The organism is Candidatus Nitrohelix vancouverensis, assembly GCA_015698305.1.
In the GTDB taxonomy this organism is placed as follows: Bacteria; Nitrospinota; Nitrospinia; order Nitrospinales; family VA-1; genus Nitrohelix; species Nitrohelix vancouverensis.
Window position 1 is genome coordinate 2,656,485 of the sequence record CP048620.1, and the last position, 57,671, is coordinate 2,714,155.

A 57,671-nucleotide genomic window follows, 5' to 3' on the forward strand; every position below is an offset into this window, starting at 1 on the left:
CTCGCGCATTCCAGCAACCAAAGGACCCCGTTCATCGTCCTCGTAAACCTGGTCCCATTTATCAAACGTGGAAAGCACCTTGTCTTTGCAGTGAATCAGGTCGTAAAAAAAACTTTGAATATCGATTTTAGGCATGAAAATTTTCCCTTAATTAACAAATTTACGAACATCCCGCCAATATAACACGCTAATTTTTTTACATCGCCGCCATTAAAGTAATATATTATATTATTTATTTATCAACCGAACTCAAACGTTAATTTAAAATAATAATTTCAATATGTCCGAAGATGAACGCTTTAAAGACAACGACAACGGAACATTGACCGACACCAAATACAATCTCATGTGGTTTAAGGAGGACACCTATTTGCTGAAACAGAAATGGTGCACCTGGAAGGGAGCCTGTAAATTTGTCGAAAAAATGAACGAAGACAATTTTGCGGGTTTTTCCGACTGGCGACTCCCCTCAACCCAAGAATGCAGGAATCTGTACGATCATGAAAGCAAAAACATGGACTTCAATGATGATATCGTCCATATCGACTTGAGATTTCCCGAAGGCTGCGGCTTCAATTACTGGTGCGCTGAAGATAAGGGCATCAACGCCATGGTCTACAATTTTTATAGTGATCGCGCCTATCACGTTCGAAAAAATACCTCGAGCGAAAGTTTCATGTCCTGTCGGCCTGTGAGAACAGCCGGTCCGAAAGTAAAACGTAGCGGTCGCGTCTCCAATACCGGAAGAAGTCGCAGAGAATAATCAGAGCCTCTTCCAACTTGCACTCATTTTATTATGGCCTTTCATCGCGCAAGCCAGGCTTTCATTGACCTGAAAGCCTACCGTTCCAATTTTCAAACCGTGAGGTCCCTGCTCCCTCAAACAGTGGACATCCTGGCCGTCGTTAAAGCCGACGCCTATGGGCATGGGGCCGTACCCTGCGCGCGCGCCGCGATTGAGGCCGGGGCGCATTGTCTCGGCGTCGCGATCGTTAATGAAGGGATTGAGTTGAGAGAGCATGGCCTGTCCAGCCCTATTCTGGTAATGGGCAGTTTCTTACCCGATGATGCAGAGGACATGGTCCGCCATGACCTTGAGATCACCCTGCACACGCTTGCGCAAGCCGACGCCGTCGAAAATGCCGCGCGCAAACAAAACAAACTCGCGCGCGTCCATATCAAGATCGACTCGGGAATGGGGCGTCTAGGCATCGAATGCGGTCTGGCCCAATCCCTTTTCCAACGAGTGATCGATTCCAAATGCCTCAAACTCTCCGGTTTGTTCACGCATCTGGCGACCGCGGAATGGGAGGATAAGGATTATGCGCGCTATCAACTCGGACAATTTGAGACTCTCATCCAGTCCTTTCGCGAACAATACCCGCAATTACCGCCAGTTCATTGCGCCAATTCAGCCGCAACCGTCAATCACTCCAGAAGCTGGTTCGATATGGTGCGCCCCGGTCTGATCTTTTACGGCGCCTTCTCCGCGCCAAACCTGTTGCCCATGGTGCGCGAACTGACTCGCAAGGATGACCCCATTCGCCCGGTCATGACCTGGAAATGTAAAATCCTGCAAATCAAATCCACGCCCAAAGACGCCTGCCTGAGCTACGGCATCACCTACAAAACCCCTCGGGACAGTCGCATCGCCGTGATCGGCGTGGGTTACGCAGACGGCCTGCACCGTTTGCTTTCAAATAAAATGGAAGTTCTCATTCATGGACGCAGAGTGCGTCAGGTAGGGCGCGTCTGTATGGACATGACGCTGATCGACGTGACTGACCTGCCCGAAGTCGGTGTGGGAGACGAGGCCGTTATTTTCGGACGTCAGGGGGACGCCGCCATTTCAGTGGAAGAAACCGCAGGGCATTGCCAAAGCGTCGCCTACGAATTACTATGCGCGGTGGGTCAGCGCGTTCCTCGCGTTTACAACGCCTGATTCATTTCATCATCGCAACGCTTGCATTCAACGCTTTCACCGACAAACTCATTTCGCCCCGCCGCCGTCAAGACCCAGGGCCGTTCCACCATCGGCGGCTTGTGTCGCATATGACGAGCGTGACCGCAGGCCAGATCCGCCACCCAGTGATTTTCTTCATCCTGATGAAACCCTACGATTCGTTGGAACATGTCCTTTGTTATGCAATCGTTTTCAGATCGGCAATTTTAGCAAGCTGATGCGACCGGCAATAATCTTCAATGCCAGCCAACGTTTTCATGGTGACCGCAGGATCAAGAAAATTCGCCGTGCCAATCTGCACCGCTTTCGCTCCCGCCATCAGATATTCCAATGCATCCTCAGCGCATGCAATGCCGCCCACGCCGATCACGGGAATGTTGACCGCCTTTGCGGTTTGATAAACCAGGTACAAGGACAAGGGCTTGATCGCCTGCCCTGAAAGTCCGCCGGTTTTGTTCGCCAGATACGGTTCCTGTTTCTCCAGATCAATCGACATGCCAACGTAGGTATTCGCAACCGACAAGGCATCGGCGCCCGCTGATTCCGCCGCGCGCGCAATCTCTCCGATGTCCTGAACATTGGGAGCCAGTTTGACAATGAGCGGTTTGGAAGTGCGCGCGCGCGTCGCCGACACCACCGATGCGACTCTCTCCGGCGATGAGCAAAACAACTGACCGCCGTGCTCCACATTGGGACAGGAGATATTCATCTCCAAAGCGTCAAGGCGTTCCGCCTCAGACAGAGCCGCCGCCATCTCGGCATACTCGCCTTCAGTCTGACCAAAAAAGTTAACGATGATACGCGCTCTGAATCGATGCAGTAGCGGGAGTTTTTCAGCGAGAAATTTTTCCAGACCGATATTTTCCAGACCGATCGCATTCAACATTCCCGATTCCGTCTCTATCATTCGCGGAACCGGATTGCCCGCCTTCGGGCGCAGGGAAAGACCTTTCGTAGAAAAGCCGCCCAGGCGATCCAAATCCACAAATGGAAGGTATTCCAGCCCATAACCAAAGGTCCCCGAGGCCGCCAGCACGGGATTTTCCAATTTTAAAGGACCCAGATCCACCGAAAGATCCGGCATGAATTTATCCAACATCGCCTCCCAAACCCGTCTATACCATTGATTTTATAAAAGTTATTGACACCAGGATGCCATCAGTCGTATAATTTTGACAGAATTATTCCATGTAAGATATTGAAAACTTATAATTTATAGAAAATCGCCATGACCGACACTCCCATCGACGTTCTCAACAAATATAGCAAACAAATGGAAGATTTAGTCGAAAATGCTGAAATTGAAGCGGAATTGGAGGCGGAAAAACATATCCGCACCAAGAATACAAAGACGCTGGGAATATCATCTATTGCAATCGCTTTCATGGCCATTACTTATTTTATTGTACAGAATAATTCGCAACCCCTCGACCCCGGCTTGCTTGAAAGCAACGAACATATAGAAAAAATAGAAGCGGTTCAAAAGGACAACGCCATCATCGCCCAAAAAGCGGAAAACATTGAACCAGCTCAGGCCGACGCGCCTGCCCTTGTGGATACCATTGATGAAAAAAAACCTACGCCTCAGGGACGCGTGACCAAAACTTCAGCCGCTCCGGTTAAATTCCAGGCCGCTCCAACACCGAAATCACAAAAAGAAAAAGCCGCTAAAATCGCCGCTCAGGCAAAATCCGTTGAGAAAAAAAAGAGTATTGTTTCAGGCAAAACCTATTCTCTGCAACTGGGCGCGTTTAGCGTCAAACGCAACGCGGACAATTTCTCAACGAAACTTGAGAAAAAAGGATTCGACGCAACGGTGGTCGCCAAGACCATCAAGAAAACCCAGTACGCTGTTGTCGCGGGGGTGTTCCCCAATATAGAGACCGCTGAAGTCAGAAATAAAGAGCTGTCTGAAAAGGGTTACAAACCCAGCCTGAAAGAGATGGAGTCCGGGCACTATGCCGTCATCGCCGGTAATCGATCCAGCAAAAAATCCGCAGACAAACTGCAAAATGAACTGAGCCTGAAAGGCTTTCTCTCCAGCGCATCTCCCGTAGAGAGAGAAGTCCGCACCTACACCGTACAAATCAAGGACTACCCCTCTATCAAGAATGCCAAACAAGATCAGGTTAAGCTTGCGAGCCTCGGCATTCGCAATAGTTTCATCCATTAAAACCAATCGTCAGAAACAGGAATTTCATCGCTCAAACTGCGCTCAATTTTTTATTATCGTAAGTTTGATTTCACTTCTCCGACCTAACAAAAATTGATACTCTAGGGATTATATATGGATGGTCCCGCTCACACCTAACATGTTGCAAGGAGAAGATGATGAAAAAGGTTCTACCCGTTTTACCCGCAATACTGTTCTCGGCTTTCGCAGTCATCGCTAGCAATGGCTGGGCCGACGATGGACACGGCAAGATGTCGATGGAAGAAGGAAGCGGCAGTTCGGCTGTCCATGAGAATGCCCCAAAGCAAGAAGGTTCCGGTCATGATTATGCAAAGGATAAAGACCATAAAAAGGGACACTACAATTATAAAGGGCATGGCAGTAAAGAGGGCTACGACAAAGACCACCATGGCAAATATAAAGGTCATGGCGAGGGTTATGATAAAGACCATCACGGTAAGAAATACAAACGAGAAGGTAGCTGAGCCTGCCCCCTACGTTCCAGATATATGAAAGGGCGCCGCAAGGCGCCCTTTTTTTAATTCAGCATCAGCCATCTGCTCGATTGCATCTTCATTGCATTGTGATCTAAACTGTCCCAATCTGAACGATCATCTTAAACCCAACTATCCCCGCGCTATCACCCATGCTCATCGATCTTCTCAAAATACTCCTTGGTCTCGGAGCCCTATATTATGGAGGAGAGTTTTTAGTCACCGCCTGCATTCGAATCGCAAAAAGTCTCAACCTGAGCCCTTTCGCCATTGGCGCCACCGTCATCGGATTTGGAACCTCCGCGCCGGAACTGACCGTCTCCATTCTGGCTTCCCTGCAAGGCGCGCCGGAACTGGCAATGGGCAACGTGATCGGCAGTAATGTCGCCAATGTCGGTCTTGTGCTTGGACTCACAGCGATCATCATTCCCTTGACGATCCGACCCTCCCTGTTCAAAACGGAAGCGCCTCCGCTTATCGCCGCCACACTGCTCATTCTCTGGCTGGCATGGGACTATCAAATAAGCCGACTTGAAGGCGTCGTCATGGTTTTATTGTTGGCTCTGTTTCTCTGGTTCGCCCTCAGAAAAAATAACGACGACGAAATTTCTTTCGAAGAAGAAACCTCCTTGTTCGCCGGTCGCAATCTGGCCTGGCAGTGGCTACTCGCCTTGTTCGGTCTGGGGTGTTTGCTTGCGGGAGCGCAAATGCTCGTCGATGGAGCGGTGAATATAGCGCGATCTCTAGGCGTGAGCGAATGGATGATAGGCATTTCCATCGTTGCCGCAGGCACCAGTATGCCGGAAATCGCCTCGTCCATCATTGCCGCCAAAAAGGGTCATGGCGAAATGGCAATCGGCAATATATTTGGCAGTAATATATTCAACATTCTGATGGTGCTTGGATTGACGGCTACGATTCATCCCTTGAAAATCAGCGAACCGATCCAGCCCGATTTGCTGTACTGCGCCGGAACGACATTCTTGTTACTCGCCCTGCTCTACCGGGGGATGGATCTAAAAAAGCTGGATGGCGCGATTCTGCTGGGTGCCTATACCTTCTATCTGGGCGCAAAGTCTGGCGGGATTCTCTAAAAGCCAAGAGGTTTTCGTGCGTCCTGCGTGTGGCTCAGGATTCCTGATTATCGACCGCTTGCGAGATGCTTCGGGAAATCACGACGTTTCGGATTCGACCTGCAGTGGTTTGGGTTTCACATTTTTGAACTTCCACAGCTGTTGCTTGTAATAGGCATTGTCCGGAACCAGTTCGATCGCTTTGTTGATATTGGCAATCGCCTTATCCTGTTCGCCCATGACATAATACAACTCCGACAAGGTGTCGATGAATTCATGTCGATTCGGGTAAACCTCAAGCGTTTTCATTGACAAAGCCAATCCGTCCTCTACGGAGATTCTCTTTTTGGCGTAAAGCCAGGCGAGTCGATTCATCATTTCATAATTCTCAGGATTGTCGTCCAGGCCCTTGCGACAATGGCGAATCGCCGTCGAGTAATAACCTTTCTTGCCATACACCGTACAAATGGAAAGCACGATCTCAGGATCGCCCGGTGTCAGCTTCTCCGCTTTGAACAAAACTTCCAAAGCCTTTTCAAGATCTTTCTTTTCGGACAGGGTATTGCCGAGATGCAAAAGGTACTCTGATCGATCCGGATATTTATCCGTCAATTCGGAGAAAATTTTCAGTGTTTCATCCAACTCGCCAAGCCCCAGCATCGCCCGGCCCAGCACGGATCGAGCCTCTGCCATATCCGGATTCTTTTTAACGACTTCCGTCATCATATCCTTGGCCTTTTTATAATCTCCCAGAGAAACGAGCAATTTTCCCTTGTCCATCATGATCTGAGTATCGCCAGGGCTGAGCTTCAACGCCGTTTTGTATTCCTCCAGGGCTTTTTTATCATCGCGTTTCCCCGCAAAAATAGCTCCCAGTCGGGCATGCACTTTCGGGTTTTCAGGTTCTAATGTTGCCGCGGCCTGATAAGAACTCAAGGACTCATCCAGCGCGCCCTGTTCAAAGTACCAGTCCGCCAAACGAATTTGAGCTTCGAATATTTTAGGAAACAAATCCGCCGCTTTTTTGAATTCAGAAGCCGCCTCTTTCTTCTTCCCGCTCTTGAGCAATGCCTCGCCGAGCGCCAAATGCATCTGGGGATCGTTTTGTTTGATTTCCAAGGCGCCCCGAATCTGCTCGATGGCTTCGTCGTATTGCTCCCGCTCCAGTAGCAGTTCGCTGATTAAATTGCGCGCCTGATAATCGTCGCCTTTCAATTCAATCGCCTGTTTTAAAAATACAATCGCCTCGTCAACAGCCCCGCTCTCCTTGTAAAACATCCCCATCCTGGACAAGGCGACAGGATTGTTCGGGTCCACCTCAACCGCTTTTTTAAAAGCCAGCTCCGCTTCTTCGACCTGCCCGGACTCCAAATAAGTCATGGCCAGATCCAGACGAAAATCCACATTGGAAGGCTTCAATTCAACAGCCTGTTTGAACTGCGCCAGCGCCTCGCGATAATTTTTTTTGTTAAAATAAACTTTCCCCAAACCGGCATGCGCCGCAGGATTCGCGCGCGACACTTCCATCGCCCTCTTGAACTGAATCTCTGCATCTTCAAACTGACTGCTCTGAAGCAATTGAGTTCCTTTATTCACATAATCTGCGGGATTCCCTGGAATGAGCTCCTGATACTTGTAGTAACCGCCGCCCACAACAAGCGCCATAACCGCCGCTATACCAACCGCCTTGCCCTTGCCAGACTTCGCCTTTGGCTTATCTTCGTTTTTAGCTGGTTTGGGAGATTCTACCTGCGGCTTGCCCGCTTTCTGAGTTTTCTCAGGAACCGCCGCGGGAGGCGCGTCGATCATTTTGCAACGACCTTCAAAATTGGAGCCTTCATCAATCACCAGATGATAGGTCGAAATATCGCCAACCAGACTACTCCCCGCCGCCAGCGCCAGTTTATTATCGGCGTGCACATTACCCCGCAAAGATCCCAGATTCGTAAAATTATGGGCTTTGATATTGCCTTCAAGGCTTCCGTTCTTGCCGACGACAAAATGGCTGGAAGAAAAAATTTCCCCTTGAAAGTTTCCATCAAAATGAACAGCGCCCTTAACCCACAGGGTTCCCTCTAACTTGACGCCTTTTTCAAAGTATGAGTCCATGATTCCTCAGGATGATTGCGGGCATAATAATGACAAGCATAGTATCAAATTTTTTAATAAGTTACAAATAATCAAGTGTTCCGATAGAGCTATAAAAACATTGATTTTTCAATTTCTATCTTACCAATTGAGGCAAATTGGGTTAGGATGTTTGTTTTTTTATAATTTCAGATAAATTAATATCTATATGAGCGGAGACACAATGGATAGACCGAGTGAACGCGGATTCGATGAGATCAGAAAAGTCAAAGTGGTGAAAAACTACACCATGCACCCACACGGTTCGGTCCTGATTCAAATGGGCAATACAAAAGTGATTTGCGCCGCCACTGTGGAAGAAAAAATTCCGCCGTTTCTTCGAGGCAAAGATTCCGGATGGGTCACCGCTGAATATTCCATGCTACCCTCCGCCACCAACACGCGATCTCCGAGAGAAGCTTCGCGCGGCAAACTGACCGGGCGCACCCAGGAAATCCAGCGCCTCATTGGCCGCTCCCTGCGAACCGTCGTCGATTTGAAGGCGCTGGGCGAACGCACCATCTGGCTCGACTGCGACGTCATCCAGGCCGACGGCGGCACGCGATGCGCGTCCATCACCGGCGCCTACATCGCCCTCGTACTCGCCTTGAAAAAACTCAAGAAAGACAAACTGATCGATACGATCCCCGTTCGAGATTATGTCGCCGCCATCAGCGTCGGCATACTGGACGGGAAAACCAACATCCTCGACCTCGACTATGCCGAAGATTCCACCGCCAGCGTTGATTTGAATGTCGTCAAAACGGGAAGCGGCGGCTACGTCGAAATTCAAGGCACTGCCGAGCGCGACCCTTTCAGCGAAACGCAATTGAACGCCATGCTGAAATTAGCAGGTAAAGGCATCGCTCAATTGGTGGAAATTCAGAAAAAAGCAATCGGCCCCCTATAGGGGCTTGAACGCCCCAACGCAATTCACCGGGAGCGAGTCACGCCCGTCTTTGCACAGATTTCTTCAACGGGACAACGACTGCAAAAGGGCGAAGCGGGTCGGCAGATGTTCTGCCCAAAGGTCACCAGCAGATCGTTGAGTCCTTTCCAGTAGCGTCGCGGCAGACGTTTTCGCAATCCCTCTTCCGTATCATCCGGCGTTTCCGTTGCGACATAACCCCAGCGGTTCACGATCCGGTGCACATGGATATCCACGCAAATGCCCATGCCGCCAAAGCCCAACGTGTAGGTCAGGTTCGCGGTTTTACGCCCCACCCCCTTCAGCTTGAGCAGTCCCTCCAGCGAATTCGGAACCTTGCCCGAGTGAACTTCTTCCAATTCCCGGCACAATTCCAGTATGGTCTTCGCTTTGTTCCTGAAAAATGCTACCGGATAAATGGCCGTTTCAATCGCCGAAACATCATGTTTGAGGAGTTTTCGAGGGCTGTCCCCCAACTGAAAAAGCCTCTCCGATGCCGGGCCCGTCGTCTCGTCCCGGGTCCGCAAACTCAGCAAACAGCTCAACAGGACGCGAAAAGGGTCGCCGCCCTGCCCGATCGAAACCACGACAGGCGTCTGCAAACCCGTCATCGCCTTCTTCAGGCGACGCATCGCAAGCGTCAATGAGGCGTCATCCATTTTCAATGCTCCAGGAGCTAATTTTTAATGGGAAACTTATAGCATTAAAACCTTGTATCTGTTAAGATATTGGTTTTTAAATTTCAGGCGTTAGCCACATCACTCGTTAACGAATCCCATGCAACATACAATTTCCGTTTTGGTCGTCAACCGATTTGGAGTCCTCTCCAGAATATCGGGATTATTCAGTGGCCGCGGTTTCAACATTGAAAGCCTCAATGTTGCCGAAACCAGCGAACCCGGTATTTCCAGAATGACTATCGTCACACGCGGCGACGACAGCAAAATCGAACAAATCACCAAGCAACTGAACAAGTTGGTAGACATTATCAAAGTCATCGATCTCACAGAAGAGAAATTTGTGGATCGGGAACTCGTCTTGATAAAAATGCACGCCGAGGCCAAAGCGCGCGAAGAAATCCTGCGCATTGTAGATATCTTCCGGGCAAAAATTGTCGACGTGAGCGCCAACACATACACGGTTGAGATCACGGGTCACGAAGCAAAAATACAAGGCTTCATAGAACTACTGGAGCCCTTTGGAATTAAGGAAATCGTACGCTCCGGGCGAATTGCCATCAGCCGGGGCAACAAATCCATCAATTAACAAACCGCAAGTAGGAGAAAAGTCTTGTCCAAAATTTATTACAATAAAGACGCTGATATCAAAATCCTGAAGAAAAAAACCATCGCCATCGTAGGCTATGGCAGTCAGGGACACGCGCACGCGCGCAATCTGCATGACAGCGGTCTCAAAGTCATCGTCGGTCTGAGGAAAGAAAGCGCCTTCTGGAAACGCGCCGAAAAAGACGGACTGGAAGTTCATACCGTGTCGGATGCAACCAAACAGGCCGACATCATCATGATCCTGATCCCGGACGACAAACAACGGGCGATGTACGAAGAGGACATCAAACCCAATTTGAAGAAAGGCGCGGCGATTGCTTTCGGACATGGTTTCAATATCCATTTCGGTCAGGTTGAGCCGCCGGAGAACGTAGACGTTTTCATGGTCGCTCCTAAAGGCCCCGGACATCTGGTGCGCAGAACCTTTGAACAAGGCGGCGGCGTTCCCTGTTTGATGGCGATTTATCAAAACCCGACGAAGAAAGCCAAAGAGATCGCCCTTGCCTACGCAAAAGGCATCGGCGGAACCCGCGCAGGCGTTCTTGAAACAACCTTTAAGGAAGAAACCGAAACCGACCTGTTCGGAGAGCAAGTCGTTTTGTGCGGCGGCGCCACCGAATTGATCCGAGCCGGATTCGACACATTGGTGGAAGCGGGCTACAGCCCCGACCTGGCTTACTTCGAGTGTCTGCACGAACTGAAACTGATTGTCGACCTGATCTATGAAGGCGGCATTGGTAATATGCGCTATTCCATCAGCACCACTGCCGCCTACGGAGACGTCACCCGCGGCCCGCGCATCATCACCGAAGAAACCCGAAAAGAAATGAAGAAAATTCTGGGCGAGATTCAAAGCGGTCAGTTCGCCAAGGAATTCATTCTGGAGAACCAGGCCAACCGACCGGTCTTCAACGCTCGTTTGAAACACGACTCCGAACATCTCATCGAAGACGTTGGCGACAAACTACGCAAGATGATGCCCTTCGTCGGCAAAAAAATTCAATAGGCGTCACATGCGAATACCCATTGCAAAAGAAGGTTATATATTCATCATCCCTCTGGCATTGATCAGCGCGCTGTGTCTTGCCGCTTCTTTTTATGTCATCGGCGCCCTGTTCACCGGCCTGTTCCTCTTTGTCCTGTATTTCTTTCGCGACCCGGAGAGAAGCATTCCTTCCGAACCCAATGTCATCGTCTCTCCCGCCGATGGCAAGGTGGTCGAAATCATTTCTGAAACAGACCCCCTTCTGGGACGTCCGTTCACGCGCATCAGTATTTTCCTGAATGTCTTCAACGTGCACGTCAACCGGATACCGGTTGCAGGAAAGATAAAGACCGTCAAATACAACGAGGGAAAATTTCTCAACGCCGCAAGCCACAAAGCGTCGCTCGACAACGAACAAAATTCTTTAGTGATCGACACTGGAAACGGCGATATACTGGTTAAACAGATCGCCGGATTGATCGCTCGCAGAATTGTCTGCTGGGCCGGGGTCGGCGACGAATACCAGCTGGGCCAGCGCTTCGGCCTGATCCGGTTTGGATCGCGCGTTGATTTGCTCATACCCGAAGACACCAACATCACCGTTTCCTGCGGCGATATCGTGAAAGGCGGAACCAGTATTCTGGGATATTTGAAATGAAGCCGAGACGAGGCGTCTACATCCTCCCGAGTTTATTCACCACTGGCAATGTGTTCTGCGGCTTTTACGCATTCATTGAAGTATTGAATGAACGCTATTATATCGCCGCCTGGGCCATTGTCATCGCTATCATATTCGACGGACTCGACGGTCGAGTCGCTCGCCTGACCAAAACAACCAGCGCCTTTGGAATGCAGTACGATTCCCTGTCCGACATCATTTCCTTCGGAATGGCTCCTGCGTTTCTCGCCTATTCCTGGGTATTGAAGCCCTTTGGACGAATTGGCTGGATGGCGGCCTTTCTCTTCCTATTGTGCGGGGCCTTGCGCCTGGCGCGGTTCAACGTCACCAAATCCGACGAGGAAGGCGATAATTTCATAGGCCTGCCCATTCCCGCCGCCGCCGCTTTTATCGCATCCATTGTCATCGCATTTGAAGACCTGTTTGCAAGCCAGATGAATCCCGCCATCATGGTCGGGGTTGTGTATATTCTTGCCTTCCTCATGGTCAGCAATATCAGGTATCCGGCTCTGAAAAAACTGGAGTTCAAGAAACGCGTCTCCTTCGCGCGTTTCCTGTTTGTCATCCTGGCTCTGTACGTCTTTGCATCCATCCCCAGAGTCGCTCTGTTCATGGTCAGTTTTACCTATATGATGCTGGGACCGCTCGGAATCATTTATCGCAAATGGGGAAAGAAAAAAGAATCCCTTGAAACCTCCCCGGTTCCTCCTTCAGAATACTAAAAGTCTAGCCCTACCCACATTACAAGGAACACTATGTCCTGGTTCGATAAAATAATTTCAAAAACCAGCGTCGGCATCAAAAGCACCAAACCCGACGAAATCTGGATCGAATGCAGTAAATGCAAAGAACAAATTTATACCGCTGAATTTGAGGAAAACCTCAAAGTCTGCCCCAAATGCGACCATCATTATCGCCTGACTTCGCGCGAGCGTATCCACCTGCTCACCGAACAGGGTAGCTTTAAGGAACACGACGCCGACCTGATCTCCGCCGACCCCTTGAAGTTCAAGGATAAAAAGAAATACAAAGACCGCATCAAAGCCACGCTGAAGAAAGGCATCAGCAACGACGCCATCGTCTCCGGAACCGGGCGCCTGAACGATCATGAAGTGGAATTGTGCGTGTTTGAATTCAATTTTATGGGCGGCAGTATGGGTTCCGTCGTCGGCGAGAAAATCACGCGCGGTATCGAACGCGCCTTGAAAAATGAATCGGCGATGATCATCGTCAACTGCTCCGGCGGCGCGCGCATGCAGGAAGGCATCTTGTCTCTCATGCAAATGGCGAAAACGGCGTCCGCGTTAAAACGTCTCGCCGATCAGCACATCCCCTATATCTCCATACTGACCGACCCGACAACCGGCGGCGTGTCTGCAAGTTTCGCCATGCTCGGCGATATCATCATTGCAGAACCCGGCGCGCTGGTAGGCTTCGCCGGACCGCGAGTGATCGAACAAACCATTCAGCAAAAACTGCCAAAGGGATTCCAGACTGCTGAGTTCCTGCTGGATCATGGATTGATCGACCAGGTCGTGCATCGAAGGACCATGAAAAACACCCTCAATAATTTGCTCAGCCATTTGAAGAACACGCCGATCCCCAGCCAACTGCAGCCGGCGTCTCAATCCTGACAGAGCGCGTCAGGAAGCATTCCTGAACTTCACCGCTTCAAATATAAGACAATAAAAAAAGGGGCCTCCAATTGAAGGCCCCTTTCCGTACTGCGACTGCCAACTTATCGCATTGACAAGCGATCATCATCCGGCGTTTCGGACGATGCGTTCGTCACGCCGCGAGGCGTTGCACTGCCCAGCGGAAGGATCGAACGGTCGCCTGCGGGCAGAACCTTGAAATAACCCCACTGGCCCGCCTGCTGATACGGCGTTCGGGCGTTCAACCAGAGGTAGGTGCCAGGATTCTGGTACGTACCGCCAGCGCTGAAGAACGCCTGAATGTATTCGCCACTGCCGAACTCTTCCACGTCGATCATGTCAGAGCCCTCTTGATTCAGGTGACGACGCCATTGGTGGCCATCGAGATTGAACATCTGGTTCTGCTCGTTATGAGCGCCGAAGACGTTGATCATCACTCGGTCGCCTGCATGCGCTTTCAATACAGGCGTTGCCGGGTCTTGATCGGCCGCGACACAAGGCGTGAAGATATTGCCCAGTTCACAACCCTCGTCTTCGCGATACAGCCAGGGCTCCAGGCGATAGTTCACGCCCGTCAATCCTGCTACGTTCTGCAGGTATGGCATGAACGAGGTGCCGAGGATGTTGTCCTCATCCTGGAAGTACAATGCAAAGTCACGATAGTTGTGCAACTTCGCATTTTGAGGAAACGTCTTGTCAATGATAACGTCCGCTTTCCACGAGTTACCGAGGCTGATGTCTTTGCCCGTCTCTGGATCGCGATAAACCGAACCGCGAGGTCCAATGATCAAAGCGCCGAACATACCGTCGCGAACGTTGGTCGTCAGATTACCGAAGTCCCAGATCAACGCGCCGTTGATGTTGTAATCAGGATGCGCGTAGAAGGTGTAGACTTTGGATTTACCCGGAGCCACCGTCTGGTCGCCCGGATTGTTGCCCACGTTGATGCCCTGTGAATCCAGAGGATCGAAGGCGATGTTGTTCATGTGAATCGAAGCGTTGCCTTCCGCAAGGCGGTTGGTCAGCTTGATCTTCACACACTCGCCGATGTTAGCGCGAAGCGTCAGCGGATGAGGCATATGCTCCTCATCATCAGCCGCTTTACTGACCTCGCCTTCCAGTGCGAAGATTTTCGCATCGGCGTTGGCGAGGAGCAATTTGCGCTCGAAATCAACTTCGATCTCGTCCTCGGCGTTCGGGTTGAACTTCAGCTCGCGATTGATCGCAACCACGCTGAAATTCTTAACCGGAGCTTTCTTGGGACACAACTCGGTTCGAGACTTCTTGGGATGCTCGTTGCCCGGCAATACTTTCAGATCCGCCTGGATCTCATCGTAAACCCGGAACAGGCCCCAAGACCCTTCAGAGAGATGCGAGGTGCGACCGTCGTAATATATGTAGTCGCCCGCCATCTCCTGATAACCGCCTGCGGTGGTCGCCAGGTCGTAACGCTCTGCGATACCGATGTGCAGAGCATTGGTCACACGCGAATCGGCATCATAACGTTCAGGACGGAATCCATGACCGGATATGACCAACGTGTGGGTCTCGTTCATCATGCCATGCAAGGCGCGGAACACAACGCTGTCGCCCACATACGCCCGAATCATCGGGGTATCGGGATCGCGATGCGCTCTGCTCGAGAACAGAACGGATGCATCCGGATTCGCCCTCAATCGCGCCGACAAAGACGCCGCACGGAAGTTGAACCCGCCGCCTGTCGTGTGCGTGCCGCCATTCAGATGCGGAAACGCAACTTCAAGCATGTCCGACGGCATCTGGAAAGATACCGACTGACCCGCCGCAATGGCATTCTCACGAGACAGTCCCGGAGGATTGCCTTCGGTCACCAACTGCGCCGTGTGCGGAACCGTGTCATGCAACTGAGCCACGATCTCGCGGAAACTGCCGTTTCGATTGTAAGCGAAAGGCTCGGCGCCGTGAATATCAGCGACCGGACCGCTACGAATCGGCTTTCCTGTTTTCGGATCGTGATACGTGGAACCCCAGGGCTCTACGATCGTCGAACCGATACCGCCATGCGGCCAGGTCGTTGCGCCGAAGGCATGGTCATGCCAGAACACGAGACCCAGGTCCACATCGACCCACCAGCGATAACGAACATACTCGGTGCTCACGATCTGTTGCGCGGCGTGGGCGTGCGTCATGCCCTCCGTGAACTTGATCGTGTATTTTCCATCTTCAGCAAGACCTTTACGCGGGTCTGGCGTGATGGATTCAATCCAACGAGCGTCCTTGCCGTTTGCCGTTTCGATGCCGACAATGATGTCTGCTCCGGCATGGAACGGAGTGGCTTCTTTAGCCATCTGGATTTCGATGGTGTCGTCGCCCGGTTTGGTTGCTTTCAGAAGACGAGCGTTCATCGGTACCGGCATGCCGACATGATGTCCGTTTTTCATCTTCTTGTCGAACTGACGATAAGACCTCATGGACTGGTCGTAAGAGAAACCAGAAATTACGCCATCAGAGGCCTGATTGTCGAACTGGAAGAAATGCGGATGGATGTTGACCTTCGACATCTGGAAATTCGTGAAGTCGTCGTCGTTCCATTCGCTCGTTAAAAGTAAATCCACACAGTCATACACGTTGGCGCGAATGACCAGCGGAATCGCTTTCTTCGGATCGGCTTTCACTTCCGCCATCTCTTCGTCAATCACGTAGATCAGACCGTATTTGTCGACGATGGGCGGAGTGTCGCCGTAAGCCCCTGAAAGTTCGATAGGGGTATTGATGAAATGCAGATTGTACTGCTTGCGTCCTGCGCCAGCAGGGCAAAGGCTCCAACGTCCCTGCTCGCCCGGTTTAGCAGGCGCGCTACTTTCAACGTTGTTGCCGGAACGTCCGCTACCCGACTCCGATGCCGTGATGATATCGTTATCGGTTTGCATATGGAAAGGCTCCAGCCAGGGAGCGCCGCCATGATGTCGCGCGAACGGAACCCGCTTGCCAAAATGCGGCGTCATGTGAGGCCAGGCCAGCTTGCCAGTCAAGGGGCTGAACTGAATGGGATGGCGTTTACCCGGGTGAGGCGACTTGTACTTGGGAGTGTCGTAAGTCGATTCACGTTCGGACATTGCCGTGTTGCCCTTCCATGCATAATCCCAGACCGAACCGTCGTAAGCCAGAATCTGACCCTTTTCATCGTCGGTGTGGCCCGGCTTGCCTTGCGGCGGAAGCATGTACTTGACCCAGTCTTTGATGTTGACGACGCGAGTCTCCTGAGTCCAGTCGCTCGGCTTGTTATCAACGATCTGGTACCTGGTGCCAAACCAGTCCATCGTCTTGCCCACCAGCGTATCCGAAGTCACGCCCTGTGGGATGCGTCCGGCGCGATCTGGAAGCTCGACCAGAGGTTTCATAACGTCGGTGCTACCGAACGGATAATTGCCGTTTTGAAGCGTGTTGTACACGCGCCAGTAACCCCACATACCCGCAACATAATGATGCGCTACGTGACAATGGAACAAAAAGTCTCCCGCCAGCCGCTGACACAGACCGGAACCGCACTCGGTTTCCAGATCGAGCGCTTCGGATGGGCCGATGACTTCAACGTCAACGCGGTCCGTCGTGGTTCGTACCACAGGGTATTTGACCGGTCCGTCGTAAGCCGCCGTGGTCAGACTCTCGATGTGCGGCTCTCTTTTCGGAGAACGCGTCCATCGAATCGTGCCGCCATGCGGATGATGCGAATGAAACACTTCGCCGCCGCCGTGGATCAGGCGGAATTTTGCAGGATCGCCCAGGTACGATCGGGGGATCGTCGTCGGAGCGTCAGCGAAGGTGTAGGAGCTGTAGGAAAGCGATTCGTCTTCATAATGAAAACGCTTTTCCTGTTGCGCCAGATTGTTGATGCCGAAAGGTTCGCTACGATAGTTCATCGCGCGCGCCGAAGGGCGGTAGGCGTCGGTGAGGGGGTCGCGTTGCGGAATCATCTCGCCATGTCGGTTCAAAGGTCGGAACGATTCGTCGCCAACTTCGTGATAGAAAAGGACAAACTCGCGAAAGTCTCTCTCATTTTCATTGGCAATCATCACCTCCCAGCCATTTTTGATCGGCTTGCCGTCGAAGGGGCTCAGGTAGGTGGAACCCACCGGCTCTACCATGAATGCGCCAATCAATCCCAGCGACGACGGATCGCGACCCGCATGACTCTGAATCATATGCGCGCCTTCCTGCTCGTCAATCGGGATGTACCATTCGAACTCCTGCGTTTCGCCGGGAGGAATGATTGCGCCAGCAGTCGCGGCGGTAGCCGGTTGACCCGTGGCGCTGATGATCATCGCCGAACCGTTGACCTGGAACCCGATGTCCTCGTCTTCCACTTCATTCGTTACCTTGAAGCGCGCACAATCGCCCTGGTTGGCGCGGATCGCCATTGGCTGGATCGCGTCGCCCTGCAAACCGCTGGAAACCATTCCGGGATCCATTTCAGACTCATCCTCACGAGCCTTGCGGTTCGCCTCTTCTTCCGCACGGACTTTATCAATATCTTCGGTCAGCACGTACATATAACCGGGATAATAATCGCCCCACTGGTTCAACATGATCTCTACATTGATAGCGGAAATGTCATACTCCTTCACAGGAGCGCCGCTCGGGCAATGAGCGCCCTTATACACTTTGGACGCCGCTTCAGAAGGTCCGAGCAAAAAGCTCTGGCCCAATTGATGCGCCGCCCAGGAATCATGAAACCCGCCGCCCGAAGACGCCGGAGACGCATGCTCCTTGATTTTGTCCTGGAGCTGGCCCATTAACTTCATCCAGGTTTTGTTGAGTTGCTCCTGGTTGCCATCCAGGCCGCTCATCACTTCTTCGTAATCGACTTGATTTTCAAGTTTTTTCAACCAGGTTGGCTGGCCGGAGCCATCCTGGTGACCTCCTTTTCCTTGCGGCATATGACCGTGTTCCGCCACAATTCCTGCGAGAGCAGAAGCAGGCAGAATTACTGAAAGAATGAGGACAAAGGTCCACATCCCCCAGCCAGGCCTCTTGAATCGCACATGCTCAGGTTTCATAGGTTTCCTCCTTTTAGACATAATAAAACCCCTACCATTCGTGAGTAGAACAAAGGCGGACTGATCCCTTGCAACTGACGCAAAGGAATGCGCCTTCGATGCTAAGATACGAAGCGAGGAGAATTATTCCCCGCAAAAGGAGTGATTCTTAAAATTACCGGGAATTACTTATAAAGGAAGGTATTACTGACTGCGATCTGCAAGCAGATCATTTTTAAGGGTCGCAGACTCATCAGATTTGATCAATGCATTGCGCAAATAAACCTTGGCGCGCGCAATGCGGGACATCACAGTGCCGATAGGTATTTGAAGCGCCTCAGATATTTCTTTATAGGATTTATCCTGAAAATAGAACAGGTCTAAAGGCGCTCTCAAGCGTTCGTCCAAAGACTTCAGACTTATATCAATCATTGATTTTAACTGGGCTCTGATGAGGTCTCTTTCCAGACTTGAAGAGTCGTGCAGAACCTCGCATACAGAATCAAACTCAATTTCTTTACGATTTTTTTTGCGGTTGATTTCCTTAAGGAACAAATTTCTTAAAATTGAAAAAAGCCAGGGCTTGCATTTTTCAATCTGCTTGAGCTGGTGAAAATTTTTGAGAGCGATGTAAAAAGTCTCCTGCACCAGATCTTCAGAATCGTGATAATTACCGCAAAGCCGAATCGCCGATTTAAAAATCAGGTCAAAATGAGGGCGCAAATGCCTGTTGAAAGTGGCAATTTCCTCATCCCTACCCTCAAGGGAATTTTCAAATTTAAGCAAAAAATCCAACGCAACCTCTCAAAATGACTTACTTGTCTGAAAAATATTCGTTTTACATAGTAAAATGAATAATATATAAATTACACTATTATTAAAAGATATATGTATATGATTTTTTTATCAAACGAACCTTTAAATTTAACTTTTCATATATGGAAATCACAAATACAGAATTGCTGGCCATATCGCTGAGGATCGAACGCTTGGGGCAAGCCTTTTACGACAAGCTGGGAGAAATGGTGGATGACCCAGCCATTAAGGATTTTCTCAATGTCATGTCCAAAGAAGAAGTCCTGCACGAAAAACAATTCAAGAATCTATTGGATAATAAAGGGCAGGAAAATTATGGCTGGGAAAACAGCGCTGAAATGCGGGGATATATAGAAGAAGAACTTGAAACTGATATTTTCCCTAAAATGGAAGAGATTCAGGAAAGACTATCTGAATTCAGCGACATCAAGCAGGCGTTTGAATTCGCAGTAGAAACGGAACAGGTTTCGCACGAATTCTATAAAATGCTGAGAGAAAATTGCACCAATTACGAAGCTAAAACTTTGCTCATCCTGCTTGAGAAAGCAGAGATGGAACATTTGTCCCGTATCAAGGCAATGGAAAAACGATTCCTTGGAAATACGCCCGCCTGACCGCTCCTCCCTTCAATTCACCTAGCCTCACGCGTAATTCAGATAAAAAAAAACAACGCCGGAGCTTAATACTAGCCCCGGCGCTGTCTTTTAGAACTATATAAGACTTCTTACTTCTTGGCAACCAGCTCAAAGTTTGCGCTAGCTTCGCCATCTGCTACCGTTACTTCTTGAGTCACTTCGCCAACATACGGATGCCATGCGGTTACTTTATATTTGCCAGCGGGAATGCCGTCAATTTTGAAAGTACCATCTGCCGCCGTTTTGGCATAGTAGGGATTCCAAACGATTCGAGCATCCGCTTCCATGTAGTTGTGCTGATCGCACTGCAGGAAGAAATGATCGTCTTTTTTCTGTTTGAAACGTTTGAAAGATTTCGTGATGTCCGCGCTCGAACCCTTCGAAGGAAGCGGTTTGTTGAACAGGGTCTTGCGGTTTGCGCCAGCTACCGAATAACCGTGCGGGTTATGCAAGGTGTCCGCATCTTCATTCGTGATTACATAAAGGCCTTCTTTCATGCCTTTAGGGGTCTTGCGGATAACGGACATTTTCGGGAAAATATCGCATTTCTCAAAGGTAGTATTTTCCAAATCCGCCCATTTTTTACCACTGTCAATGTCTTCGATGAAAACAATAGCATCCTGTAATTTACCGCCATCTACGAGAACTTTCGTTCGCTTTCGGATCATGCCATCATTATCAGGGTGATTCGCACAAAAATCCTTGTTTTTGCCTTTGGACAAGTCTTCCATGATCGGCGCAGGGGGGTTGCCCTTCAATGTTACGGCCCCTACAATCACGCCGCTTCCAGCAGCGCCTTCTTCATAGTCGTCTTTTTTTGCTGAAGCGTTCGAAGCCATGGCCAAAGAAACCATAACTACCAATGCACCTAAAATTGCCTTTTTCATTGCTGAGTTACCCTCCATTTTCATTTAATATTAACCCTCCCACTTTAAAACAAACAATGCGCTTGTTAAATCCTAACGAAATAAATGGGTACTATAACGCAAATCAGGGGTTCCCTCAATAGAAGGAACCCCCTTTTTGCAAAATAGTACTACTTATCGCATTGACAAGCGATCATCATCCGGCGTTTCGGACGATGCGTTCGTCACGCCGCGAGGCGTTGCACTGCCCAGCGGAAGGATCGAACGGTCGCCTGCGGGCAGAACCTTGAAATAACCCCACTGGCCCGCCTGCTGATACGGCGTTCGGGCGTTCAACCAGAGGTAGGTGCCAGGATTCTGGTACGTACCGCCAGCGCTGAAGAACGCCTGAATGTATTCGCCACTGCCGAACTCTTCCACGTCGATCATGTCAGAGCCCTCTTGATTCAGGTGACGACGCCATTGGTGGCCATCGAGATTGAACATCTGGTTCTGCTCGTTATGAGCGCCGAAGACGTTGATCATCACTCGGTCGCCTGCATGCGCTTTCAATACAGGCGTTGCCGGGTCTTGATCGGCCGCGACACAAGGCGTGAAGATATTGCCCAGTTCACAACCCTCGTCTTCGCGATACAGCCAAGGCTCCAGGCGATAGTTCACGCCCGTCAATCCTGCTACGTTCTGCAGGTAAGGCATGAACGAGGTGCCGAGGATGTTATCCTCATCCTGGAAGTACAATGCAAAGTCACGGTAGTTCTGGAGTTTTGCATTCTCAGGATGCGTCCTGTCAATGATTACGTCCGCTTTCCACGAGTTACCGAGGCTGATGTCTTTGCCCGTCTCTGGATCGCGATAAACCGAACCGCGAGGTCCAATGATCAGAGCGCCGAACATACCGTCGCGGACGTTGGTCGTCAAATTACCGAAGTCCCAGATCAAGCCACCGTTGATGTTAAAATCAGGGTGCGCATAGAACGTGTAGACTTTGGATTTACCCGGAGCTACCGTCTGGTCGCCCGGATTGTTACCCACGTTGATGCCCTGTGAATCCAGAGGATCGAACGCGATGTTGTTCATGTGAATCGAAGCGTTGCCTTCCGCAAGGCGGTTGGTCAGCTTGATCTTCACACACTCGCCGATGTTAGCGCGAAGCGTCAGCGGATGAGGCATATGCTCCTCATCATCAGCCGCTTTACTGACCTCGCCTTCCAGTGCGAAGATTTTCGCATCGGCGTTGGCGAGGAGCAATTTGCGCTCGAAATCAACTTCGATCTCGTCCTCGGCGTTCGGGTTGAACTTCAGCTCGCGATTGATCGCAACCACGCTGAAATTCTTAACCGGAGCTTTGTCCGGGCACAACTTGGTGCTGGACTTCTTGGGATGCTCGTTGCCCGGCAATACTTTAAGATCCGCCTGGATCTCATCGTACACTCGGAACAAGCCCCAGGTACCTTCAGAAAGATGCGAGGTACGACCGTCGTAATACATGTAGTCGCCCGCCATCTCCTGATATCCGCCTGCGGTGGTCGCCAGGTCGTAACGCTCTGCGATACCAATGTGAATCGTATTGGTCACGCGAGAGTCTCCATCGTAGCGCTCTGGGCGATAACCATGTCCAGAGACAACGAAGGTATGCGTTTCATTCATCATTCCGTGCAGAAGTCGGAACACAACGCTGTCACCCACATACGCCCGAATGATTGGGGTATCGGGGTCACGATGCGCTCTGCTCGAGAACAGAACGGATGCATCCGGATTCGCTCTCAATCGCGCTGACAAGGATGCCGCGCGGAAGTTGAATCCGCCGCCTGTCGTGTGCGTGCCGCCGTTCAAGAACGGGAACGCTACTTCAAGCATGTCGGACGGCATCTGGAAAGATACCGACTGACCCGCCGCAATGGCGTTCTCACGAGACAGTCCCGGAGGATTGCCTTCGGTCACCAACTGAGCCGTGTGCGGAACCGTGTCATGCAACTGAGCCACGATTTCGCGGAAACTGCCGTTTCGATTGTAAGCGAAAGGCTCGGTGCCATGAATATCGGCTACCGGGCCGCTACGAATCGGCTTGCCGGTTTTCGGATCATGATACGTGGAACCCCACGGCTCTACGATCGTCGAACCAATACCGCCATGCGGCCAGGTCGTTGCGCCAAACGCGTGGTCATGCCAGAACACGAGTCCAACGTCAGCGTCTACCCACCAGCGGTAACGAACATACTCGGTGCTCACGATCTGTTGCGCGGCGTGGGCGTGCGTCATGCCCTCCGTGAACTTGATCGTGTATTTTCCATCTTCAGCAAGACCTTTACGCGGGTCTGGCGTGATGGATTCAATCCAACGAGCGTCCTTGCCGTTTGCCGTTTCGATGCCGACAATGATGTCTGCTCCGGCATGGAACGGAGTGGCTTCTTTAGCCATCTGGATTTCGATGGTGTCGTCGCCCGGTTTGGTTGCTTTCAGAAGACGAGCGTTCATCGGTACCGGCATGCCGACATGATGTCCGTTTTTCATCTTCTTGTCGAACTGACGATAAGACCTCATGGACTGGTCATACGAGAAGCCCGTAATAACGCCGTCTGAAGCCTGATTGTCAAACTGGAAAAAATGCGGATGGATGTTGACTTTCGACATCTGGAAGTTCGTAAAGTCGTCGTCGTTCCATTCGCTTGTCAGAAGCACGTCCACGCAGTCATACACGTTGGCGCGAATGACCAGCGGAATCGCTTTCTTCTGATCGGCTTTCACTTCCGCCATCTCTTCGTCAATTACGTAGATCAGACCGTATTTGTCGACGATGGGCGGGGTGTCGCCATAAGCCCCGGACAACTCAATTGGGGTATTGATGAAATGCAGATTGTACTGCTTGCGGCCTGCGCCAGCAGGACAAAGGCTCCAACGTCCCTGCTCGCCCGGTTTAGCAGGCGCGCTACTCTCAACGTTGTTGCCGGAACGTCCGCTACCCGACTCCGATGCCGTGATGATTTTGTCATCGGTGTGCATATGGAAAGGCTCCAGCCAGGGAGCGCCGCCATGATGTCGCGCGAACGGTACCCGCTTGCCAAAATGCGGCGTGAGATGCGGCCATGCCAGTTTACCCGTCAAGGGGCTGAACTGAATGGGATGTCGCTTCCCAGGATGCGGGGATTTGTACTTAGCCGTATCATAAGTCGATTCCTTTTCAGTCATCGCCTTATTGCCGTCCCAAACCCAGTCAAGAACAGATCCATCATAGGAAACAATGGATGCTTTCTCATCATCGGTGTGACCCGGCTTGCCTTGCGGCGGAAGCATGTACTTAACCCAGTCTTTGATGTTTACGACGCGAGTCTCCTGAGTCCAGTCGCTCGGCTTGTCGTCAACGATCTGGTACTTGGTGCCAAACCAGTCCATCGTCTTGTTCACCAACGTGTCCGAAGTCACGCCGTGCGGAATGCGGCCTTTACGGTCAGGCAATTCCACCAGAGGCTTCATGATGTCGGTGCTACCGAACGGATAGTTGCCGTCCTGCATCGTGTTGTACACGCGCCAGTAGCCCCACATACCCGCAACATAATGATGCGCTACGTGACAATGGAACAAAAAGTCGCCAGCCAGTCGCTGACACAATCCGGAACCACACTCGGTTTCCAGATCGAGAGCTTCGGACGGGCCGATTACTTCAACGTCAACACGGTCACTGGTGGTTCGTACCACTGGGTACTTAACCGGTCCATCCCATGCCGCCGTGGTCAGATTTTCAAGCTGAACTTCACGCTTGGGAGAACGCGTCCAACGGATCGTTCCGCCATGCGGATGATGTGAATGAAACACTTCGCCGCCGCCGTGGATCAGGCGGAACTTTGCAGGATCGCCCAGGTACGATCGGGGGATCGTCGTCGGAGCGTCAGCGAAGGTGTAGGAGCTGTAAGAAAGCGATTCATCTTCAAAATGGAAACGCTTTTCCTGTTGCGCCAGATTGTTGATACCGAAAGGCTCACTGCGATAATTGATCGCGCGCGCCGAAGGACGGTAAGCGTCAGTCATCGGATCGCGTTGCGGAATCATCTCGCCATGTCGGTTCAAAGGTCGGAAAGATTCGTCGCCAACTTCGTGATAGAAAATAACGAACTCACGAAAATCTCTTCGCTCTTCGTTAGCGATCATGACTTCCCAGCCGTTCCACATGGGCGTGCCATCGAAAGGGCTGAGGTAGGTGGAGCCAACCGGCTCTACCATGAATGCGCCAATCAATCCCAACGAAGACGGATCACGACCCGCATGACTCTGAATCATATGCGCGCCTTCCTGCTCGTCAATCGGGATGTACCATTCAAATTCCTGCGTTTCACCGGAAGGAATGATCGCGCCAGGAGTCGCGGCGGTTGCCGGTTGACCCGTGGAGCTGATGATCATTGCCGAACCGTTGACCTGGAATCCGATGTCCTCGTCTTCCACTTCGTTCGTTACCTTGAAGCGTACACAATCGCCCTGGTTGCCGCGGATCGCCATCGGTTGAATCGCGTCGCCCTGCAAACCATTGCTCAACGCGCCCGGATCCATTTCGGTATCGTCTTCGCGCGCCGCTCGATTGAGTTCTTCTTCTGCCCGAACTTTGTCAATATCGTCGGTCAGAACGTACATATATCCGGGGAAATAATCTCCCCACTGGTTCAACGTGATCTCTACGTTGATCGCAGTGATATCGTATACTTTAGTGGGAACGCCGCTCGGACAATGAGCGCCCTTATACACTTTGGCCGCCGCTTCAGAAGGTCCGAGCAAAAAGCTCTGGCCCAATTGATGCGCCGCCCAGGAATCATGAAACCCGCCGCCCGAAGACGCCGGAGACGCATGCTCCTTGATTTTGTCCTGGAGCTGGCCCATTAACTTCATCCAGGTTTTGTTAAGTTGCTCCTGGTTGCCATCAAGACCGCTCATAACCTCCTCGTAATCGACTTGGTTTTCGAGCTTCTTCAACCAGGTTGGCCGGTCCACGCCGTCATTATGACCTGCATGCCCGTCCGGCGAGTGACCATGATCTGCCACTATTCCCGCAAATGCAGGAGCCGAAAAGGTTAGCAGAGAAGCCAAAATGACAAGCACGTGCCATATCTTCCGGCTTCTTTTGACACGAACAATCATGTGGTTTCCTCCCTAATGTTTCCACCTCTAACGGTGGATGTTAATAAAACCAAAATTCCCCCTTTTTATGATCAAGCCCTTATAAAATGGACGCTTCATAAGGGCAAATCAAGACGTAGGAATAGCCCTGCGAATAGTCGGCAACAATATCATTTTTAGTGATCGCGTACAAGAGTCAAATGCAATTTTTCGTCATTTCTGAGAATCGTCAAAAACGTAGGAGAACCGATCTGAATTTTATCCATTATTTTATTAAATTCCCATTTTCCAAGGACTTGCTGACCGTTCACTGAAGTGATGAGATCGCCTTTATTAACGCCTCTTTGATCCGCGGAACTCCCTATTACTACCTTTGAAACAACAATTCCTTTTAAACCCTTCAAATAGTACTGTTTACCTATTTCCCCGCCAAGATTTTCGACAAAGATTCCCATAGCGGGAAGCTCGTCCGTATTCCTTCCCTCGGACACAATCTGCGAAGCGAGTTTGACCATGACCGGTACGCGCTTGCCTTCTCGAAACAGCTCGACCTTGACAGACTGCCCGGGGCTGACCGATCCGATCAAACGAATCAGTTTGTTGGGTGAGTCAACCTTGCTTCCACCTATTTTCAATATGATGTCGCCCACCCGTATGCCTGCAGCATGCGCCGGGTCTCCATCAAACACAGCGTTGACGAGAACGCCCTCATCTCTTTCGATTCCAAGTTTTTCGGCAAGTTCGTCGGGCAAAGGATCGATACTCACTCCCAGCCAGCCGCGCTGGACTTTTCCATGGGCCACCAGTTGGGCGATGATTCTTTGAACGATGTTAGATGGAATAGCAAAGCCGATACTTTGCGCGTAATTGATGATAGCTGAGTTGATTCCGACGACCTCTCCTTTCAAATTCAGAAGCGGGCCGCCGCTATTTCCCGGATTGATGGAGGCGTCGGTTTGAATGAAATCTTCATAGCGCGATAAATTAATATTCTCGCGATTGAGTCCGCTGACAATGCCAAAGGTAAGAGTGTCGTGTAAACCGTATGGATTGCCGATGGCGAATACGAACTGTCCGACCTTGAGCTTACTTGAATCTCCAAAAACAGCGGTGGGCAAGGGGTTTTCCGTTTTGATGCGCACGACCGCCAGATCGGTGTCTTCATCCGTTCCAACAATCTCGCCGATATGATCTTCCCCGCTCAACAAGGTCACTTGTATTTTTTGCGAGGTCTTGACGACATGACTGTTCGTTACAATCAATCCTTTCACGCCATCGAATATGACGCCGGAACCGGCATTGGCGGCGCGACCGCCTTCCTGACCGTGTCGGCGGATCGAGGGCGAGGGTGGAACGTAAGGCGATAGATTAACGACGGTGGGACGGGCCTTTTCTGATAAGGCGACCAATTCCTCTTCCGCTTGCTGAAGGATGGACAACTGACTGCTTTGCGAATAGCCGATTCCGGGAACCATCAGGCATAGAATGAACAATAACGTTGGGAATTTCTTCAAGGTTATTTAATGCCTCCGGAGTGGACCGTTTTATGTGCGGGTGGATGTATGACGGCGCTTATCCAAATTGAATTGAAACAAAACTGATCGGTAAATGCCTTGCAAAGCTTAACAACAGGAGCTGAAAATCATCGCTCTTTCTTGAATAAATCCATAACTATAAAAAACCACCTCCAAAGTCAAGGATTTTCAAAACCCCTGCAAGTTCGCATATTCCACATATTGTCTTTCTCTAAGCGTTAGACGAAGGCGCGTCAATTTGCTAAAATACTTATATTCACGCTATTGGAGATGAGAAATGGAAATTGATGCAAAACGGTTTGAGTCAATGCCGGTGATGGAAATCCTGCAATGGACGATCAAAACCTTTGATAAAAAAGCCGGGCTGGCTTCAAGCTTTGGCATGGAAGATATGGTACTGCTCGATATGCTGAGCCGACTTGAGGGGGATATCACCGTATTCACTCTAGACACAGGCCGACTCCCGGAAGAGACCTACGAGATCATGGACCGCGCTCGCAATAAATATAAAATCAATATTGAAGTTTTCTTTCCTGAGCAGAAGGCGACGGAACAACTGGTGCGCGAGAAGGGATTCTATTCCTTCCGGGAAAGCGTGGACAACCGCAAGGAATGTTGTTTTATCCGCAAGGTGCAACCTCTGAAACGCGCTCTGTCCGGCCTCGATGCCTGGGTCACTGGCTTGCGCAGGGAGCAGAGCGTCACGCGAACGGATTTGTTCAAGGTCGCCAATGATCCTGACAATCCGTCTCTCGTGAAAATCAATCCGCTAGCGGACTGGACCGTTAAACAGGTGGAAGATTATATTCGGGACAACAACGTACCCGTCAATGCCCTGCATGAAAAAAATTACCCCAGTATCGGTTGCGCCCCTTGTACGCGGGCGGTTGCTGAAGGGGAAGATATAAGGGCGGGTCGCTGGTGGTGGGAAAACCCGGAACATAAAGAATGCGGCTTGCACATCAAACGCTGAGCCTCAACGGGATGTTGAAGGCGCGGACGCTTCTTTTATCACTTGCGCTACCAAAGGCATGACCTGACGGGCCGCGCTCATGGATCGTCTGAAAATATTGCGATCCGCTTTATCGCGTGAAAAAACCTGCTGTATCTGGGCCATGAATCGTTTCAACAAATCCGGCAGTAGTTGCCATGACAGAATCATGACCTTGAACAACTCCGGGGCGCCTCCCCCGGGCGAATCCTGATTCCCAAAGCGGCTCTGCAAAGACTGCTTGATATCCAAAGGGGACGTTGTCCGCGTAAAGATCAGGGATATCCAGATCATGACGATCAATCGAAGGCTCATCTGCAGGGTCGGCTCGACGAACTGCATCACATCCACTAGGCCGACCCGCCCTCCCCCGCCGCTCAGCGACGGTTCCTGAAAAAACAGGGAGGCTCCTGCCATCATCACAATGAATACCCGAAACGAGCGCAAGGCGGCCAAAGCCGAGAAAAAACTTTGCCCTGACAAACGCCAGAAAATCCATACCAGCGAAGCGACTCCGGCAAGCCCCCAGCCCTTGCTAACGCCCGCCGCAATGAACAGCGCAAAACAAAGCGCCAGCTTTTTTTCAACGGATACCGTATGAACCGGGCTGTTGCCCGCCCGATACGCCCCGCCATCTAAATTTTGAAACTGATGCAAATCTGTCATAGACTCCCATGATAAATCAGAATCGAAAGAGTTCCAACTCGGCTTTTTTCAACACAACGAATGCATCATAATGACCAACGAACAAATCATCCTCAAAACGCGGGACTTTATAGAATCTCGGCTCGCTGGCGACAGCTCCGGGCACGACTGGCTCCATATCGAACGAGTGTGGAAACTGGCGCAAACCCTTGCCAAGGCCGAAGGAGCCAATCCAGACATTGCGCAACTGGGCGCGCTGTTACACGATGTGGCGGACTGGAAATTCTACGACGGAGACGACAGTGAAGGTCCGCGCCAGGCGCGCCAGTGGCTGGAGTCGCTGAACGCGCCGGAAGAGTTGACCCGGCAGGTCTGCGATATCGTTGCAGGAGTTTCCTACAAGGGCGCTGGAACCGAAACGCCTATGACCACTCTGGAGGGCAAGGTCGTGCAGGACGCGGATCGGCTGGACGCCATCGGGGCCATCGGAATCGCTCGCGCATTCGCCTACGGCGGCGCGCATGATCGACTGATCTTTGATCCCGCCGAGGCGCCGCAAATGCATTCCAATTTTGAGGAATACAAAAAAAACAAAGGGCACACGATCAATCATTTCCATGAAAAACTGCTTTTGCTCAAAGACCGCATGTTGACCGAAACGGGCACGCGCATGGCCGCAGAGCGACACCGCTTCATGGAAATTTATCTCGAACAATTTCATGAGGAATGGGATGGCCAACGTTGACAGCGTCGTCGAAGCGGCAAAACTACTGGTAAGAGCGAAACGCGTTTTATTTCTCACCAGCGCGGGAATGAGCGCTGACTCCAACATTCCCACCTTTCGCGACAAAGAAGGCTATTGGAGAAATTTCCCTCCGTTTCGGGAAAAAAATCTGGAGGCGCAGGACCTTGCAAGCCCCTGGGCGTTTCGCAATGAATTGCCGCACGCCTGGGCGTTTTATGAATGGCGAAGGCGCAACGCAACAGAAAACACGCCGCATGAAGGCTACGCGATCATCAACGAATGGATGGCAAACCGCTTCGAAGATTCGTTCATTCACACCACCAACACCGACGGTTATCACCTCCGATCCGGCGCTCCGCTCGAATCGGTCATGGAAGTGCATGGCTCCATGTGGCGCCTGCAATGTCTTGATGTTTGCACCCAGGAATACTGGCCCGAAGAAACCAGCCCGCTTTGCGAGTTGGACCTGGACACGATGAAAGCGTCCAACTACCCGACTTGTAAAAATTGTGGAGCGATTGCCCGTCCACATATTCTCATGTTCGGCGACGGCGACTATGTGGGCCACGCCGGGCAAGAAGCGCATTTCGTCGAGTTCCTCCAGCAACCAGTCGACTTGGGGATATTGATTGGCAGTTCAGGAGCAGTGCCAACAAACGACTATATCGCCTCTCGATTGCAAAGCGCGGGCGCTCGCATAATCAACATCAATCCAGACCTCTCCGCCAATCGCATTGTCAATACCGATCACTTCATTTCACTGCCCAGCAAAGCCGCTCTGACCCAGTTGAACGACCTGATTTGAAGCGTCCGGATTATAACTCCAGCGCGCTTGTATTTTAATTTTCCAAGCATTTCAATTTATAGTATCCTTCTGTCAATAAATTAAGGATAGGCCGTAGACCATTTTAAAATCTTACGGATATTGAGGAGAATAACTGGCCATGCAGATCGTCATTTTATTGTTTGCATTATTTGGATTCAACATCGCTCCCGCATACGCAGGTTGTGAGAAAGAAGAAGTCTGTTCGATGATAGGGACAATGGGCCATTTTGATATCTTAAATCAATGTCCCAATGCAGGTCCCATGCTGGCTGAATGCAAGAAGGTCAATGAAGCAATCCTTGAAGACCTGCAAGCGCCAAACTTTGTAGATAATGGCGACGGCACAATTTCCGACACGACAAACAAACTGCTATGGGCAAAAACGGGTCTGCGCGAAGAAGGAGCGCTCGTCAGAGCGACATTTAAGGACGCTAAAAAATTAGCCTTCAAATCCAATATTGGCGGTAAATTCGGATGGCGCCTACCGACGCTCGTTGAATTGAAAACCCTCCTGTTTGAAGAGAGAATCATCAATGCCAGCGGTAAAAAAGCCTGGATCAATCCCCTCTTCGACGATGGAACGGGGCATTACTATTGGACAAGCACATCCTGCGCGGAGATTTCGGTGATCGAGGATCGCTATCAAAAGAAAATCTGCCAACAAGGCGAGCAAGCGGTATGGCTGGTGCATTTCAACATCAACGCGGTGTTCTGGCATCACACAACGGCGGACAATTACCATATCTGGACGGTTCAGGAACTCAAGTAACCCGATCGCTTCAATTAAATGATCCCTTAAGAACGTTTCCTGCATCTAACAAACACGTCTGCAATTCAGGCGTCATTTCCAAACGTTTATATAGGGAGACAGAAAATTTCTACGCAATTAAAGTCCAGTCTTGAGCGTTTAAAGATTTCCAATTCCATGGCGGAACTGGGAACCGATTTTTGCCAGTTCAAATCCCCGGATCCCGTCACCGACCCTTACCTTGTCAATTTTAGCCCCGAGGGCGCCAGTCTGCTGGGCCTGACCCCGGACTGCGTTAACGATCCTGATTTTGTTCAGATTTTTTCTGGCAATCAAGAACTGCCCGGTTCCCGTCCTTTGGCGATGGCTTATTCAGGCCACCAGTTCGGTTCATACAACCCGCGCCTGGGGGATGGACGCGGACTGCTTCTCACCGAAATCGATGCCGGCCACGGGTCCTGGGATGTTTACCTGAAAGGTTGCGGTCCCACACGTTTTTCCAGAGGCTTCGACGGTCGCGCCACACTGCGCTCTTCCATCCGCGAGTATTTGGCGGGAGAAGCCTTGCACGCGCTCGGCGTCCCCACAACCCGCGCTCTGGCCCTCATCGGCATTCGCGATTTGATTTACAGACAACGCCCGGAACTGGCGGCGATCGTCGTTCGTCTGAGCGATTCGCATATCCGCTTTGGCAGTTTTGAATTTTTTCATTACACCAATCAACCCGACAAGACCACCCGCTTACTCGACTACACTATTGAAAAACAGTTTTCAGAATTTGCCTCGCTTCCCGACAAATATCTGTTGTTCTTCCGCGAGGTCATCAAACGCACGGCGACGATGATCGCGCTCTGGCAATCCGTCGGCTTTGTGCATGGCGTGATGAATACCGACAATATGTCGATTACCGGAGCGACTTTCGACTACGGCCCCTTCGGCTTCATCGACAGATTCAACCCGCATTTCTCTCCAAATTCTTCGGATCATAACGGACGTTACGCTTACGGTCAGCAACCGGAGATCGGTCACTGGAATCTGGGCAAACTGGGGGAAACCTTGACGCACCTGATCGACCCGGACGACCTTGAAAGCGAATTGAAAAACTATCAACCGGTATACAACCAGACATTAAAAGAACTGTTCGGAAGAAAGCTGGGATTGCAGGCGCTGGACGAATCCTTTTCCGATCTGGTCGGGCGCATGTTCAATCTTCTCAGCAAAAGCCAGGCTGATTTCACAAATTTTTTCAGACTCCTCGCCGAATACCCCGAAGGCTCCTGGCAGGATTTGAACAATTATTTCGACGACAAGGCCGCGCTCGATGAATGGCTCAATCTGTACAAAAAATTGATCGATCGTGAGGGGGAGGATTTCGCCGACCGCAATCAGGCAATGAACCAGGTCAACCCCCGGTTCATCCTGCGCAATCACCTCTTGGAACGAGCGATCAGCAAGGCCCTCCAGCAATCAGATTTTTCCGAAGTGGAGCGCCTGCGTCTGCTCTGTCTCAATCCCTTCGACAACGCTCCGGGTGATTGGGACGAAACGGATATTTATTTTGACGACACCCCGCAGTCCTTTGTCGAATGGCGCCTGAGTTGTTCCGCCTGACTGCCGACGACAAAGAATACACCTGAAAGGATACTGTTATGATAAGAATGGATGCAGAAGTCACGGAGGTCGTGTGCCCTCCCAACCAAGCGGGACAAAGTCGTGCGATCTCGGTTTGGGTGCCGGACACGGAAGAGCACATCGAATTCACCCTCAGGCTTGAAGATTTTCAAAAACTCAATCTTGCCGAGGGCGACAACATCACAATCAAAATCGAGAAAAAATTCGACGTGGATGCGCTCGCCCGAGACCTCTTGAATAATACCTGATCGTTCGGCCCCGGTCGCCGTCTGTAAACACATGACTGATTTAACACAACTGGGGGAATTTGGTTTCATCGGAAAAGTGGACCGTTTGCTCACCGCAAAATCTGCCAGCGTCCATAAAGGCATCGGCGACGATTGCGCAGTTTATGAAGAACGCGGCGGCAAGCGCTACGTCGCATCGACCGACGCGCTGATCGAAACCGTGCACTTCAAGCTCACAACCACAACGCCCGAACAACTGGGGATGAAATGCATCTCCGTCAACGTCAGCGACGTGGCGGCAATGGGAGCCGTTCCGCAAAGCGCGCTGATATCCCTCGGCATTCCAAAAACAATCTCCTATGCTTTTCTCAAACGCTTTTACCGCGGCATCAATCGGGCTTGCTCTGCATACGGCATTCAACTCGCCGGCGGCGACACCGTGTCCTCTCCCAAACACCTGTTCATCAATATAACGATCTTCGGGGAAGGCAAAGCCAGGCGCATCTTTTACCGTTCCGGCGCCCGGCCCGGCGACGCGATCCTGACTACCGGCTTTCTTGGAGACTCGGCGCTGGGCCTGAAAATATTATCCAGTCCCAGGCGCGCCTGGAAGCTGTCCAAAGCAGACCGACGCTATCTCACGGAAAGACATCTCAATCCCAGAGCTCGCTCTCTTGAAGCCCAAAAACTGGCCAACTCTTCCCTGCGTGTCACCTCAATGATTGACATCAGCGACGGGCTGATACAAGACCTCAAACATCTTGACGCCGCCTCTGGAACCGGATCAATTATAGACTCCGCACAACTTCCTCTTTCACCCGCCTTCAAACGGGTATGTGCCGCTAATAAATTGAATTTATGGGAATTAGCTCTGAGCGGTGGAGAGGACTATGAATTATTGTTTACTTTAAATCCCTTAGATGTTAAAAAAATAACCAAATTATTCGACAAGACCCATTCCGGGGCGGTTCCGATTGGGGAGATAACAGCTCTCCCTGGCAAATTATTGCTGAAAGATCTCGAAGGCCGACCTCAATCCGTTAAAAACTTGATGGGCTATCAACATTTTTAATTGGAAATGGGCGATTCTTTGTTATTGGCGCAGAGCTTCGACTCTCGTCAGAATTCCTTCCATTTGAAGGAAACCCAGCCCATGTGGAGTCATTTTTAATTTTGGACGACCCGATATTACCGCGCTCCATTCTTCTATTCATACTTCTTTGTTGTTCCGCCTTTTTCTCCGCCTGCGAAGCGGCTTTTTTCTCACTCAATTCACTTCAAACTGAAGATTTAAAGGAGAAAAAAGGTCGTTCAGGGAGATTCGTCCATGAACTCCTGGAGAAACCGCGCGACCTTCTCATCACCATTTATATAGGCAACGAGCTGGTCAACATCGGTTGCTCCGTCGTCGTGACCTCCATCGCCATCACTCTGTTTGGAAGCATCGGCGTCGGCATCGCTATCGGCGTGGGAACGCTGTTGCTTCTGATCTTTGGAGAAATTTTCCCGAAAAGCCTGTCGCTCAAATCTGCCGCTCCATATGCCCTGATCGCGGCCTATCCCTTGAAAATTTTTTCAGTGCTTGTTCATCCCGCACGCCGTTTTTTCACGCATATCGCTGAAAAATTTATCGCTATGATTGGATTCGGCAAACTGGTTGACAAGGACTCCATGATCACGGATGAAGAATTCAAGGCCATGGTGCAAATGGGAGAAGGCGACGGCGTACTCGATTCCGAAGAAAGCACGATGATTCATAACGTCATCGAATTTGGCGAAACAACGGCCGGCGACATCATGGTCCCCAAGATCGACATGGTGACGATGGAAAACGAAAACTCGTTTCAAAATATTCTACCGAAAATCATGGAGAATTTTTTCGCAAGAGTCCCCGTTCTCAGCGAAGACGGCGAAACCGTGATCGGCATCCTCTATACCAAGGAACTGATTCGCTATAAAAATCTGCCGCCAGAAAATTTCAATCTGAAGAACATGCTTCACCCCCCGCATTTCGTCCCCAAGTCAAAAAAAATCAAAGAACTCCTCGAAGAATTTCGCAAGATGAAACAGCACCTTGCCATCGTGCTCGATGAGTATGGTAGCCTCAGCGGACTCATCACGCTGGAAGATATTCTGGAGGAACTGGTGGGTGAGATTGATAGCGAAATGCGTAAGGAAGAGGAACCCTTTGTCAAAATCAAAGACAACACCTATCGAATGGCCGCGAACTACTCCATATACGACTTCAACCAGAACTTCGCTCAACCCTTACCGGAAGACGGTCACGAAACCGTTGGCGGGCTGGTCTTTGGGCTATTCGGTCGCGTTCCCCGTAGCGGTGAAACTGTTTCTCTCGGCTGTTACAAATTCCACATCGAGAAGATGAAAGGCGCAAGAATCATTTCACTGCGTCTGAACGTAATGGAGATCAATGAACCCGAAAACCCGATTGAGGACGACGCTAAATAAATGGACCTCTTACCATCATTGGTTTTCATCGCTTTGTTCATCTTGTTTGAGGCCTTTTTCTCCGGCTCTGAAATTGCGTTGATCTCGGTCAACCGGGCGCGCTTACGGCAAAACGCTGAGGCTGGAGACGAAAGAGCTAAAACCATATTGGAGTTTTTGAAAAACCCGGAACGCCTCTTCGCAACCACATCATTGGGAACCAATCTATCCGTCGTCTCTTCGACTGCAATTTTCACCGGCTACATGGTTGAAAATTTTGGAAAAAGCGGAGAATGGATGGCCATGCTCATCATCTCTCCTCTGATTCTGTTTGGCGGCGAAATCGTACCAAAAATCATTTTTCAGAATCGAGCCGATGAACTCTCGCAATCCCTTGCAGCCCCGCTGACTTTTTTCAGCAAATTATTTTATCCCTTCATTATCTGGACCTGCCGCGCTACGGAAAACGTTTCTCGCGGCGTTCTCGGCGACGATAACGACAACGAAGCCACCTTCAGCCGGGATCAGATACGCCGTATCGTCAGCCTCGATTCACAAACCATACACCTCGGGCCGACCGAGCGTAAAATCATTCACCGCATATTCAATTTCGGAGAAATCGCCGTTGAACAATGCATGACCCCTCTCGTTCAAATGTTCGCCGTCAGCGACGCCACGACCATGGAGGAAGCGCACAAAATGGCGATCGACTCCGGTTGTTCGCGGCTTCCGATCTTTCATCAACGCATCCACAACATCATCGGCGTGATGAATACCTTTGACCTGATCGACCAGCCCATTGACAGCAGTTCCATATCGCCCATCGTTCGCCCGGCCTATTACGTGCCGCCCAGCAAAAAGATCGACGACCTGCTCAAAGAACTGCAAACGCGCGGACTTCACATGGCGATCGTGGTGGATGAATATGGCGGCTGTATTGGTTTGGCGACAGTAGAAGATCTTCTGGAAGAAATCGTCGGCGAAATCGAAGATGAATTCGACAAGATGGGAAAACAATACGAAAATTATTCCGACGGGGACTATCTCATCGAAGCGAGTATGGAAATTGAATCCATCAATGAAACCCTCGGGCTGAACCTACCCAATGAAGAAGACTTTGAGACGCTTGGCGGTCTGATCATTCACCATCTCGAAAAAATCCCTTCCCCCGGCGATCAGATCACCCTCAACGGTTATCGTTTGACCGTCAAGGAAGCCAGCAAGCGACGTGTGATATCGATTATCGTGAGGCAGTTGAACCCGGAAAACGAAGACGACGCTAACGGTAAAACCAGCGACAACGATTGACCGTCAATCAATTTCCCGCATGCGCTCAAGCTCCTGGTAAGCGCCCTGTATCTCCAGAAATTTTAAATGCGCCGTTTCAGGACTGCCTCCGTCATGACCGGCCCGATCAGGATGAAATCGCGACGCCATCTTCCGATACGCCTTCTTGATCTCTTCATTGGACGCTGACGATTTAATCTCTAAAATTGTATAAGGCGTTTTCAATGCTTCCAAAGAATACTTACGCCTCACCTGGTCGTGGGCGTCGTAGGAAAGTCCGAGGTAATCCGCCAACTGGTTGATGATTTTCTGAGTTTGCGAATTCAGCCCATTCCCCACCATCGTGATTTGATAGGCGAGCGCCAGCGCCAGAGATAAGTACAAATTGTTGGACGATTTTTTATAATCCTCAACAATAGGCATTAAATCCGGCCGCGCTTTTTGCACCTGTTGCGCAATATCGCTCACAAAAGAAAGATCGTCAGAAGCGTAATCCAGATTTTTAGTAAAAAAACGACGGATTACGGAAATTTCTCGCGGGCTGAGCGGCCCCTTCTCGATACCCACGCGCGCCACCAGAGCCACAAGCGAAGCGATAAAAATCTGGCGATTCGCCAGACCCGGAAGGCTGGCCTCCAGCTTTTTCTTCATCGCCTTGGATATAAAATGCTGAACGGCGCCAACCACGATAGCCCCCAAGGGACCTCCGCGCAAAAACCCCAGGCCCGCTCCCATCATCCAGGACATAAAAATTCCTCAGCCGACATATCAAAGTTCCCGTTCATACGAATCAAAAAAATATGATACTCTCCAGTTCCTTGTCAGATCAAGACCAAACAACGCCCAACCAAAAACGCTCGCAAAAAGGACTCTCATGATAAAGCATATCGTTATGTTCAAGCTGGAAAACAAAACAAAAGAAAATATGGAGCAAGCCATCGCTTCCTTGAAAAGTCTAGAAGGAGCCATTGAAAGCCTGCGCTTCATTGAGGTTGGCGTGGATTTTAAAAGTTCTGAACGGAGTTTTGATCTGGTTCTCACCACGCATTTTGACGATAAAGAAGGACTCGAAACCTATGCCGCACACCCCAATCATCAACCCGTCATCAAAACGATACGATCGCTTTGCAAGCAATCCGTAGTTGTTGATTATGAAATCTGACCTTCCAGCATAATTACCCTGCAAAGCCAGATTTTCCGAACTATAAAAAATATCCCCCATAGCAAATTAAAGTCTTGAAATTTATGATTGTAATTGATATCCTTCGACGATTTTAATCGGGGAAGGATTTGACCGGCTTGCATAGGGTGATTTCTGGACTGGCCCCGCTCCACGAACAAACGATAATAAACGATGGTCCCAACAGTCGCTCAAACGTTTCATTACTAGCAACCGGATAGAACTGCAATAATTAGATTGCTCGTTCCAAAAGATCAGGAGGTTGTCCATGGCAAAGGCAACAAAAAAAGCGGTAAAGAAAAAGAAGGCCGTCAAAAAGAAGGCAACGACCGGGAAAACCAAAAGCGCCGCGAAGAAAAAAAACGTGAAAAAGAAATCCGTACCCAAAAGTAAAAAATCGGTCGCTAAAAAGAAACCTGTAAAAAAATCCAAACCCTCCAGTCCTAAAGCAAAACCTAAGACCAAGGTAAAAGCAAAGAGTAAGGCAAAAGCTAAATCCAAAGCAAAGGCCAAGCCTCAAGCCAAAACTAAAAAGACGAAAGCTCCCAAAACCTCCCCTAAAGAGAAAAAATCAACCGCCTCCAGGAAAAAAGCAGTCAGTAAAAAAGTTCCGCCGAAAAAAAAACCGGTCGCTAAAAAAACGACAGCTCCTGCAAAAAAGTCCGTAAAAAAACAAGTCAAGCCACAAAAGGTCGCGGCAAGTAAACCGGCTGAAAAGAAAACTCCTCCTGCACCCAAGGCAAAACCCATATCCGATCCGATCATTAAAAAGATCCGAGAGGGTTTGGTTCACTCGCGCGGCGAACTGTTTAAGATTATTCAGTCTTCCCAGAACGCGGAACGGGATATAGGAGAATTGACCTTCAGTAATGAAATTGATCTGGCTTCAAGTCTTGAAGGGCGGGAGATGATGTTTCAGCTGACCAGCCGGGACAGGAACGAATTGAAATTGATCGAGGATGCATTGATCAAAATGGACGAAGGAACTTATGGGATTTGTGAATCCTGCGAAAAAAGAATCAGCTCAAAGCGGTTGCAAATTCTTCCTTTGACCACGTTGTGTATTGAATGCCAAACTTTAATGGAAACGAAATAAGGAATTATTTTCCGCAACACTTTTTATATTTCTTACCGCTTCCACAGGAGCAGGGGTCGTTTCTGCCTACTTTTGCCTCTTCACGCTTTGCCGGTTCCTTGGCCTGGCTTTCGGCCTCTCCGCCGCGATGCTCCACCACCTTGGGCTCGGGTTTTTCCTCGACATCCATCGATTCCTCGACGTTGAGTTGGGCTTTGAACAGGAACTCTGAACACTCCTCCTGAATTCGCTCCATCATCAGGGAGAACATTTCAAAACCTTCCTTCTTGTACTCCGTCAACGGATTCTTCTGGGCGTAACCGCGCAGACTGATGCCTTCCTTGAGATGATCCATCCCAAGCAAATGATCTTTCCAGAGTTTGTCAACCACCTGAAGCATCACCATTTTTTCCAGATGGCGCATGGCCTGCGGCTCGATATCTTCGACTTTTTTGTTATAAAGCTGGTTCAATTCAGCAGAAATAACTTCAAACAACTTCTCGCGATTACAATCCTCCAACTCAATACGATGCGTTTCATTGAGCAGTAACTCATGGTCGCTTGGCTTTTCGATACCAATGCCATATTGTCGATGCAAAAACTCATTCAATGACTCGATATCCCATTCTTCAGGATAGATTTTGTCGGGGGCGATTTCATGAAGTTTACGGTCGAGCGTCTCCTCCCCCATTTCAATCAAAATCTCATTCTGGTTGGAGCCGAGTAAAATGTCTCTTCTCAATGTATAAAACACTTCTCGCTGACGATTCATGACGTTGTCGTATTCGAGCAAGTGCTTTCGAATATCAAAATTATGCGCCTCAACTTTTTTCTGCGCATTGGCGACCGCCTTTGAGACCATTGCGTGCTCAATGGGCTGACCGTTTTCCAAGCCCAGACGTTGCATCAAACCGGCGATTTTCTCAGACCCGAAAATACGCATGAGGTCGTCTTCAAGCGACAAATAAAATCGAGAGGATCCATTATCCCCCTGTCGGCCCGCGCGCCCTCTCAACTGGTTGTCGATGCGACGACTTTCATGTCGTTCCGTTCCGAGAATATGCAAGCCTCCCAATTCGGGAACGCCTTCGCCCAGCACGATATCCGTACCGCGTCCCGCCATGTTTGTAGCGATTGTCACAGCCCCCATTTGTCCCGCCTGGGAAATGATCTCGGCTTCGCGCTCGTGCTGTTTTGCGTTGAGCACGTTGTGTTTGATTCCAATACGTTTCAACTGCTTGCCCAGCGCTTCGGATTTTTCAATCGAAATGGTTCCCACCAGAACCGGTCGGCCCGCATCGTTCAATTCACGGATTTCCTCGATAACCGCTTCGAATTTCTCCGCTTCACTGCCATAAATCACGTCGGGGTGGTCTTCACGAATCATCGGCTGGTTGGTCGGAATCACCACCACGTCCAATCCGTAAATCGAGTTGAATTCCTCCGCCTCGGTGTCCGCCGTACCCGTCATGCCGCTCAACTTGTCGTACATGCGGAAATAGTTTTGAAAGGTAATGGATGCCAGAGTCTGGTTTTCGTTTTCTATCTTAACCCCCTCTTTGGCTTCCAGAGCCTGATGCAAACCGTCGCTGTAGCGTCGCCCCGTCATCATGCGCCCTGTGAACTCATCAATGATGACCACCTGACCGTCTTTGACCACATAGTCGACTTCATTTTTAAACATGGCGTGCGCCTTCAAAGCCTGTTGCGCGCAATGCAGGGTCTCAATATGTTTGGGATCATAAAGGTTATCGATCTGCAACAACTCTTCAAGAAAGGAAATGCCGTCTTCATTCAACGCCGCCGTTTTGCTTTTTTCCTCAACGGTATAATGCTTCTCTTTTATCAATTTCGGCATGAACTGATTGACTTCATGATACTTGGTCGTGGACTCTTCGGCAGGACCTGAAATGATGAGCGGCGTTCGAGATTCATCAATAAGAATACTGTCCACCTCATCGACAATGGCGAAATTCAACTCGCGTTGCGCGAACTGATTCGCATCGTACTTCATATTGTCGCGTAGATAATCAAAACCAAACTCATTGTTGGTTCCATAAGTGATGTCTGCGCGATACGCCGCGCGTCTTTCCTGATCGTCCATATCGTGGGAAATCACGCCAACCGACATGCCCAGGAAATTAAATAATTGCCCCATCCATTCGGCGTCTCGTCCCGCCAGGTATTCGTTCACTGTGACGACATGCACGCCTTTTCCAGAAAGCGCATTCAGATACGCAGGCAGAGTCGACATGAGGGTTTTACCCTCGCCGGTTTTCATTTCAGAAATCTTGCCTTCGTGCAAAACCACTCCACCGATCATTTGCACGTCGAAATGGCGCATTTTGAGGGAGCGGATTCCAGCTTCCCTGACCACGGCAAAGGCTTCCGGCAGAATATCATCCAGGCTTGCGCCCTTTTCCAGCTGAGCTTTCAATTCGTGAGTTTTGCCGCGCAACGCGGGATCCGACAAACCTTTCACGCTCTCTTCCAACTGGTTGATCTTCTCAACGAGTCCTTGTATGCGCGCTAACTCGCGATCGTTTCGCGTTCCAAAAATCTTCGACAAAAATCCTAATGCCATATATCAACCTTCAATGTGCGATAATTTGCAACGCAACAAACGTCATGCAGACCGTTCATCAGATTCAATTTAAATTAAAATGGATGTTAATTCGGAATTTTCAGTAGTGTCGGACAGCGTTCCATCGAGCTGAATCCTCAGCATGGAAAACGCTTGTGGGAAAATTTAACGTTTGCCTTGCATCACCAACAGCAAACCTGCGCCTACCGGAACCCGAGACGCGCCCTATTCTTCCAGAATATAGTTTTTGGGATTCAATGGAACGCCCCTCAGCAACACTTCATAATGCAGATGCGGCCCAGTGCTTCGACCGGTGTTGCCCACTTCGGCAATTTGCTGACCGCGCTTAACGCGGTCCCCGACTTTAACTAGATGCTTGGAATTGTGTCCGTATCGAGTGATCAATCCATAACCATGATCGATCTCCACCATTTTCCCATAACCATATTCCCGACCGGAAACCACAACGATTCCATCAGCAGTCGCTCGTACCGGCGAACCAAAGCGCGCGGCGATGTCCCAGCCCTCATGCTTTTCCTGTAGCCCCGTGAAGGGCGATTTTCTAAACCCAAACCCGGAAGTCACCCAACCGCGCAACGGCCAGATAGACGGTGTGGAAGACAACAGCGATTTTTGACTCTTGAAAAATTCGTCTAATTCCTGAAAGGAGATAGCCTGTGCCTTTGCCTGATTCGCCAGGTTCCCCAGATTCCCGGACAGCCGCTTGGCCAGACTATGCGCGTCCCGTTTCAAGGAAGTGGTGATACTTGCATTCGCCAAACCGTAAGGTCCGCCAACACCCCATACCTTCTCTGAAGATACAGGAGAATTTTCCAAAGCGGTGATGACTCTTAATTTTTTCTCAAAACGTTCCAGCCGCGCCATTTCATCTTCGAAATTACGCACCTGCTTGGCAAATTTCTCTACCTGCACTTTTTGCAGTTTCGATTCGCGGCGCAACTCAGCCAACTGATCCTGATCCGCCGTTAGCTGAATGTACTTCTGCGAAAAATAATAGGAGAAACCGCCAAAGGCTATCAACGCGCTGATAGAAAGCGCCAGCGTGCATTTGACCAGACGTTTCGAAATACGAGTTTTCCTGGGCGATCCTGTCGCGCCAGAAAAAATCATCAGAGTATAGAAATCTTTATCCACTTTACCTCCTTGTCCAAGGTACTTTTCGCGGAACTGAAAACACAAGGGTCACCCGCTTGATCCTAGCTTTAACCCTTTATTTTGTCAAGACTTATTTAACTTTCGCCTGATTATGCGCAGGGGAATAATCCGGCGTTTTCCAGTATTTATCGGACCTCTAAGGCCCCACCCTGCCCGACTTTGCTTTTTTCACGGGCCTGGATATGCTCGGGGTTGATGCGCAGAACTTCATCGTAATAAGATTGCGCTTTTTCAACATCGCCTGTTTCTTCGTAAAGCACGCCAAGACTGAACAAGGCCTGCACCCGGCCCGGCGTATTGCCGGTGGCCGTATTGATCTCGGCGATTTTCATGAAGGCCTCAATTGTCCCCTCTATATCCCCCGCTTCGTAACTTCTGAACCCGTCCTGCCGGAGCGACCGCGCCAGAGCGCGACCATAGAGCGCCGCCTTTTCTTTTCGGCCATTTTCTAATGATTCTTGATACTCCTGCCGAAATCGCTCTCCCTGACCTCGCTCATTCAGCAGGCCCAGCAGATTATTGTAATAGAGAATGTCGGAAGGATCGATTTCCATCGCCCTGCGAACCAGCGTCTCGCCCTCGTCAAACCGACCTTTGCGCGCCAGAGTGGCGCCCAATGCGTTCAGGGCCAGACTGTTCTTCGAATCTTCCCGAATGGAGCGACGCAAACGGTCTTCAGCGGCGTCGAAATTACCCTCGTAATAAAATGACAGACCGATGCCAAACAGTATTGGAGACGGACTCGACTGCAATCGAGTCTCCAGAAAGGCGCGGGTCGGTTTCAAGAATCCCCCGCCAGCCGAGGCTTTGACCAGACCGCGCACCAGCGAACTGCTTGCGTTCGGCTCTTCAACCAGCTTCATATAAGCTTTGACGGAATCTTCGAAACGCCCCTGCATGGCAAGCATTTCAGCGCGACCCTGCGCGTCGAGCGACATCGCGCCGGGATGAGGCTGAGCCGTTGCGGACGCAATATTAACGACAAGCGTCAACGCGAAAATAATGAACAAAGAATATCGCATTATCGAGAAGCTATTAGAAAGGAACGTCGCTGTCATCGACCGGTGGACGATCCAGATTGGGCGGCGCGTCCTCGCGGTCGCTCAGATTGTGGAAGCGGGTGAACTGATTCTCGAAGCCAAGCCGAACATCGCCGATCGGGCCGTTACGTTGCTTGCGAATCAAAATCTCTGCAATCCCCACATCCGGGGTTTCCTGATTATAAACTTCATCGCGGTAAATGAACATGACGACATCGGCATCCTGCTCGATGGCGCCAGACTCTCGAAGGTCGGAAAGCAAAGGTCGTTTGTCCGTTCTGCTTTCAACGGCGCGACTCAACTGCGACAGAGCGATGATCGGGATTCCCAGTTCCTTGGCAAGCGATTTCAGCCCCCGGGAAATTTCAGAAATTTCCAGTTGCCGGTTGTCCTTGCTTCCCGGCGAATGCATGAGTTGCAGGTAATCCACGATGATCAGTCCCAGCGGATGCTCCGCCGCAAGCCGACGGGCGCGCGCGCGAATTTCCAGCCCGGACAAGGAGCCGCTGTCATCAATAAAAATACTGGCCTCCGCCAATCGACCGCCTGCGTTATGTATTTTGGGCCAATCGCTCTTTGCAAGATAACCGGTGCGCAACTTATTTGAATCGACGCGCGCTTCTGCGCACAGCATGCGATTGACCAATTGCTCCTTGGACATTTCCAGACTGAAGATCGCCGTTCCGGCTTTCGCATGCAGAGCCGCGTGACGGGCGATATCCAAAGCAAAACTCGTCTTGCCCATACTGGGACGACCCGCGAGAATGATCAAGTCTGTGGGCTGCAATCCTGTGGTCAGCCGGTCCAGATCAAGAAATCCGGTCGCCACGCCGGTGACAATGCCCGGAGCCTGCGACAGCTTGACGACGGAATGGATATTATGTTTTACAACTTCCGAGATGCCGGCAAAATTTCGCGAGGTCCGTTTGTCTGAAATTTCGAAGATGGACTTCTCCGCCTTGTCCAGAATTTCCTCAACCGACTCGAATTCATTGTAGCTGTTCGAGACGATCTCATTCGCCGTCTGGATCAAATCTCGCAGGATTTTCTTTTGCTTGACGATCTGCGCATGATGCGTGATCGCCGAAGCGGTGGGTACGGCGTCTTCAAGGAAGCCCAGGTATTCCAGCCCTCCAGCTTCGTCAAACCCCTTGTCCTGACGCAGTCGTTCCGTCAGGGTCAGAATATCGATGGGGGTGTTCTCCTCAAACAACCTGCGCATTGAGGCGAAAATTTTCTGGTGGGATGATTTGTAGAAATCATCTTCGGACAGGATTTCCAGTCCGCGCGCGAAGGCTTCGTTGGATTTCAGGCAGGCGCCCAAAACGCTTTGCTCTGCCTCCAAATTGTATGGAGGCAGTTTGTTCAGAGCAATTTGAGCAACAGATTCCGGCATGGTTCAGGATGGGTCGCCTCGCCCTGTAACTGGCGAGGCGGGTTAATTAATGCACGGTTTTAAAGCCGTCGGAATCGCAAAAAGCAAAGAGGCGATTTACGCCTCCGCCTCATTTTTTTCTTCGGTCGCTTCTTCAGTCGCTTCTGCGCTGACTTCTTCGACGACGTTTTCAGCGACAACAGAAACCTTGATCTGCGCGGTCACTTTCGGGTGCAACTTGTAGACCACCTGAAAATCGCCAAGCGTTTTAATAGGATCGCCCATCTGAATTTTCTTTCGATCCAGAGCCGCTCCCAGTGCATGCACGCAATCGGCAATGTCCTGAGCCGTCACGGCGCCGAACAATTTGCCCTGATCGCCGACTTTTTTGGTGATCACGCAAGACAGCGCAGACAATTCCTTAGCGCGCTCTTCCGCTTCCACAATGGCTTTTTTCACGCGCGCCTGAACGATGCTCTTTTGATGATTGAACTGCTTCATGTTCTTAGGCGTCGCGAGAATCGCCTTGCCCTGCGGAACAAGATAATTGCGACCGTAACCGTCTTTCACTTCAACTTCGTCTCCGCAAATACCGAGACCGCCCACATCTTCCTTTAATAATAGCTTCATCGAGAATCCAGCTCCTTATATTTTAAATAGCCTTTAAACCGTATCGGGATCTATAGGAGGCGATTTCAATTTTCTGAAATCGGCCCACAAATCGAAAACGCCCATTCCAATAATGATTCCCATCAAAATAGGCTGAAACAAGATCAATAAAAAAACAAAACCCCAAAACACCGCATGAACATTTCGCGTTTCCAGAAAATGCACCACAATGGAAAGGCCCTGGGCAAAATAAACAACCAAAGCCACCAAAAAGACATTCATGCCCACCGCCGCGAAAGGATCGCCCATCGCCACGGCGCCGCCCGATGCCAGCAAAGCCCAGACCGCTTGTTCCGGGGCCACCCATTCGGAATATTTTCCGGGGTGAAAATTAAAACCCAAATGCAGACGCCGACTGATGAACTGCGCCATCACATAATTCAAACTCGCCGTCACCAAAGAACCGATCAACAGTATCGCCGGATAGGACTGGGTGAACAACTCCGAAACTGTGACCGAAAACTCCTGCATGAGCTTCAGATCAGCCGGACTCTCTCCCATGGATTTCAAGGCTTCCATGGATTGAGCGATGTGACTGTCCACCCGATCCTTGAAGAAACTTGAAAAGCTCTCGTTCTGTTCTCCCAATACAAAAAACAGCAGGAGAATGGAAATCACCGTTGCGCCCAGCGCAGAAAACGCGATGCATCGGTCAAAGGGTTGTCCCTGACGGACGCCTTCCGATAAAATCAGCGCAAGAATTCCATATTCCGCAAAGAACAGGAACGCTGGCAAGGGTCCCGCAACAAAAACCAGCGACACCAGAACCAGACCCGCCATCACAGCGCCCGGTTTCATGCCAAAGCGTAACGACACCCAGATGATCGGCAAGGGCGTGAAAATACCCGTCATCATCCCCAAAGCCGGGGCAAACGCCGTAACCGTCAATAAACCTAAAACAAGAGCAAAGGGAACCAGGATCGCTCTCGGATCGAACGGTTTTTGCAAGGTCAGCGTTCTACCGAAAAAGGCAGTAAGGCAATATTGCGCGCGCGCTTGACTGCATTGGTCAGCTGTCGTTGATGCTTCGCGCAGTTACCAGAGATCCGCGAAGGGATGATCTTGCCGCGTTCAGACACCAGGGGTTTCAACAATTTCACATCAAAGAAATCAATATGCTCTAATTTCTCAGAACAGAATCGGCAAATCTTTTGCGCAAAAAAAGCTCTTTTCTTCGTATAAGTCATAGATCCATCCACTATGTTAGGGAGCGTTCAAAACGCTCGCAGATTATTTTATTTTTTTTTAAAAAGGGACGTCGTCGTCGCCGGGCGGCATGCCTGAAGAATCGCCTGGATCGTTGGGACCCGATCTTTGCCCGTCGCCGCGACCGCCAAGGAACTGAACCGTGTTGGCAGTCACATCCAGCTTGTTGCGCTTCTGGCCGCCATCGCCTTCCCAACTCGAAAAACGCAGATATCCCTCAATAAATACGGGTCGGCCCTTACTCAGATATTCCGCGCAGTTTTCTCCTTGCTTGCCCCAGACCGTAATATCAACAAAGCAGACGTCGTCTTTCCATTCGTCGCCCTGCTTGAACTTACGGTTGACGGCAATGCCGAAGCTGGCCACGGCCGCTCCGCTGGCTGTGTACCTGAGTTCGGGATCGCGTGTCAGATTCCCCATGAGCAGTACTTTGTTAAAGCTAGCCATTGTCAGGAATCATCGCTCCCTTCCTTTACTGTTTCTTTTTTCGCTTCTTTATCATCTTTTTTGTCATCGTCGTCAGAATCGGATTCTTCACCCTCTTCGGCAGGTTTACCCGCCTCTGCAATGCGTGCAAGAGCGCGTTCCAGTTCCTTGTCGGTCAATCGAATGACCATGAATTTGATGATGTTTTCGTTCAGAGAATATTCTTTTTCCAGCTCGTCGAGTTTTTCGTTTTCGCAGGTGTGATAAATATTCAAATAAATACCAAACCGATTTTTTCGAACCCGGTAGGCCAGTCGTTTCTTTCCCCAGTTTTCAACGCTAAGGGTTTCGCCGCCATACTTCTTGAAATAGCCGTCAACTTTTTCAGCGGCTTTTTCAACGAGGGTGTCGTCTAAATCAGGTTTAAGAATGAGTACGCTTTGGTAAGATCTCAAGATAGGTCTCCTCTTGGGTGAAAGCCCCGATTGAATGAATCGAAGCGAGGGATTGGAAAAACATGAATTTTTACATACGTTTGAGTTAAAATCAAGGCTTATGAGAGAAATTCGCCGCCGGATCGCAGAAACATCAGCAGGAATCTTTGTAAAACCGGGATTTTCACCTGAAAATCCTCTCTGGCTCCTGTTGATATGCGCCTTTGTTGCGGCCTGTAATTTTCAACTGCCCTCGCCGCCTCCGCCAACGCTTTACAAATACAATGTGATTCCCGTTGGCAAAGGCCCCTCGTCTCTGGTTTCCGCTGATTTCAATCAGGATGGCTACCAGGATATCGTCAGCGCCAATTCCAAGGATTCCACCCTCACCTTCTTACCCGGTAAGGGTGACGGAACCTTCAAGATAGCTCAAACGATTTCCGTGCATGCGGAACCCACGGCTCTTGCTGTCGGCGATTTCAACCAGGACGGCTTTCCTGATATTGCCGTGAACTCGCGCGGCTCGGACCGATTCTCCATCGTATTCAGTTCCAAAGAGGGCTTTTCCCCCAGATTGTTATCGCAAAAAACCGGGACCGTTCCACTGGGGATGATCGTAGCCGATCTGAATAACGACGGCATTCTCGATGTTGCGACGACTCTGACCTTCGACAAGATGGAAATCTATCTGGGCCGGGGCGCGGGCTATTTCAAAAAAGGAGCCAGCTATTTAACCGGCTCGCGTTCCTTTTCAGGACTGGCGGAGGATTTCGATGGCGACGGCATCGCGGAAATCGTTCTCGCGACCAGCAGTTCAAATTCAAGCGGAATCAAGTTATTCCAGGGCAATGGCGACGGCACCTTCTCCGGCCCGCTCACGCTTGCCGCCAACCGCGTTCCGCTATCGGTCATTGCTCACGATATGAACCAGGACGGCAGGAATGATCTGGTCTTCACCGCCGGGCAAGGAGACAATATGTATCTGGCCCTCTCCAAAGGCGATGGTTCGTTTGAAGCGGAGCAATCTTTCTCTGGAGGCGGCGGCCCTTTTGGTCTGACGGCGGGCAATTTCAACGACGACGATCTCCCCGACGTTGCCGTGGCTAATTCCAGAAGCAGTAATTTTTCCCTGATCATTCGCCGCAAGGATGGAGGGTTCATCTTCCCCACCCGCGATTATATCGTCGACGGCGGCACGCCGCTGGCGATCACAAGCGCGGACTACAACGACGACGGTCTGCTCGATGTCGCCGTCGCCAGCAATTTCAAGGGAACGGTGGAAGTCTACCTGCAACGCCGCATTTTTCAATAACGCCAGTTTTCAAAGCGCGCATCGCAGGACTCTTCAATAGTGGCAGTCTATTTGCAACGCCGCATTTTTCAGTAAGGCCAATGTGGCGCCTCAGTCGGGTCCTGGACTGTGCTTCAGGAGGATTTGAGCGCCTGCAAGAATTTTCGCGGAAGTTGTTTTTTGCGTATCTTGCATTCGAAAATTCGCACCACCTGCCATCCCTTGCCCTCAAGCTGTTTCGTCACTTCCTTATCGCGCTGTTTGTTTCGCTTGATTTTTTTCTGCCAGTATTCGGCATTTTGTCGAGGCGTGATGTTCCTGCAGGGATGCCCGTGCCAGAAACAACCATCGGCGAACAGGGCGATGCGTTGCGCGGGAAACACAAAATCCGGCTTGCCCGGTAATTTGTAATTCCGGCGCCAGCCCGTGATTTTTCTCTCGCGAAATATCGCCGTCAAGCCAAGCTCGGTGGAGCGGTTGTCGCGCGATTTGACGGAGCGCATGATCCGGGATCGCTCTTCCGTGGAAAAACAATCGCTTCCATCCGTCGAGCGTGTCGGCTCTTCAAGCCCCAATAACCTCGGAACCAGAGCGTCTAGAATCGCCGCAACCACAGGAGCCGCCACCGCATTGCCCGCTTGCTTGCGCGTTTGATAATCAGAACAGACAATTTTGAAACTGTCCGGGAAGCCCTGAAGCCGCAACATTTCTCTCGGCGTCAGGCGTCGCTTGCCGTCCACCAGAAGATAATTATAAGAAGCCCCTGCGCGCAGGGCGCAGGCGTAAGGATAAGAGGTCACGTTCCCGGACTTGTTCTCATGCCAGATTCCCGGCTGGTGAAGGGAACGATGCTTTCTGTTGCGATTGCCCTGAATGGTTGAGGTCGCAAAATGTTTCGCTTCCACATCCCTTTCCAGAAATTCAGCAAGCGGACGCATCGTCTTATTTCCTTCGGGCCAGCCAAAGGGCGCATCGTCTTTCACTCCCACGATGAACACGCGCTCGCGTTTTTGCGGCAGGCCAAAATCCAGAGCGTTCAATACGCGATACTCGACCCGATAGTCCATGTCCTTCAAGGCCGAAACAATACGTTCGAAGGTGGCGCCGTTCTGGTGACGCACCAGTTGTTTGACGTTTTCCAGGACAAATGCGGCGGGACGTTTCTTTTGCAGGATGCGCGCAATATCAAAGAACAAGGTGCCGCGCGTGTCTTCAAAGCCTTTGCGCTTGCCGATGATACTGAAAGGCTGGCAGGGAAATCCTGCGAACAGCAAGTCGCAGTCGGGAATGTCGTTTTCATTGAACAGGGTGATGTCGCTGTTTGGCGCGTGACCAAAATTCGCTTCATAGGCTTTACGCGCGTTGGCGTCGATATCGCTGGAAAAAACGCATTCGGCCTTGATCTTGCGTTTCTGCGCCACGGCGCTCATGGCAAAGCGAAAACCGCCAATGCCGCAGAACAAATCGACAAAGCGCAGGATTTTTTCAGGTTCTATTTTGGAACTCGTTTCAGACATATAGGCAGGTAGGGGCAAACCAGCGCAGGCTCGCGCTAACCCTGAGGGATGAATTGCGGCGCCTGTTCCAGCTTGCGCCATTTACTGAAATAATAATTGATGCGTCCATCCTTGGTGGGATAGATTTTCTGGTAGCTTTCGCCGCCCGCCTCGTCGCGGTTCACAATGACGATTTTCTTGTCCAGCAATCGCGTCGATTTGGCGGTGTATAAAAACGTATAAGGTTGGTCGCGCGCGATCATGCGATGCAGTTCATGCGTCATGACGATCTGCTTGTCCTTGTCGTACTCCTTGCGAATGCGCTCGATCAGTCGATCCGCTTCCGGGTTTTTGTAGCCGACAAAATTGAGTTGCCCCGGTTCGGTCTGGCTGGAATGCCAGAGCTGATACAAGTCAGGGTCCAGCCCCATGCTCCAGCCCAGAACCACCGCGTCGAACTTGAGGGAGTTGACAAAATCTTTCAGGAACACCGCCCATTCAAATAACTGGGTATTGCATTTGACGCCGATTTTCTTCCAGCTGTTCTGCGCAATCGCCAGAATATTCTTTCGGATCGGGTTGCCGTTATTGGTGATCAGATTGAACTCGAAAATTTTTCCGTCCTTCTCCAGGTAACCCTCGGCATTGCGTTTCCAGCCCTCGCGCTCAAAGATTGCGAGCGCGCCTTCAAGATCGTAGGGGAGCGGATCGACCGACGGGTCGTACCAGTCGGAAATTTTAGGATAGGGACCGGAGACGCGCTCGCCTTCTCCATACAGAACGTATTCGATGATGGCCTGCATGTCGATGGCCATCCCCAAAGCCTTGCGAATCTCGGCAGACTCGAACAGGGGATTGCGAACATTATAGCCAATGTACGAATAGAAGCCGCGCAGACTGGAAAAATTCTGATACTGCGGATCGTGCTTCAAGCGCGCCACCTGATGCGGCAGAACGGAATAATCATCAACCGCGCCTGAATAAAACTCCATCTCCTGAGTCAGAGGATCGGGGATGATGCGCATGACGTACTCCTTGTATTCCGGCGCGCCCTCCCAGTGATTCTCATTGCGCAGGAGGCGAACAAACTGGTCGGATTTCCATTCCCCAAACAAAAAGGGGCCCGTCCCTATCGGCTGACGGTTCAATCGACTGTCGCGAATGCTGAACTCGGCAGGGTCTTTCCCCACCTCTTTAGCTTCCTCAGCCAGAGCCGCCGCGTTCAATAAATGCTCCGGCAGGATGCCCATGAACCAGGAGTTGACGGCTGGCGAGAACAATCTCTTGTAAACGAAACGGATTTTATGAGGCCCCATCACCTCCGCAGATTTGACCGGCTCATAGTCCGAACGTCGCGGGGAAATCGATTTGGGGTCCATCAAGGCCTGAAACGTAAACAACACATCGCCCGAATCGAATTCATGACCGTCATGAAACAAAACGCCCTTGCGAAGAGTGAACTCGATGACCGGATTGTGTTCAACCAGCGGCAGTAACTCTTCATATCGGGTCGCAAGGATGGGCGCCTGAGCTGTGTCCTTCGGCAAAACATGACGCTCATAAGGGAATTGATCGAAATAGGCCTCGCCCAGCTTTTTCTGGATGGGAATGAAGAAGTCCTGATTGATCTCTTTCAAGACAAATTTGAAGCGCGCAGGACGTCGTAATTCGTAGGCCACCGTCTCCGCTTTGTTTTCGTCGGAAGCCGGGGCATCAGATAAAACATGATCGAACGATCCCTCTTCCACAGAAGGCGCTTGCAGGGAGATGGAAAGGATCGCGTCATGCCAGCGATCCATGCCCGGTAGCCAGCGCCGGAAAATCTCCCGCCAGTCCCGGGGAGACGCCTCACCACCCGTCAATTCAGCGAGCCGGGCTTCGCTGACATACAGATAGGCCTCCTCATATTGCTTCCAGGAAGAAGCCAGGCGCGCCCTGTAATCCAGCTGATCGTCCAGATCCAGCAAGCCCTCGAACACCAGATCATTGATCTCGCTACTGGCGGTATCCGCGCTCAGGATGGGATTCAGTATCTGCGCGTCGCCAGAAGACCCGTTGATGAATTTAACCAGACGCTCAGGATTGCTCGTCGCCTGCCGGTCGTAGGTGGGCGCCCAGAAAAACGATTGCAATAAAAGCAGTGTAAAACCGAGCGGAACAAATATAAGAATCCGTTTGACAATCATTTAAAAATCGTATTGAATCATTGAATGAATCTTTTCGTTTAAGATTACTCCCCTTGAGGCCGTTTAACTACTATATTTAAGCGCTTTCTTAAAAATGGTTTGAAGGGGCCAAAACGAATTGATAGAATTTGCTTCCAAAAAAGTCTTGACTTGATCCAGACATTTTTATATTAAGTTTGGACTCTTAAATCAATTCTTTTGGTTGGATGAGCCAGTTCAAAAAAAACAAACAGTTTAAATTCCGTTATTTTATTAAGTAGGTTCGGTTTATTTTTATAAATTTCTAGTGGAAGGAAAGCACAATGGCCACCCTTATTACTGATGAATGTATTAACTGTGGAGTATGCGAACCAGAATGTCCCAACGGCGCAATCACCGAGGGTGAAGATTACTACGTAATCGCTCCTGAACTCTGCACCGAGTGCGTAGGTTTTCATGGCGAAGAAGCCTGCCAGGAAGTCTGCCCGGTTGACTGTTGTATTCCCGATGAAGAACGCGTGGAAAGCGAAGAAGAGCTTCTGGCGCGCGCTCAGACCTTGCATCCTGACGATTCATTCCCGTCTCTGGATGACTTGAACGCTGAGACCTCCCCTCATCGTAATCCCGACCGAAAAAACGCAAACCTCTAATCAGGTTTTCCAAGGCGGCCTGAGGGAACATAGGTTCCCCTTCAGGCCGCCTTTATTTCTTTTATTTCAATTTCTTAACAACATTCCTTGACAAGCCTCCCTATCCGGTATAGTGTTGGCTCACCAGTCAAGAAATTGCAACGCAATCGATGCGGGGTGGAGCAGCCTGGTAGCTCGTTGGGCTCATAACCCAAAGGTCGTCGGTTCAAATCCGGCCCCCGCTACTCATATCAAGGACTTACGAAATCGTTCGTAAGTCCTTTTTTAATTGTTATTCAAGCCCTAATCCTTCCTTCTACCGGACAGTCTTTTAATTAAGGGTATACCTACACGTTTTCTCATGTCGCCGGCGAAATTATATTCGAGTATCAAATAAATACTCCCAATAGTCTGGCCAGAGAGCGGCTTATTTAGATTTCTTCTGCAAAACCAACTCCACTGAATCAGGCGCTTGCTCCGCAAGGAGAATCGTGATTATTTATATTGCATATTATTAGCTTGTAATCTTACATTTTAAGTTACTATACATTAGAATCTTCAATAAATTATGAGTGCAGATAAGTATCGGTTCCGATCAACATAGAATCAGGAGAGTTTCGTTAGCGAACAATTTTGGAAAGACCGCAGTCCTTATATAAATATTGAATAAAATTGGGTTTCGGAGAATAGAAACTCGCGCAAAGCCGTGTAATCGTTAACGCAGAACTTATCTGTAGGCGACGTCTATGATGGCAATCAATTATTCAACCAAGATTTTCTTTGGAATTATCATTCAAACAATTTTTTTAGGATGTTTGAATGCATGGGCTTTGACTTACGAGCCTCTCCCTCCCATCCCTTACCCTGCAGACAATCCCCCGAGTCCGGAAAAAGAAGCATTGGGTTCGGCCCTGTTTTTCGATACCCGCCTGTCCGGCAACAATAAAGTCAGTTGCTCAACCTGCCACCTCAAGGAAGAGAACTGGACTGATGGAAAACCCAGAGCCATTGGAATCGACGGTCAAGAACTGGGTCGCAATTCCCCAACTATATGGAACAGCGGTTTCAGTCGCTCTCAGTTCTGGGATGGTCGCGCCGCCAGTTTGGAGGAGCAGGCTTTAATGCCCATTCAGGATCCTTTTGAAATGAATCAATCACTCCCGGAACTGATCGTAGAACTGAGCGCCCTGCCTGAATACCCTCCCTTGTTCGAGGCGGCATATGGCAGTCCTGAAATTACCGCATAAAGAATTGCGCAAGCGATAGCCACATTTGAACGAACGCTCGTCACCAAAGATACGCCTTATGATCTTTATGGCAAGGGGGATAAATCAGCCATGTCGCCTTCTGCTGTCAGAGGTATGCGATTATTTTTTGGAAAGGCTAAATGTTCCATTTGTCACAACGGTCCAAGATTGACCGACGCCCAGTTCCACAATATCGGGGTGCCCGATTTTCCTCCTGATCAGGGGGATATCGGTCGGAAAAAAGTAACCGGCGAATTATTTCACCTGCGATCATATAAAACTCCGGGACTGCGTTATATCCCCCAAACTGCTCCCTATATGCATAACGGAATCTTTAAAACACTTAAGGATGTGGTCGAATTTTATGATATGGGCGGAAATGACGACCCGATTAAAAGCCCGTTTATCTCTCCCATTGGATTATCTAACACTGAGAAGAGAGAACTTGTCGATTTCATGTTGTCTCTGGGCAGTGAAAATTCCGACTATTGAATGTCGATTAGCTGATGTGATTGGAAAATTATAATGAAATGACCAGAAAAATTTACAAACTATCTGCAATCAGCCTCACCAATGTTCTTATTTTTGCCTTTGGTTTTATGATTTTAATTGGGACCTTTGGCTGGTTTACGATTTCCAGTATCGAGGAAACAATAAAAACCCAGACCCTTGGGCATTTGAGCAAGAGGCTACCCCTATCTGTAAAGATGATTAAAATCTGGGAACATGGAATTCAATCCAATGCCGCGGCTATCGCTTCTGAACAAAAACTGAAAAACCATGTTTTAGCTCTCATGAACCTGGAGGATACCAACGAAGGCGGCACATCCCTTCCTGACAATTCCATAGAGATAAAGAATTTTAAAAACTACATGGATTCACACTTGCAATATTCTCAATTCATTGAGTTTAGCCTCCTGACTGCTGACGGCTCTGAGATAGGAATGGATGCGCAGAACAATACTGAGAGCCGATGGCTGGTCAATACTCCAGAAGGAGCGCGCCTGTTAGAACTGGTCCGCCTTGGTAATACAACGACGTCTATCCCACTTGTCAGCCAGAAACCGCTACCCGATCGGGAGGGAGTTTATCGCAAGGGAATTCCGACGATAATCGTTGGAACCCCGATTTATCTTTCCAATGGCGACCTATCAGCAATACTAGTCCTCTATCTCCGAGCTGATTCCGAATTCACAGAAATATTCAGTATTTCCCAATTTGGCAAGAGCGGAGAAACCTATGCTTTCGACGCTGACGGGAGGATGATTACCCAAACGCGATTTGAAGATTATTTTCACACTCAAGGTCTTATGGAGGCATCAGACACGTCGATCCTGAAAATAAAACTCACCGATCCTGGCGGCAATCTTCTCGAAGGATTTAAGCCCGATCTCAAAACAGAGGATCAGCCCTTAACCCGCATGGCGAAAAGCGCGATTAACAGGGATTCCGGTTTTGACATTGAAGGCTATCGCGATTATCGAGGCGTCAAGGTCGTTGGCGTATGGAGCTGGATGTCAGAATTCGGCTTCGGCGTCGCCAGCGAGATAAATTACGATGAGGCCTACAAAGATTTGTTTGCTGTGAAGAAATTATTTTACCAAATTTTCGCGCTTCTTTTCCTGTCTGCCTGCGCTGTCATCGGGCTGACATGGAAGCAAAGAGAAAATCAAATAGCTCTGCTCAAGGCCACGGAGGTCGCCGAACAGGCAAACCATGCCAAGTCTTTATTTCTCGCAAATATGAGCCATGAAATACGGACGCCCATGAATGCAATCCTTGGTTATTCGCAAATCCTCCTGCGCAAAAAGGACCTGACTCAACAAACCAGGGAGTCTATTGAAACGATCGACAGTAGTGGTAAGAATTTGCTTACCCTGATCAACGAAATTCTCGATATTTCAAAAATCGAAGCGGGCAAAATGGAACTCAATCCATCTGTATTTGAGTTGAACCAATGTCTGGATGAATTAGCCAAACTCTTCACCCTACGTTGCAGGCAAAAAAAACTGCTCTGGACATTCAACCCACTGCACAAGGAATTTAACGTTACAGGCGATGAAACAAAGTTACGACAAGTTTTGATCAATCTCATTGGCAATGCAGTGAAATTCACGGATGCAGGAGAAGTCTCTTTGAGGGTCAGTCCTTTAGAGGGTGACACTTTCCTGTTTGAGGTAACAGACACCGGGCCGGGAATCCCTCCTTCGGCTCAGGAGACCATTTTTGAACCATTCGGTCAGGAAGAGTCAGGAGCGCAAAAGGGTGGGACCGGCCTGGGTCTGGCTATATCAAAAAAACAACTGGCTCTGATGGGTTCTGATTTGCATCTTGAGTCACAGATTGGCGTCGGCTCGCGGTTTTATTTTAATATCCGCCTCCCTCAGGCGAACACTGAAGTTGTGAAACCCAATTCACTTCCCGGCAAGGTTCTGAAAATAGTCGAAGGTCGCCATTACAAAGCTCTGGTTGTGGATGACGTGAAAGAAAACCGCGATGTACTGTCAATGCTTTTATCTGACGTCGGCATTGACGTTATCGAGGCGGGCGACGGCTTTGAAGCGATTGAAATGACCCGCGCCCACTCCCCCGACATCATCTTTATGGATATGCAAATGCCTCAAATGCGGGGAGAGAAAGCAGTCGAACTGATAAACAAAGAATTTGGCCCACATCGTTTCAAAATCGTATCCATCACCGCCTCGGCGCTGGATGCGGACAAGCAATCTTATGTTGATATCGGTTGCCATGATTACATCTCAAAACCATTCACAGAGGAGCAACTGTTTCTTTGCCTTC

At 50.2% G+C, this 57,671-nt stretch carries 50 protein-coding genes, 1 tRNA gene and 1 pseudogene (2 of these 52 cut by a window edge); 29 read left to right on the plus strand and 23 right to left on the minus strand.

The features are described 5' to 3' along the window. Positions 1–135 carry the beginning of a hypothetical protein gene (locus G3M78_12295; GenBank protein ID QPJ66131.1) on the minus strand. The gene continues 180 nt to the left of window position 1, outside the view, so 135 of the gene's 315 nt are visible here — the first part of the coding sequence; its start codon is at positions 133–135; its stop codon lies off the left edge, out of view. A 145-nt stretch (positions 136–280) separates the two neighbouring features. Between G3M78_12295 and G3M78_12300 the strand changes: the two genes are divergently transcribed. Next, positions 281–763 carry a DUF1566 domain-containing protein gene (locus G3M78_12300; GenBank protein ID QPJ66132.1) on the plus strand — a complete coding sequence of 161 codons (483 nt, stop codon included), beginning with the start codon at positions 281–283 and terminating at the stop codon, positions 761–763. Positions 764–796: 33 nt separating this feature from the next. Beyond that, on the plus strand, positions 797–1,942 hold the full coding sequence (gene alr / locus G3M78_12305; protein QPJ66133.1) for an alanine racemase: 1,146 nt from the start codon (positions 797–799) through the stop codon (positions 1,940–1,942). On the opposite strand, the gene G3M78_12310 is transcribed toward alr, so the two are convergent. Together G3M78_12310 and G3M78_12315 are read right to left on the minus strand one after the other, a co-directional pair. Further along, positions 1,930–2,133: a DUF3565 domain-containing protein gene (locus tag G3M78_12310; GenBank protein QPJ66134.1), complete on the minus strand. Its 204-nt coding sequence runs from the start codon at positions 2,131–2,133 to the stop codon at positions 1,930–1,932. The two genes, alr and G3M78_12310, sit on opposite strands and share 13 nt — an antisense overlap. 8 nt (positions 2,134–2,141) lie before the next feature. Next, complete coding sequence (locus tag G3M78_12315) at positions 2,142–3,062, minus strand: dihydroorotate dehydrogenase (protein QPJ66135.1); 921 nt, start codon at positions 3,060–3,062, stop codon at positions 2,142–2,144. A 129-nt stretch (positions 3,063–3,191) separates the two neighbouring features. Between G3M78_12315 and G3M78_12320 the strand changes: the two genes are divergently transcribed. From G3M78_12320 to G3M78_12330, 3 genes are all read left to right on the plus strand, one after another. Beyond that, positions 3,192–4,136, plus strand: a complete 945-nt coding sequence (locus tag G3M78_12320) for an SPOR domain-containing protein (protein ID QPJ66136.1) — start codon at positions 3,192–3,194, stop codon at positions 4,134–4,136. A gap of 155 nt (positions 4,137–4,291) precedes the next feature. After that, the gene (locus G3M78_12325) at positions 4,292–4,621 is read left to right on the plus strand and encodes a hypothetical protein (protein ID QPJ66137.1); all 330 of its coding nucleotides are present in this window, start codon (positions 4,292–4,294) and stop codon (positions 4,619–4,621) included. A gap of 161 nt (positions 4,622–4,782) precedes the next feature. Then, positions 4,783–5,724, plus strand: coding sequence for a calcium/sodium antiporter (locus tag G3M78_12330; GenBank protein ID QPJ66138.1), 942 nt, complete (start codon positions 4,783–4,785; stop codon positions 5,722–5,724). A 78-nt stretch (positions 5,725–5,802) separates the two neighbouring features. On the opposite strand, the gene G3M78_12335 is transcribed toward G3M78_12330, so the two are convergent. Next, a complete protein-coding gene (locus G3M78_12335; GenBank protein QPJ66139.1) occupies positions 5,803–7,812 on the minus strand; it encodes a tetratricopeptide repeat protein in 2,010 nt (669 codons plus the stop codon). A 202-nt stretch (positions 7,813–8,014) separates the two neighbouring features. Between G3M78_12335 and rph the strand changes: the two genes are divergently transcribed. Then, positions 8,015–8,740 (plus strand): ribonuclease PH, encoded by a 726-nt coding sequence (rph, locus tag G3M78_12340; GenBank protein QPJ66140.1) that lies wholly within the window; start codon positions 8,015–8,017, stop codon positions 8,738–8,740. 23 nt (positions 8,741–8,763) lie between these two features. Here rph and G3M78_12345 read toward each other — a convergent pair whose 3' ends face one another. After that, positions 8,764–9,417 carry an endonuclease III gene (locus G3M78_12345; GenBank protein QPJ66141.1) on the minus strand — a complete coding sequence of 218 codons (654 nt, stop codon included), beginning with the start codon at positions 9,415–9,417 and terminating at the stop codon, positions 8,764–8,766. Between the two features lie 118 nt (positions 9,418–9,535). On the opposite strand from G3M78_12345, the gene ilvN reads away from it, so the two are divergent. Genes ilvN through G3M78_12370 form a run of 5 tightly spaced genes read left to right on the plus strand, consistent with a single transcriptional unit; the run spans position 9,536 to position 13,342 of the window. Beyond that, complete coding sequence (gene ilvN, locus G3M78_12350) at positions 9,536–10,024, plus strand: acetolactate synthase small subunit (GenBank protein ID QPJ66142.1); 489 nt, start codon at positions 9,536–9,538, stop codon at positions 10,022–10,024. A gap of 24 nt (positions 10,025–10,048) precedes the next feature. Then, a complete protein-coding gene (gene ilvC, locus G3M78_12355) occupies positions 10,049–11,050 on the plus strand; it encodes a ketol-acid reductoisomerase (GenBank protein ID QPJ66143.1) in 1,002 nt (333 codons plus the stop codon). Between the two features lie 7 nt (positions 11,051–11,057). Then, complete coding sequence (locus G3M78_12360; GenBank protein ID QPJ66144.1) at positions 11,058–11,687, plus strand: phosphatidylserine decarboxylase family protein; 630 nt, start codon at positions 11,058–11,060, stop codon at positions 11,685–11,687. Beyond that, positions 11,684–12,430: a CDP-diacylglycerol--serine O-phosphatidyltransferase gene (gene pssA / locus G3M78_12365; protein QPJ66145.1), complete on the plus strand. Its 747-nt coding sequence runs from the start codon at positions 11,684–11,686 to the stop codon at positions 12,428–12,430. Before G3M78_12360 ends, pssA begins: the two co-directional genes overlap by 4 nt. A 33-nt stretch (positions 12,431–12,463) precedes the next feature. Further along, on the plus strand, positions 12,464–13,342 hold the full coding sequence (locus G3M78_12370) for an acetyl-CoA carboxylase carboxyltransferase subunit beta (protein ID QPJ66146.1): 879 nt from the start codon (positions 12,464–12,466) through the stop codon (positions 13,340–13,342). Positions 13,343–13,446: 104 nt separating this feature from the next. On the opposite strand, the pseudogene G3M78_12375 reads toward G3M78_12370, so the two are convergent. Both G3M78_12375 and G3M78_12380 read right to left on the minus strand, forming a co-directional pair. Beyond that, positions 13,447–18,240 (minus strand): annotated as a pseudogene (locus G3M78_12375) (hypothetical protein). Between the two features lie 342 nt (positions 18,241–18,582). Continuing rightward, complete coding sequence (locus tag G3M78_12380; protein ID QPJ66147.1) at positions 18,583–19,173, minus strand: sigma-70 family RNA polymerase sigma factor; 591 nt, start codon at positions 19,171–19,173, stop codon at positions 18,583–18,585. A gap of 143 nt (positions 19,174–19,316) precedes the next feature. On the opposite strand from G3M78_12380, the gene G3M78_12385 reads away from it, so the two are divergent. Beyond that, on the plus strand, positions 19,317–19,808 hold the full coding sequence (locus G3M78_12385; GenBank protein QPJ66148.1) for a ferritin family protein: 492 nt from the start codon (positions 19,317–19,319) through the stop codon (positions 19,806–19,808). 110 nt (positions 19,809–19,918) lie between these two features. Here the strand turns inward: G3M78_12385 and G3M78_12390 are convergent, their stop codons facing one another. The 3 genes from G3M78_12390 to G3M78_12400 all read right to left on the minus strand — a co-directional run bounded on the left by G3M78_12390 (position 19,919) and on the right by G3M78_12400 (position 27,309). Further along, the gene (locus G3M78_12390; protein QPJ66149.1) at positions 19,919–20,716 is read right to left on the minus strand and encodes a carboxypeptidase regulatory-like domain-containing protein; all 798 of its coding nucleotides are present in this window, start codon (positions 20,714–20,716) and stop codon (positions 19,919–19,921) included. Positions 20,717–20,869: 153 nt separating this feature from the next. After that, positions 20,870–25,816 (minus strand): hypothetical protein, encoded by a 4,947-nt coding sequence (locus G3M78_12395; protein QPJ66150.1) that lies wholly within the window; start codon positions 25,814–25,816, stop codon positions 20,870–20,872. A gap of 155 nt (positions 25,817–25,971) precedes the next feature. After that, a complete protein-coding gene (locus G3M78_12400; GenBank protein QPJ66151.1) occupies positions 25,972–27,309 on the minus strand; it encodes a PDZ domain-containing protein in 1,338 nt (445 codons plus the stop codon). Positions 27,310–27,637: 328 nt separating this feature from the next. Here G3M78_12400 and G3M78_12405 point away from each other — a divergent pair, with 328 nt between their 5' ends. Continuing rightward, positions 27,638–28,303 carry a phosphoadenylyl-sulfate reductase gene (locus G3M78_12405; GenBank protein ID QPJ66852.1) on the plus strand — a complete coding sequence of 222 codons (666 nt, stop codon included), beginning with the start codon at positions 27,638–27,640 and terminating at the stop codon, positions 28,301–28,303. A gap of 3 nt (positions 28,304–28,306) precedes the next feature. On the opposite strand, the gene G3M78_12410 is transcribed toward G3M78_12405, so the two are convergent. Beyond that, positions 28,307–28,987: a hypothetical protein gene (locus G3M78_12410; protein ID QPJ66152.1), complete on the minus strand. Its 681-nt coding sequence runs from the start codon at positions 28,985–28,987 to the stop codon at positions 28,307–28,309. A gap of 70 nt (positions 28,988–29,057) precedes the next feature. Between G3M78_12410 and G3M78_12415 the strand changes: the two genes are divergently transcribed. From G3M78_12415 to G3M78_12450, 8 genes are all read left to right on the plus strand, one after another. Then, the gene (locus G3M78_12415; GenBank protein QPJ66153.1) at positions 29,058–29,711 is read left to right on the plus strand and encodes an HD domain-containing protein; all 654 of its coding nucleotides are present in this window, start codon (positions 29,058–29,060) and stop codon (positions 29,709–29,711) included. Then, a complete protein-coding gene (locus G3M78_12420) occupies positions 29,698–30,516 on the plus strand; it encodes an iron dicitrate transport regulator FecR (protein QPJ66154.1) in 819 nt (272 codons plus the stop codon). The genes G3M78_12415 and G3M78_12420 overlap by 14 nt, the downstream gene beginning before the upstream one ends. Before the next feature lie 139 nt (positions 30,517–30,655). Next, positions 30,656–31,306, plus strand: a complete 651-nt coding sequence (locus G3M78_12425) for a DUF1566 domain-containing protein (GenBank protein ID QPJ66155.1) — start codon at positions 30,656–30,658, stop codon at positions 31,304–31,306. Between the two features lie 156 nt (positions 31,307–31,462). Continuing rightward, the gene (locus tag G3M78_12430) at positions 31,463–32,896 is read left to right on the plus strand and encodes a YdiU family protein (protein QPJ66156.1); all 1,434 of its coding nucleotides are present in this window, start codon (positions 31,463–31,465) and stop codon (positions 32,894–32,896) included. A gap of 41 nt (positions 32,897–32,937) precedes the next feature. Beyond that, on the plus strand, positions 32,938–33,165 hold the full coding sequence (locus G3M78_12435) for a hypothetical protein (GenBank protein ID QPJ66853.1): 228 nt from the start codon (positions 32,938–32,940) through the stop codon (positions 33,163–33,165). A 31-nt stretch (positions 33,166–33,196) separates the two neighbouring features. Further along, positions 33,197–34,216 carry a thiamine-phosphate kinase gene (gene thiL, locus G3M78_12440; GenBank protein QPJ66157.1) on the plus strand — a complete coding sequence of 340 codons (1,020 nt, stop codon included), beginning with the start codon at positions 33,197–33,199 and terminating at the stop codon, positions 34,214–34,216. 101 nt (positions 34,217–34,317) lie between these two features. After that, the gene (locus tag G3M78_12445) at positions 34,318–35,613 is read left to right on the plus strand and encodes an HlyC/CorC family transporter (protein QPJ66854.1); all 1,296 of its coding nucleotides are present in this window, start codon (positions 34,318–34,320) and stop codon (positions 35,611–35,613) included. Next, on the plus strand, positions 35,614–36,900 hold the full coding sequence (locus G3M78_12450; GenBank protein QPJ66158.1) for an HlyC/CorC family transporter: 1,287 nt from the start codon (positions 35,614–35,616) through the stop codon (positions 36,898–36,900). A gap of 3 nt (positions 36,901–36,903) precedes the next feature. Here G3M78_12450 and G3M78_12455 read toward each other — a convergent pair whose 3' ends face one another. Beyond that, positions 36,904–37,626: a DnaJ domain-containing protein gene (locus G3M78_12455; protein ID QPJ66159.1), complete on the minus strand. Its 723-nt coding sequence runs from the start codon at positions 37,624–37,626 to the stop codon at positions 36,904–36,906. A 127-nt stretch (positions 37,627–37,753) separates the two neighbouring features. Here G3M78_12455 and G3M78_12460 point away from each other — a divergent pair, with 127 nt between their 5' ends. Continuing rightward, positions 37,754–38,041, plus strand: coding sequence for a Dabb family protein (locus G3M78_12460; GenBank protein QPJ66160.1), 288 nt, complete (start codon positions 37,754–37,756; stop codon positions 38,039–38,041). Positions 38,042–38,327: 286 nt separating this feature from the next. After that, entirely contained in the window at positions 38,328–39,155 is an 828-nt protein-coding gene (locus G3M78_12465) for a TraR/DksA family transcriptional regulator (GenBank protein QPJ66161.1), read from the plus strand. A gap of 4 nt (positions 39,156–39,159) precedes the next feature. On the opposite strand, the gene secA is transcribed toward G3M78_12465, so the two are convergent. The 9 genes from secA to rpsF form a co-directional block, all read right to left on the minus strand. Then, the gene (gene secA / locus G3M78_12470; GenBank protein QPJ66162.1) at positions 39,160–41,718 is read right to left on the minus strand and encodes a preprotein translocase subunit SecA; all 2,559 of its coding nucleotides are present in this window, start codon (positions 41,716–41,718) and stop codon (positions 39,160–39,162) included. Positions 41,719–41,943: 225 nt separating this feature from the next. Beyond that, positions 41,944–42,873: a peptidoglycan DD-metalloendopeptidase family protein gene (locus G3M78_12475; protein QPJ66163.1), complete on the minus strand. Its 930-nt coding sequence runs from the start codon at positions 42,871–42,873 to the stop codon at positions 41,944–41,946. Positions 42,874–43,019: 146 nt separating this feature from the next. Further along, positions 43,020–43,916 (minus strand): tetratricopeptide repeat protein, encoded by an 897-nt coding sequence (locus tag G3M78_12480; GenBank protein QPJ66164.1) that lies wholly within the window; start codon positions 43,914–43,916, stop codon positions 43,020–43,022. A gap of 13 nt (positions 43,917–43,929) precedes the next feature. Then, positions 43,930–45,330: a replicative DNA helicase gene (gene dnaB / locus G3M78_12485; protein QPJ66165.1), complete on the minus strand. Its 1,401-nt coding sequence runs from the start codon at positions 45,328–45,330 to the stop codon at positions 43,930–43,932. Between the two features lie 96 nt (positions 45,331–45,426). Further along, positions 45,427–45,939, minus strand: coding sequence for a 50S ribosomal protein L9 (locus G3M78_12490; GenBank protein QPJ66166.1), 513 nt, complete (start codon positions 45,937–45,939; stop codon positions 45,427–45,429). Positions 45,940–45,972: 33 nt separating this feature from the next. Next, complete coding sequence (locus G3M78_12495) at positions 45,973–46,926, minus strand: DUF2232 domain-containing protein (protein QPJ66167.1); 954 nt, start codon at positions 46,924–46,926, stop codon at positions 45,973–45,975. Positions 46,927–46,928: 2 nt separating this feature from the next. Next, a complete protein-coding gene (rpsR, locus tag G3M78_12500; GenBank protein ID QPJ66168.1) occupies positions 46,929–47,165 on the minus strand; it encodes a 30S ribosomal protein S18 in 237 nt (78 codons plus the stop codon). Positions 47,166–47,223: 58 nt separating this feature from the next. Beyond that, positions 47,224–47,631 (minus strand): single-stranded DNA-binding protein, encoded by a 408-nt coding sequence (ssb, locus tag G3M78_12505; protein QPJ66169.1) that lies wholly within the window; start codon positions 47,629–47,631, stop codon positions 47,224–47,226. 2 nt (positions 47,632–47,633) lie between these two features. Continuing rightward, complete coding sequence (gene rpsF / locus G3M78_12510) at positions 47,634–48,065, minus strand: 30S ribosomal protein S6 (GenBank protein ID QPJ66170.1); 432 nt, start codon at positions 48,063–48,065, stop codon at positions 47,634–47,636. 100 nt (positions 48,066–48,165) lie between these two features. Between rpsF and G3M78_12515 the strand changes: the two genes are divergently transcribed. After that, the gene (locus tag G3M78_12515) at positions 48,166–49,356 is read left to right on the plus strand and encodes a VCBS repeat-containing protein (GenBank protein ID QPJ66171.1); all 1,191 of its coding nucleotides are present in this window, start codon (positions 48,166–48,168) and stop codon (positions 49,354–49,356) included. Between the two features lie 113 nt (positions 49,357–49,469). Here the strand turns inward: G3M78_12515 and vsr are convergent, their stop codons facing one another. Both vsr and G3M78_12525 read right to left on the minus strand, forming a co-directional pair. Further along, a complete protein-coding gene (gene vsr, locus G3M78_12520) occupies positions 49,470–50,852 on the minus strand; it encodes a DNA mismatch endonuclease Vsr (GenBank protein QPJ66172.1) in 1,383 nt (460 codons plus the stop codon). Between the two features lie 35 nt (positions 50,853–50,887). Next, positions 50,888–53,017, minus strand: a complete 2,130-nt coding sequence (locus G3M78_12525; protein QPJ66173.1) for a peptide ABC transporter substrate-binding protein — start codon at positions 53,015–53,017, stop codon at positions 50,888–50,890. Positions 53,018–53,319: 302 nt separating this feature from the next. On the opposite strand from G3M78_12525, the gene G3M78_12530 reads away from it, so the two are divergent. The 5 genes from G3M78_12530 to G3M78_12550 all read left to right on the plus strand — a co-directional run. Beyond that, the gene (locus G3M78_12530; GenBank protein QPJ66174.1) at positions 53,320–53,646 is read left to right on the plus strand and encodes a YfhL family 4Fe-4S dicluster ferredoxin; all 327 of its coding nucleotides are present in this window, start codon (positions 53,320–53,322) and stop codon (positions 53,644–53,646) included. Between the two features lie 150 nt (positions 53,647–53,796). Next, positions 53,797–53,870 (plus strand) — tRNA-Met (locus G3M78_12535). Positions 53,871–54,371: 501 nt separating this feature from the next. Continuing rightward, entirely contained in the window at positions 54,372–54,872 is a 501-nt protein-coding gene (locus G3M78_12540; protein QPJ66175.1) for a hypothetical protein, read from the plus strand. Between the two features lie 90 nt (positions 54,873–54,962). Next, positions 54,963–55,364: a hypothetical protein gene (locus tag G3M78_12545; GenBank protein QPJ66176.1), complete on the plus strand. Its 402-nt coding sequence runs from the start codon at positions 54,963–54,965 to the stop codon at positions 55,362–55,364. Between the two features lie 38 nt (positions 55,365–55,402). Then, positions 55,403–57,671, plus strand: the 5' portion of a protein-coding gene (locus G3M78_12550; GenBank protein QPJ66177.1) for a response regulator. Its footprint extends 317 nt past the window's final position; the window shows 2,269 of its 2,586 coding nt (coding positions 1–2,269); the start codon lies at positions 55,403–55,405; the stop codon falls past the right edge of the window.

Excerpts from the sequence above, each read along its gene's own strand:
- G3M78_12415 (QPJ66153.1), top strand. The coding sequence starts at position 29,058 with ATGACCAACGAACAAATCATCCTCAAAACGCGGGACTTTATAGAATCT.
- G3M78_12335 (QPJ66139.1), bottom strand. The coding sequence starts at position 7,812 with ATGGACTCATACTTTGAAAAAGGCGTCAAGTTAGAGGGAACCCTGTGG.
- G3M78_12420 (QPJ66154.1), top strand. The coding sequence starts at position 29,698 with ATGGCCAACGTTGACAGCGTCGTCGAAGCGGCAAAACTACTGGTAAGA.
- G3M78_12315 (QPJ66135.1), bottom strand. The coding sequence starts at position 3,062 with ATGTTGGATAAATTCATGCCGGATCTTTCGGTGGATCTGGGTCCTTTA.
- G3M78_12310 (QPJ66134.1), bottom strand. The coding sequence starts at position 2,133 with ATGTTCCAACGAATCGTAGGGTTTCATCAGGATGAAGAAAATCACTGG.
- pssA (QPJ66145.1), top strand. The coding sequence starts at position 11,684 with ATGAAGCCGAGACGAGGCGTCTACATCCTCCCGAGTTTATTCACCACT.
- rpsR (QPJ66168.1), bottom strand. The coding sequence starts at position 47,165 with ATGACTTATACGAAGAAAAGAGCTTTTTTTGCGCAAAAGATTTGCCGA.
- ilvN (QPJ66142.1), top strand. The coding sequence starts at position 9,536 with ATGCAACATACAATTTCCGTTTTGGTCGTCAACCGATTTGGAGTCCTC.
- G3M78_12320 (QPJ66136.1), top strand. The coding sequence starts at position 3,192 with ATGACCGACACTCCCATCGACGTTCTCAACAAATATAGCAAACAAATG.
- thiL (QPJ66157.1), top strand. The coding sequence starts at position 33,197 with ATGACTGATTTAACACAACTGGGGGAATTTGGTTTCATCGGAAAAGTG.
- G3M78_12410 (QPJ66152.1), bottom strand. The coding sequence starts at position 28,987 with ATGACAGATTTGCATCAGTTTCAAAATTTAGATGGCGGGGCGTATCGG.
- G3M78_12465 (QPJ66161.1), top strand. The coding sequence starts at position 38,328 with ATGGCAAAGGCAACAAAAAAAGCGGTAAAGAAAAAGAAGGCCGTCAAA.
- G3M78_12450 (QPJ66158.1), top strand. The coding sequence starts at position 35,614 with ATGGACCTCTTACCATCATTGGTTTTCATCGCTTTGTTCATCTTGTTT.
- secA (QPJ66162.1), bottom strand. The coding sequence starts at position 41,718 with ATGGCATTAGGATTTTTGTCGAAGATTTTTGGAACGCGAAACGATCGC.
- G3M78_12370 (QPJ66146.1), top strand. The coding sequence starts at position 12,464 with ATGTCCTGGTTCGATAAAATAATTTCAAAAACCAGCGTCGGCATCAAA.
- G3M78_12395 (QPJ66150.1), bottom strand. The coding sequence starts at position 25,816 with ATGATTGTTCGTGTCAAAAGAAGCCGGAAGATATGGCACGTGCTTGTC.
- G3M78_12390 (QPJ66149.1), bottom strand. The coding sequence starts at position 20,716 with ATGAAAAAGGCAATTTTAGGTGCATTGGTAGTTATGGTTTCTTTGGCC.
- G3M78_12480 (QPJ66164.1), bottom strand. The coding sequence starts at position 43,916 with ATGCGATATTCTTTGTTCATTATTTTCGCGTTGACGCTTGTCGTTAAT.
- rph (QPJ66140.1), top strand. The coding sequence starts at position 8,015 with ATGGATAGACCGAGTGAACGCGGATTCGATGAGATCAGAAAAGTCAAA.
- G3M78_12405 (QPJ66852.1), top strand. The coding sequence starts at position 27,638 with ATGCCGGTGATGGAAATCCTGCAATGGACGATCAAAACCTTTGATAAA.
- G3M78_12330 (QPJ66138.1), top strand. The coding sequence starts at position 4,783 with ATGCTCATCGATCTTCTCAAAATACTCCTTGGTCTCGGAGCCCTATAT.
- G3M78_12490 (QPJ66166.1), bottom strand. The coding sequence starts at position 45,939 with ATGAAGCTATTATTAAAGGAAGATGTGGGCGGTCTCGGTATTTGCGGA.
- ssb (QPJ66169.1), bottom strand. The coding sequence starts at position 47,631 with ATGGCTAGCTTTAACAAAGTACTGCTCATGGGGAATCTGACACGCGAT.
- G3M78_12540 (QPJ66175.1), top strand. The coding sequence starts at position 54,372 with ATGATGGCAATCAATTATTCAACCAAGATTTTCTTTGGAATTATCATT.
- vsr (QPJ66172.1), bottom strand. The coding sequence starts at position 50,852 with ATGTCTGAAACGAGTTCCAAAATAGAACCTGAAAAAATCCTGCGCTTT.
- G3M78_12425 (QPJ66155.1), top strand. The coding sequence starts at position 30,656 with ATGCAGATCGTCATTTTATTGTTTGCATTATTTGGATTCAACATCGCT.
- G3M78_12545 (QPJ66176.1), top strand. The coding sequence starts at position 54,963 with ATGTCGCCTTCTGCTGTCAGAGGTATGCGATTATTTTTTGGAAAGGCT.
- G3M78_12325 (QPJ66137.1), top strand. The coding sequence starts at position 4,292 with ATGATGAAAAAGGTTCTACCCGTTTTACCCGCAATACTGTTCTCGGCT.
- alr (QPJ66133.1), top strand. The coding sequence starts at position 797 with ATGGCCTTTCATCGCGCAAGCCAGGCTTTCATTGACCTGAAAGCCTAC.
- G3M78_12360 (QPJ66144.1), top strand. The coding sequence starts at position 11,058 with ATGCGAATACCCATTGCAAAAGAAGGTTATATATTCATCATCCCTCTG.
- G3M78_12460 (QPJ66160.1), top strand. The coding sequence starts at position 37,754 with ATGATAAAGCATATCGTTATGTTCAAGCTGGAAAACAAAACAAAAGAA.
- G3M78_12300 (QPJ66132.1), top strand. The coding sequence starts at position 281 with ATGTCCGAAGATGAACGCTTTAAAGACAACGACAACGGAACATTGACC.
- G3M78_12430 (QPJ66156.1), top strand. The coding sequence starts at position 31,463 with ATGGCGGAACTGGGAACCGATTTTTGCCAGTTCAAATCCCCGGATCCC.
- G3M78_12515 (QPJ66171.1), top strand. The coding sequence starts at position 48,166 with ATGAGAGAAATTCGCCGCCGGATCGCAGAAACATCAGCAGGAATCTTT.
- G3M78_12525 (QPJ66173.1), bottom strand. The coding sequence starts at position 53,017 with ATGATTGTCAAACGGATTCTTATATTTGTTCCGCTCGGTTTTACACTG.
- dnaB (QPJ66165.1), bottom strand. The coding sequence starts at position 45,330 with ATGCCGGAATCTGTTGCTCAAATTGCTCTGAACAAACTGCCTCCATAC.
- G3M78_12345 (QPJ66141.1), bottom strand. The coding sequence starts at position 9,417 with ATGGATGACGCCTCATTGACGCTTGCGATGCGTCGCCTGAAGAAGGCG.
- G3M78_12455 (QPJ66159.1), bottom strand. The coding sequence starts at position 37,626 with ATGTCCTGGATGATGGGAGCGGGCCTGGGGTTTTTGCGCGGAGGTCCC.
- G3M78_12530 (QPJ66174.1), top strand. The coding sequence starts at position 53,320 with ATGGCCACCCTTATTACTGATGAATGTATTAACTGTGGAGTATGCGAA.
- G3M78_12385 (QPJ66148.1), top strand. The coding sequence starts at position 19,317 with ATGGAAATCACAAATACAGAATTGCTGGCCATATCGCTGAGGATCGAA.